Origin of the sequence: Paraburkholderia tropica (assembly GCF_900109265.1) — a bacterium.
GTDB lineage: Bacteria > Pseudomonadota > Gammaproteobacteria > Burkholderiales > Burkholderiaceae > Paraburkholderia > Paraburkholderia tropica.
The window spans coordinates 1-57671 of the sequence record NZ_FNZM01000025.1 but is presented as its reverse complement, the minus strand read 5'-3'; the positions used below and the strand labels follow the sequence as shown (position 1 = coordinate 57671).

The window sequence follows — 57671 nt, the reverse complement described above, 5'->3', positions numbered from 1 at the left end:
CGCGCGCTGATCCTGATGGATAGCGGCGTCGATTACGTGAGCGCGTTCTTCGGTTGTCTGTACGCGGGCGTCGTGGCCGTACCGGTCTATCCGCCGGAGTCGAAGCGCGAACAGCATCTCGCGCGTCTGCGCGGCATCGCGCGCGATGCGGGCGTGCGCTACGTGCTGACGACCGCCGCGCTGCACGAGCGTCACGCCGACGCCTGGGCGATGCTCGCGCCGGGCGCGGACGTGGTGGCCGTCGATACGTTAGACGCGCGCGATACGCCGTCCGATGCGCCGCTGCATCCCGTGCGCGCGGACGATCTCGCGTTTCTCCAGTACACCTCGGGATCGACGGGATCGCCGAAGGGCGTGATGGTGAGCCACGGCAATCTGCTCGCCAACGAGATCGCGATCCAGGCGGGACTCGGCGTGCGCCCCGACGACGTGTTCGTCAGCTGGCTGCCGCTGTATCACGACATGGGATTGATCGGCAGCCTGTTGCAGCCGGCGTTCAGCGGCATTCCGCTCGTGCTGATGTCGCCGCAATACTTTCTGGAGCGGCCGTTGCGCTGGCTCGACGCCATCGCGCGCCATCGCGGCACGATCTCGGGCGCGCCGGATTTCGCCTATCGGCTGTGCGCGGAACGCATCAACGACGAGACGCGCGCGAAGCTCGATCTGTCGAGCTGGCGGCTCGCGTTTTCGGGCTCGGAACCGGTGCGGCGCGACACGCTCGACGACTTCGTCGCGCGCTTCGCGCCGGCGGGTTTCGCCGCCGCCGCGCTCTATCCGTGCTATGGGCTTGCCGAGGCGACGCTGTTCGTCACCGGCGGCGTGCGCGGCGCGGGACTCGTCTCGCACGCGTTCAGCAGCGCGGCGCTTTCGGCGGGACGCGCCGAGGCGGCGCGCGCGGACGAAGCGGCCACCGTGCTGGTCGGCTGCGGCGCGGTGCAGGCCGGGCATCGCGTGGCGATCGTGGCGCGCGCGGCGGCTGAATCGCATGAATCGCATGAAGCGAATGTCGAGACAGAAACGTCGCGCGCGGGCGAACGGCTCGCGGATGGCCGCATCGGCGAAATTCACGTGAGCGGCCCGAGCGTCGCGCACGGCTACTGGCAGCGCGCCGACGCGAGCGCGCAGGCGTTCGTCGACGCCCCGCGCCACGCCGACGGCAGCGGCCCGGCGCGCTGGCTGCGCACGGGCGATCTGGGTTTCGTGCACGACGGACAGCTGTACATCGCGGGACGCGTGAAGGATCTCGTGATCGTGCGCGGACGCAATCTCTATCCGCAGGACGTCGAGCAGGCCGTGGAGGCGCATGCCGAGTTCGCGCGCAAGGGCCGCGTGATCGCGTTCGGCGCGACGCTCGGCGGCGGCGAGACGCTGGGTCTCGCGCTCGAAATCGCGCCGCGCATGAAAAAGCGCTTCGCGGCCGCGCAGATCGTCGAAACCTTGCGCCGCATCGCGTTCGATGCGTGCGGCGAGACGCCCGCCGCGATCGCGCTGCTCAATCCGGGCGCGTTGCCGAAAACGTCGAGCGGCAAGCTCCAGCGCGCCGCGACGCGCGAAGGCTGGCGCGCACGCACGCTCGACCTCTACGCGCTCTGGGAGCAGGGCGCGTTCGTGATCGGCGGCGACGACGATGCGGCGCGCGCGCCCGACGCACCGGCCGCGCTCGATGCACGCGAAAGCGCGCTGGCCGCGCTCTGGTGCGAGGCGCTCGACGCGCGTCTCGCGCTCGCGCCCGATGCGCATTTCTTCGCGAGCGGCGGCAGTTCGCTGAGCGCGGCGCGACTCGTTGCGCTGATCGGCGCGCGGCTGGGCCGCCGCGTCGCGCTCGCGCAGATCTTCGAAACGCCGACGCTCGCGGCGATGGCCGCGGCGCTTGCGGAACCTGAATCGGTTGAAGAGGCGCAGGACGACGCGCAAGACGAGGCGCAGGACAACGCGCCGATCGAACCCGCCGAAGAGGCCGTGATTTCGCATGCGCAGCAGCGTCAGTTGTTCGCGTGGAGGCTCGATCCCGCGAGCCGCGCGTATCACGTCGCGGCGGGCATCCGGCTCGACGGCGCGCTCGATCGCGATGCCTTGCGCCAGAGCCTCGATCGCCTGTGCGAGCGTCACGCGGCGCTGCGCACGCATTTCGTCGAAACCGGCGACGCCGCGCACCTTTACGCGCCGCGCACCGAAGCCGCCGCGCCGCTTGCGTGGGCGCATGTCGATTTGAGCGATCTCGGCGATATCGACGAACACGACCGTGAGCGCGCGCTCCGCGAATGCGCGCAACGTTTCGCCGACGCGCCGTTCGACCTGCTGCGCGGGCCGCTGCTGCGCGCGGGACTCGTGCGCATGAGCGACGAACGTCACGTGCTGATGCTCGCGCTGCATCACATCGCCACGGATGGCTGGTCGATGCAGTTGCTGGTCGAGGAACTCGTCGACGGTTATCGTGCCGCGCTTGATGGCGCAACGACGCATGGGGAAGCGCAAGCAAAAGCAAAAACACGCATCACCTACGCCGATTACGCCGCGTGGCAACGCCGCTGGCTCGCGAGCGATGCAGCGGCGCGGCAACTCGCGTACTGGCGCGCGGCGCTGGCCGACGACGCACCGCCGCTCGCGCTGCCCTACGACCACACCGCCACCGATACCGCAAGCGAAAACGCCGATCCGCGCGCCGCCGCGCGCGTCGCGTTCGCGCTGCCTGCGCCGCTCGCGCAGGCGGTGCGCGCGGCGGCGGCCCGGCATCGCGCGACGCCGTTCGTCGTGCTGCTCGCCGCGTATCACGCGTGGCTTTATCGCGTGACCGGGCAGCGCGCAATCCGCACCGGCGTGCCGGTCGCGAACCGCACGCGGCCCGAGACGCACGACGTGATCGGCTTCTTCGTCAACACGCTCGTGCTGCACAGCGACTGCGAGGCCGTGACGCCGCTCGCGAGTCTGTTCTCGCAGCTGCGCCAGCGCACGCTCGACGCGCAGGCGAACCAGGCGCTGCCGTTCGACGTGCTGGTCGAGCATCTGCGGCCCGCGCGCGACGCGCAGCACGGTCCGCTGTTCGAGACCAGTTTCAACTACCTGAGCGACGATTACCCGGCGCTCGCGCGTTGGCCGGGGGCGCGCGCCGAGCGCGTCGAGATCGCGGAGACGCACGTGAAGGTGCCGCTCGCGCTCGACCTGCGCGAAAGCCGCGACGGCTCGATGCGCGCTTACTTCACCTACGCGAGCGCGCGCTTCGACGCGGCCAGCGTCGAGCGCATGGCCGCGCAGTATCTGCGCGCGGTGGAGGCGTTCGCGCACGCACTCGGCGATCGAAGCGCCGACATGACCGATGCCGCCGCGCCGACGCTGGCCACGCTCGATCTGCTCGATGCCGACGAACGCGCGCGCGTGAGCGCCGCAAGCGTCGCGCGGCGCACGCCGCCGGGCGAGCCGATTCATCTGCGCGTCGCGCGGCATGCGGACACGCAACCGGATGCGCCGGCCGTCATCGATGGCGCGCTGCGCATGAGCTACGCGGAACTCGACGCGCGCGCGGCGCACGTCGCGCAATGGCTGCTCGCGCGCGATCTTCAGGGCGGCGAGCCGGTCGCGATCGTCGCGCATCGCTCGGCGCGCTTTGTCGTGGCGATGCTCGGCGTGCTCAAGGCGGGCGGTGCGTATGTGGCGCTCGACGCGGGCAATCCGCCGCAACGCCTCGCGCAGACGCTGTGCGATTGCGGCGCGCGTTTCGTGCTGTGCGAGGACGATTGCTCCGCGCTCGACCTCATGGGCGTGCAGCACGCGCGCATCGACGCGGCGCAAGAAGAGGCGCAAGAAGAGGCACGGCGGGAGCAACAAGATCGCGCGCCCCATGCATTGCCCGCCGTCGATCCGCGCAGCGCCGCCTACGTGATCTACACGTCGGGATCGAGCGGCGCGCCCAAGGGCGTGGTTATCGCGCACGGGGCACTGACGAACTATGTCGACGCCGTGCTCGCGCGGCTCGATCCGCCGCCGCGCGCGCGCTTCGCGATGGTCTCGACCATCGGCGCCGATCTTGGCCATACGGTGCTGTTCGGCGCGCTCGCCTCGGGCGGCGCGCTGCATCTGATCGATCGCGACACCACGCTCGACGCCGACCGTTTCGCGCAGACGCTGGCGGCCGCGCGCATCGACGTGCTCAAGATCGTGCCGGGCCATCTGCACGCGCTGCTGCAAGCCGAACGCGCCGCCGACGCGCTGCCCGCGCATACGCTTGTGCTCGGCGGCGAGGCGACCTCGTGGGAACTGCTCGACACGATCGCCGCGTTGCGGCCCGATTGCCGCGTCCACAATCACTATGGCCCGACCGAGACGACGGTCGGCATTCTCACGCAGCCTGCCGCTCAGGCGTGCCGCGCGGCGGCGACCTTGCCGCTGGGCCGCCCGCTCGACAACAACGAAACCTGGCTGCTCGACGAGCATCTGAATCCGGTCGGCACGGGCGGGACCGGCGAGCTGTATCTGGGCGGCGCGGGCGTCGCGCTCGGCTATCTGCACCAGCCCGCGCTCACGGCCGCGCGCTTCGTGCCGCATCCGTTCGCGGCGGGCGCGCGGCTGTATCGCAGCGGCGATCGCGCGCGGCGTCTCGCCGACGGCAGCCTCGAATATCTCGGCCGTATCGACGATCAGGTGAAGATTCGCGGCTATCGCGTGGAGCCCGGCGAGATCGCGGCGCGCCTGAAGGCGCTCGACGGCGTGCGCGACGCGGCGGTGATCGTGGTGGCGGGCGCGCGCCTGGCCGCGTTCGCGACGCCGCAGCCCGGCGCGTCGCTCGACGCGGCGGCGCTCAAGCGCGCGCTGGCCGCGCTGTTGCCCGACTACATGGTGCCGTCGCTGTTGCGCGTGATCGACGCGCTGCCGCTGAATCGCAACGGCAAGCTCGATCGTCAGGCGCTGAGCGCGCTCGCGCGTCCGGCCGCGCCGCATCGCGAGGCCGCGCGTGCGGCGCCGCAGGGCGAGACCGAAACGGCGCTCGCGCAATGCTGGGCCGCGCTGCTGGAGCCGTCGAATGGGACGGATAGCGCTGCGGATAACGCAGCGGACAACGCAGCCGCCGCGTCATCGCTGTCGATCGCGCGCGACGACAGCTTCTTCGCGCTCGGCGGCCATTCGCTGGCGGCGATGCGGCTCGCGTCGCGCGTGCGTTCGCGCTGGGCGGTCGAATTGCCGTTGCGCGAGATCTTCGCGTCGCCGACGCTGGCCGCGCTCGCCGCGCGCATCGATGCATTGCGAGTGGAATCGGATCGTGCTTCGAATCAGGCGTCGAACAAGGCCGAATCCGCCACGCCGCTTCACGCGCTTGCGGACCGCAGCGCCTTGCCGCTTTCGCTGATGCAGCAGCGCATCTGGGTCGTCGATCAACTCGCGGACCGCGCGCTCGCGTCGTACAACATGACGGCGGGGCTCGATCTGCGCGGCCCGCTCGACGCGGCGCGGCTGCAACGCAGCCTGGCCGCCTTGATCGCGCGTCACGAGGTGCTGCGCTCGGCCTTCGACGCCGACGACGAGGGCGATCCGGTGCTCAAGATCGCGCCGCGCATGGAGGTGTTGATGCCGGTGATCGAGCCGCTCGCGCATCCGGACAACGACGCGAACAGCCACACAAACAGCCACACAAACAGCGACGAGAACGCGCGGACCCAAGCCATCGCCCAGGCGCTCGACGACGCCGCGCGCACGCCGTTCGATCTGTCTCGCGCGCCGCTCGTGCGCGCGACGCTGCTGCGTTTCGAGGCCGCGCATCACGTGCTGATCGTGTCGCTGCATCACATCGTCGCCGATGGAGGGTCGGTGCATATCCTGCTCGACGAACTGTGCGAGCTCTACCGCGCGCAACGCGACGGCGCGCCGCCCGCGCTCGCGCCGCTGGCCGTGCAGTACGCCGATTACGCACACTGGCAGCGCGCGCGTTTCACGCCCGACGCGGTGCGCGAGGCGCAGCAGTTCTGGCGCGGCTATCTCGCCGATGCGCCGGCGCTGCTGCCGCTGCCGACCGATCGCGCGCGGCCCGCGCGGGTGTCGCACGCGGGCGCGGCGCGCCATTTCCGGCTCGACGCGACGCTCGGCGCACGCGTGCGCACGCTCGCGCAGGCGCACGGCATGACGCCGTTCGCCGTGCTGCTCGCGAGCTTCCAGTGGTTCCTGCATCGCCACACGGGCGCGGACGATCTGGTGATCGGCACCGATGTCGACGGACGCGAGCGCGCCGAGCTGGAAGCGCTGATCGGCTTCTTCGTCAACGTGGTGCCGCTGCGCTCGCGCATCGCCGCCGACGGCGCGAATCTCGCGAGCTTCGACGCGTGGCTCGACGCCGCCAGACAGTCGACGTGGGACGCGCTCGATCATCGCGCGCTGCCGTTCGACCGCATCGTCGACGCGCTCGCGCTCAAGCGTCGCCGCGACGCCAATCCGCTCGTGCAGGTGCTGTTCGTGCTGCGCGACCTGCCGCGCGGCAACACGCGCGTGCCGGGACTCGCGGTCGAGTTGCTGCGCCCGCCGACGACGCAGTCGAAATTCGACATGGCGCTGTTCGTCGAAGCCGTGGACGGCGGCTACGACATCGAATGGGTCTACGCGAGCGCGCTGTTCGACGCCGCGACCATCGAGCGCGCGTTCGACGCGTGGCGCGCGACGCTCGACGCGGTGAGCGCCGATCCGCGCGCGCCGCTTGCATCGTCCTTGTCTACCTCGCCGTCATCCGCGGACGTCGCGCACGACGCCCGCAGCCCAGAACGAGAGTGCTGAAATCATGAACGCATCGTTATTTCCCGACGCCGCCATCGAGGCGTCCCTGCTCGACGCCGCGCACGCCATGCCGCTGGTGCTGACGCCGCGCGCGCCGCTCGATCCCGCGCACGACGCGCGCGCGTGGGTCCACACGCATCGCGAGGCGCTCGAAGCCGCGCTGCTGCGCCACGGCGCGGTGTTGTTCCGCGACTTCGGCCTCGCCGATCCCGCCGCCTTCGAGGCGTTCGCGGAGACCATCTCGCCGGGACTGTACGGCGAATACGGCGACCTGCCGAAGAAGGAGGGCGGGCGCAACACCTACCGCTCCACGCCGTATCCCGAGAAGCAGATGATCCTGTTTCACAACGAAAGCGCGCATCAGCCGCATTGGCCGCGCCGCCAGTTCTTCTTCTGCGAACAGCCGTCGCCGGTCGGCGGCGCGACACCCATCGTCGATTGCCGCGCGATGCTGCGGGTGCTGCCCGAGGCGCTCGTCGAGGCGTTCGAACGCCGGCAGATCATGTACGTGCGCACCTTCACGCGCGGACTCGACGTGCCGTGGCGCGAGTTCTTCCACACCGACGATCGCCGCGAAGTCGAGACGCGCTGCGAGGCCGCGGGCGTGCAGTACGAATGGCTCGCCAACGACGAATTGCAGACGCGCACCGTTTGCCCGGCCGTGATCGCGCACCCGCGCACGGGCGAGCGCGCGTTCTTCAACCAGGTGCAACTGCATCACGTGAGTTGTCTCGACGAGGACGTGCGGCTCGATCTGCTCGAATTCGCGGGCGCGAAACGCATGCCGCGCCAGGCGTATTTCGGCGACGGCGGCGAGATCGGCGACGAGGCGATGGCCGCCATCGGCGCGGCCTACGAGCGCTGCGCGGTGCGCTTCGCGTGGCGCAAGGGCGACGCGATCATGCTCGACAACATGCTGGTCGCGCACGCGCGCGATCCGTTCAGCGGGCCGCGCAAGATCGTGGTGGCGATGAGCGAACTCGTCGCGCGCGCGGACGTGCTGGCGGCGACGGTCTGACATGCGGGCGCGCCGCGCGCGCCTTTTTTCATCACTCAGGATTCAGGATTCACCGCTATGCAAACCCAGGCAACTTCACTGGCTCAGCCGCTCGACGCCGACGTGCGCGAGCTGTTCGCGACGCTGCTCGGCCTCGCGCCGCACGAGATCGGCGACGATCAGGACTTCTTCGAACTGGGCGGCGATTCGCTGCTCGTCATCAAGCTGGTGGCGCGCATCCGCCGCAAGCTCGGCGTGGAGCTGGCGCCGGGCGACGTGTTCGATCACCCGAGCGTGGCGTCGCTGAGCGCGTTGCTGGCGGCGCGGCAGGGCGCGTGAGCTTGCGTCGCTTGTCCTGTCGCGTTTCGTGTCGCTCATTGCGACGCTTACTGCGCCGCTTGCGGGGGTTGCGCCGCGCCCGCTTCCAGCCCGCCGCGATTGCGCAGGAAGCGCTGCGGCGTCTCGCCCATCGCGCGCCGGAACATGGTGATGAACGCGCTGGAATTGCTGTAACCCAGCTCGGTCGCGATGGTCGACACCGCCATGCCCTTGGCGAGCCGCGAGATCGACTCGACGAGACGCAGCCGCTGACGCCACTGGCCGAAGGTCAGGCCGGTTTCGTCCTTGAAGGCGCGTTCGAGCGTGCTTTCGCTCGCGCCCACGCGCATGCCCCAGTCGTTGAGCGGCGTGTTGTCGGCGGGCGCGTCCATCAACTGGCCGCAGATCTGTTGCAGTCGGCGATCCTTCGGCAGCGGCAGCAGGCCTTCGGTGGCGAGTTGCGCCTCGCGCATTTCCTGGAGCAGCAGCGGGTCGATCAGCGCGGAGCGGCGCTCGGCCTGGCCGTTCTGCTGATCGAGCACGAGCGCCGCCACCAGTTCGTGCAGCAGCGACGAAATCATCAGCACGTGGCAGCGCGGTTCGTCGCGCGGCGCGACATCGACTTCGAAATAGACCGTGTACATCACCGTCGGGCTGACCGCCTGCAACTCGTGCGCGACGAGCGGCGCGATCCACAGCCCGCGGTACGGGCCGAGCGTCCACGCGCCGTCGGGCGTGATGACGCGCAGCACGCCGCGCGTCGTGTAGACGAATTGCGGCTGCGTATGCGAGTGCCAGCTCTCGCTATCGCCGGTTTCGAAGTCATAGCGTTTGGCAATGACTGGACGCTTGAGATATCGCCGCTGCATACCGTTAAAACGTTGCCAGATCTCGGTCATTTTGTGAGTCAACGAAAAAAGTATGGCAAAACCGTCAAATATCGACGGCTTCGCGCAGCTATTTGACAGGACGACGGCGAAGCACAGCCCGTATTCTATCCTCCGCGTGCCGCATACGAATGACAATAGTAATGAGTCGCATTTGTATTGAGGCTAATCTTAAATTTTTGAACAGGGCGCAAGGGCATGAATCGGGGATGGGGCGGGGAGTCATTGAACCACATGGATAACGGCGTGGGCGACGCGGGAACGGGCAAGGCGAAGCGCATCAGGCTGCGCACCATGACGGCGGTCGTGGCGCTGGCGATCGCGAAAATCGCCAGTGCGCAGACGGCCGCGCCGGTGGCGGCATCGGATGCCGCGGCCGCGCAGCCGGTCCAGGGCGGCCAGCAGCTGCCGGCCGTGGTCGTGAAGGGCACGGCCAGCACGGAAACGGCCACCGGGCCGGTAGTCGGCTATGTGGCCAAGCGCAGCGAGGCCGGCACCAAGACCGACACGCCGATCATCAAGGTGCCGCAGGCGATCTCGGTCGTCACGCGCGACCAGATGGACGTGCAGGGCGCGCAGAGCGTGGCGCAGGCGCTGCGCTACACCTCGGGCATCAACCCCGAACAGCGCGGCACCAACACCGACTCGCTCGAATATCTCTATGCGCGCGGTTTTCTCGTCGACGAGTTCTGGAACGGGCTGCGCACGCCCGGCCCGAGCGGCGGCTTCGGCTACAACGTGACGAGTTTCGATCCGTACATGTTCGAGCGCATCGAACTGCTGCACGGTCCGGCGTCGGTGCTGTACGGCCAGGGCTCGCCGGGCGGCACGGTCAATCTCGTCAGCAAGATGCCGACCGACACGCCGTACCACGAAGTCGGCATGCAGACCGGCAGCTATGGCCGCGTGCAGGGCTTCTTCGATTTCAGCGGTCCCGTGGACAAGGCCGGCACCGTGCTCTACCGCGTCACGGCCGACGGCTACAACACCGGCACGCAGACCGACTACGTGAACCAGCAGCGCTTCTCGATCGCGCCGACCATCGAGTTCCGCCCGAGCCGCGACACCACGTTCACGGTCTTCGCGAACTACCAGTCGGATCCGGAAGCGGGCATCTACAACTCGGTGCCGCGCACGTGGACGAGCCGCAGCGAATACCCGGGCGAGCCGACGTGGGACAGCTTCCGCAAGACCCAGGAGTCGATCGGCTATCAGCTGGAGCACCGTTTCAACGACACGTGGTCGTTCAAGCAGAGCTATCGCTTCCTGCACAACAGCGAGACGATCCAGTACGTCGCCAACGACGGCTTCAAGAGCGGCACCGACACGCTGTCGCGCGACGCCTACCTGAACCGCGGCATGGTGAATTCGCATACCGTGGATAACCAGTTGAACGCGAAGTTCAACACGGGCGCGCTCAAGCACAACGTCACGTTCGGCCTCGACTACCAGAACATCCAGTTCAACCACTATTTCTTCGGTGGCGCGGCGCCGGGTCTGGAAGCGAGCAACCCGCTTTACGGTCAGACGATCCCGTATCCGACCACGATGTTCGCGACCTCGACCGCCACCTCGATCAAGCAGCTCGGCGTGTACGCGCAGGATCAGATCGACATCGGCAAGTGGTCGTTCCTGTTCGGCGTGCGCGAGGACTGGGCCAACGAGGATCAGACCTCGTACAAGACCGGCGCGACGACCGAGCAGTTCAACCGCGCCTTCACGTGGCGCGCGGGCGGCGTGTACCAGTTCGACAACGGCGTGGCGCCGTACTTCAGCTACTCGCGCTCGTTCCAGCCGCAGGTCGGCACCTCGTATAGCGGCGAGGCGTTCGCGCCGCTCACGGCCGAGCAGTACGAAGTGGGCGTGAAGCTCCAGCCGAAGGGCTATAACAGCTTCGTCACGGTGTCGGCGTTCCATATCACGCAGAACAACGTCGCGACCACCGATCCGTTGCACACGAGCTTCAGCGTGCTGACGGGCCAGGTGCGCTCGCAGGGCTTCGAGGTGGAAGGCCACGCGAGCCTGACCAACAACCTGCAGCTGATCGCGAGCTACACCTACACGAACCTGCTCAATACCAAGAGCAATACGTCGAATCTCGACAAGGTGCCGGTCGGCATTCCGCGCAACACCGCTTCGCTGTGGGCCGATTACACGGTCTCGGCGGGACCGCTCGCGGGCCTGCTGTTCGGCGGCGGCGTGCGCTACATCGGCGGCTCGTATGGCGATACGGCGAACAGTTTCATGACGTCGTCGGCGACGCTGGTCGATCTCTCGCTGCGCTACGACCTCGGCCGCCGCTTCTCCAGCCTGCAAGGCTGGACGACGTGGATCAACGTGTCGAACCTGCTCGATCGCAAGTACTTCGCCTCGTGCACGAGCGCGAACTACTGCTACTGGGGCCAGGGCCGGCTGTTGCTGGCAGGAGCGAAATATCAGTGGTAATTCAACAGGAGGCAGTGCTGCCATGCAGGTTCCCGCAGAACGAACAATGAGTGTCGCCGGCGTGTCGTCCGCGTGGCAGCGGCTGTCTCCCGTGCAGGAAAGCATGTGGTTCATGCAGCGCCTCGCGCCCGATTCGGGCGCGTGGCATCTGGCCCGCGCGTTTCATCTGCGCGGGCCGCTCGACGGCGCGGCGCTGCATCGCGCGCTGTCGCGCGTGCGTGCGCGCCAGGCGGTGCTGCGCACGCGCTTCGAGGAACGCGACGGCACGCCGTATCAGATCGCCGATCTGCGTGCCGACGCGCCGCTCGATCCGCTTCTTCTCGACGATCGTGACGATCTCGACGACGCATCGCGTAACGTCATGCTCTCGCGCGTGCTGGAAGACGAAGCGCAACGTCCGTTCGACCTCGCGCGCGACGGCGCGGCGCGGTTTCGCCTCGTGCGTCTCGCGCCGCACTGGCACGTGCTGTCCGTGGTCGTGCATCACCTGATTTCCGACGGCGGCTCGAACGCCGTTTTCGCGCGCGAACTCGCCCAGGCGTATGGCGATGCGCTGCGCGATCCGGCATCCGCGCATCATTCGGATGCCGAATCACTCGAATGGCAATACGCCGATTTCGCCGCGTGGCAGCGCGCGCAGCTCGCGGGCGAAAAGGCCCAGGCGGATCTCGCGTGGTGGCGCGCCTACATCGGCACGCCCGACGACAGCTTCGAACTTCCCGGCGATTTTCCGCGCGCGCCGCAAGCCGAACGCCGCGCGCTCGCGCATACGTTTGCGCTGCAAGACACGACGCTCGCGGCGTTGCGCGAGCGTTGCAGGGCGGCGCGCTGCACGCCGTTCGTCGCGCTGATGGCCGCGTATCAACTGCTGTTGTGGCGTCACGCGGGCAGCCGCGATTTTTGCATCGGCGTGCCGACGAGCGGGCGCACGCTCGCCGAATGCGACGACCTGATCGGTCTGTTTGTCGATACGCGCGTGCATCGCGCGCGCCTCGATCCGTCGATGACGGGCCGCGCGCTGCTGGAGAACGTGCGCGCCGACGCGCGCGCCGCGCTCGATCACGCCGACGTGACCTTGCCGCTGCTCGTCGACGCGCTCGGTGTGCGGCGCGAGGCCGATCGTCATCCGCTGTTTCAGACGCTGTTCAACGTGCAGGGCGAGGCGGCGTCGGGGCGGCTCGCGCTCGACGGTCTGGACGTGGAAATCGTCGACGCCGAAAATCCGCTCGCGCGCTTCGATCTGAGTTTCGATGTGCGCGTGGGCGCGCAGGCGGTGAGCGTGACGGCGCGTTACGACGCGACGCGTTATCGGCCTGACACCGTCGCGCGTTTCTGCCGGCATTACGAGGCGCTGCTCGCGGCGCTCTGCGCGCAGCCCGATCGCGCGATCGTCGAACTGCCGTATCTGGGCGACGACGAGCGCGCGCGGCTGGCCGCGTGGAGCCGCGCGCACGCCGACTACGGTCCGGCCGTGCCGGTGCATCGGCTGTTCGAGCGCGAAGCGGCCGCGCATCCGGACGCCGACGCCTTGCTGTTCGGCGATGCCGTGCTCAGCTACGCCGAACTCGACGCGCGCGCCAACCGGCTCGCGCAACGGCTGCGGCGGCTGGGCGTGGGGCCGGACGTGAAGGTGGGCATCGGCGCGGAGCGCTCGGTGGAGATGGTGGTCGGCCTGTTCGCGATTCTCAAGGCGGGCGGCGCTTACGTGCCGCTCGATCCCGACTATCCCGCCGAGCGCCTCGCGTACATGATCGAGGACAGCGGCATCGGTCTGCTGCTCACGCAGCACGCGTTGAGCGAGCGCTTCGAGGCGCTGATTCCTCATGAGCAATACGCCGATAACACCGATAACACGGATAACGCCCACGCGCGCTGCACCGTGCTCGCGCTCGACACGCTCGATCTCGCGCAGGAATCCGCCGCGTGCCCCGAGGTCGCGCTCGACGCGGAAAACCTCGCCTACGTGATCTACACCTCGGGCTCGACCGGGCGGCCGAAGGGCGCGGCGAACCGGCACGGCGCGCTCTTCAACCGGCTCGCGTGGATGCAGGCCGCGTACCGGCTCGACGCGCGCGACACCGTGTTGCAAAAGACGCCGTTCAGCTTCGACGTCTCGGTGTGGGAATTCTTCTGGCCGCTGATGACCGGCGCGCGCCTCGCGCTCGCGCAGCCCGGCGACCATCGCGATCCGGCGCGGCTTGTCGGGCTGATCGACGCGCATCGCGTCACCACGCTGCATTTCGTGCCGCCGATGTTGCAGGCCTTCGTCGCCGCGCTCGACCGCCGCGCCGCCGATGCCGATCATGCTAGCGCGCCGCGCGTCTGCGCGAGCCTGCGCCAGATCGTCTGTAGCGGCGAGGCGCTGCCCGCGCCGTTGCAGGACCAGACGCTCGCGCGTCTGCCGCACGTGCAGGTGCACAACCTCTACGGTCCGACCGAAGCGGCCATCGACGTCACGCACTGGACCTGCCGCGCGGGCGATGCCGTGGTGCCGATCGGCCGGCCGATCGCCAATGTGTCGACGCATGTGCTCGACGCGGCGCTCAATCCGCTGCCCGAGGGCGTGGCGGGCGAACTGTATCTGGGCGGCGCGGGGCTCGCGCGCGGCTATCTGAACCGGCCCGCGCTGACGGCCGAGCGCTTCGTGCCCGATCCGTTCGAGCCGGGCGCGCGTCTCTACCGCACGGGCGACCTCGCGCGCTGGCGGCCGGACGGCGCGCTCGACTATCTGGGCCGCCTCGATCATCAGGTGAAGATTCGCGGCTTCCGGATCGAACTCGGCGAAATCGAGGCCGTGTTGCAGCGGCAGCCGGGCGTCGAAACCGCCGTCGTCGCCGCGCTCGATGGTCCTAACGGCAAGCGGCTGGTCGCCTATGTGAGCGCGCGCGCGGGTTGCCGCATCGAGCGCGCCACGCTTGCGGCGGCGCTCGGCGCCGAACTGCCCGAGTACATGGTGCCCGCCGCGTGGGTCGAGCTGGCGAGTTTTCCGCTTTCGCCGAACGGCAAGATCGACCGGCGCGCGCTGCCGCAGCCGGGCCACGACGCGCGCGGCTGGGAAGCGCCGCAAGGCGCGGCCGAGACGGCGCTCGCGGCGATCTGGCAACAGGTGCTGGGTGTGGCGCGCGTCGGGCGTCACGACAATTTCTTCGAACTCGGCGGCGACTCGATCCTGAGCCTGCAGATCGTCGAACGCGCGCGCCGCGCGGGCTGGAAGCTCACGCCGCGTCAGGTGTTCGAGCGTCAGTCGGTCGAGCAACTGGCGAGCGTCGCGCAGGCGATTGAGCGTGGACACAGCGCGGAGCACAGCACCGAAGCCGCGCAGATCGCACCCGTGGGCGCCGAAGCCGCGCTGCTGCCGATGCAGGCGTGGTTTTTCGCGCAGCCGTTCGCGCAGCGCCATCACTGGAATCAGGCAGTGTTGCTGACGAGCCGCGCGCCGCTCGACACGGCGTTGCTGGCGCGCGCGCTCGATGCGCTCGTCGCGCATCACGCGGCGCTGCGACTGCATTACAGGCAGGATGAGCGGGATGATGGGGGCCGCTGGCGCGCGACGCACGGCGCGCCGCCCGCGCCCGGCACGCTGCTGTGGGTGCGCCAGGCCGCGACGCAGGACGAACTCGCCGCGCACTGCAACGCGGCGCAGCGCAGCCTCGATCTCGCCGACGGACCGCTGCTGCGCGCGCTCGCCGTCGAGATGGCGGACGGCAGCTGGCGGCTGATGCTGGCGATCCATCACCTGGCCGTCGACGGCGTGTCGTGGCGTCTGCTGATCGCGCAATGGCGCGAGGCCTACGCCGCGCTGCAAACCGGCGCATCGCTTCAATTGCCCCCGGCGACGGTGACGGCCGACGGCTGGGCCGCGCGCCTCGCCGCGCACGCCCGCACGCCCGCGATGCGCGACGAAATCGGCTATTGGCAGGACGTCGCGCGCGTGAACGCCGCGCTGCCCTGCGATACGCCCGAAGGCGAGAACACGGTCGCGCAGCAGCGTCACGTGACGTTCTCGCTCGATCGCGACGAGACGCGCGCGCTGCTGCACGAAGCGGGCGCAGCCTGGCGCACCCAGGTCAACGACCTGCTGCTGACCGCGCTCGGCCGCGCGCTGTGTGGCTGGACCGGCACGGAGTCGATTCGTATCGACCTCGAAGGCCACGGGCGTGAAGAACTGTTCGACGACGTCGATCCGAGCGGCACCGTCGGCTGGTTCACGAGCCTGTATCCGGTCGTGCTCGACGTGCGCGGCGACGCCGGCGCAGCGCTGCGGCGCGTGAAGGACACGCTGCGCGCCGTGCCCGCGCGCGGCATCGGTTACGGCGTGCTGCGCCATCTCGGCGACGATGCGGCGCGTGCGGCGCTCGCGCAGTTCGCGCCCTCGCAGGTGGTGTTCAACTATCTCGGCCAGTTCGACCAGCAGTTCGACGCGGCGCAGGCCTGGCAGCCCGCGCGCGAAATGAACATTGCGCAGGCGGGTTCGCAGGCCGCCGATGCGCCGCTTGCCTGGTCGCTCGCGGTCGGCGGCAAGGTGCTCGACGGCGCGCTCACGTTGACGATCGGTTACAGCGGCGCGCGTTATCGCGATGCCACCATCGAGCGTCTCGCCGCCGGGTTCGGTGCGGCGCTGCGCGAGTTGATCGCGACGTGCGCGCAGGCGCAGGCCGCGCGCGGCGCGGGCGCGACGCCCGCCGATTTCCCGCTCGCGGCGCTCGCTCAGCCCGAACTCGATGCGCTGCCGCTCGCGCTCACGGACGTCGCCGATCTGTATCCGCTTTCGCCGATGCAGGCGGGCATGCTGTTCCACGCGCTCTATGCGCGCGGCGGCAGCGTGTATCTGAACCAGTTGCGCGTCGATCTCGACGGGCTCGACGCCGCGCGTTTTCGCGCCGCCTGGCAGGCGCTCACGCAGCGTCACGACATCCTGCGTACGGGTTTCGTCGCGCAAGGCGAGGGCTGGCTGCAATGGGTCGCGCGCGCGGTGGAACTGCCGCTCGACGAGCACGACTGGCGCGTGCGCGACGGCGAAGCGAAGACAGATATCAGCGACGATTCGAATGCCGAACTCCGCGCCGAACTCGACGCCTTCGCCGCGCAGCAACTCGAACGCGGCTTCGACCTCGCGCGCGCGCCGCTGCATCGGCTGGCGCTGATCCGCACCGGCGCGCGGCGCTATCACTTCGTCTGGACCCACCATCATCTGCTGATGGACGGCTGGAGCGTGTCGCAACTGCTCGGCGAAGTGCTGCGCCATTACAGCGGCGAGGCGCTGCCCGCGCAGGGCGGCCGTTATCGCGATTACATCGGCTGGCTGCGCGGCCACGATGCGCAGGCGAGCGCCGCGCACTGGCAGGCGCAGCTCGCGCGTCTCGACGGCCCGACGCGGCTCGCCGAAGCGTTCCCGAAACGCGCCGGCGATGCATCGAGCCAGGCATCGGGCCAGGCGCTCTACACGGTCGAGCTGGACGACGCCGACACGGCGCGCCTCGTCGCGTTCGCACGCGAGGAACGCGTGACCGTCAACACGCTGTTGCAGGCCGCCTGGGCGCTGCTGTTGCAGCGCTACACGAATCAGGACGCGGTGGTGTTCGGCGCGACGCTCGCGGGCCGTCCCGCCGATCTGCCCGGCGCGGCGCATCTGCTCGGCCTCTTCATCAACACGCTGCCGGTGGTGGCGCAGCCGCGCGCGGCGCACCAACTCGGCGACTGGCTGCGCGCGTTGCAGGCGCAGGGCATGGCCGCGCAGGAGCACGCGCACACGCCGCTGCACGAGATCCAGCGCTGGGCGGGCGCGAGCGGGCAGGGCCTGTTCGACAGTCTCGTCGTGTTCGAAAACTATCCCGTCGATGCGGTGCTCAAGGAAGCTTCGCCGGGCGGTCTTGAGATCGGCGAGGTGAGCGCGCGCGACGAAACGAGCTACGCGCTCACGCTCGGCGTCACCCAGGGCGAGACGCTGCGGCTCGGTCTGCGTCATGCGCGCGCCGCCTTCGACGAAGCGGACGCCGCGCGGCTCGCGCAGCAGATGGCGCGTCTGCTGCGCGCGTTCGCCAGCACGCCGGGCGCGGCGCGGCTCGCGCCCGCCGCATTCGAATTGCTCGACGACGGCGAACGCGCCGATCTGCTCGCGCTTGGCCGCGCCGATAGTGCCGATACCGCCGATACCGCCGATACCGCGTCGTCACTTACGCACGCGCCCGTGCATCTGCGGATCGCCGCGCGCGCCGCGCTCACGCCGGATGCGCCCGCCATCGTCGCGGACGACGCGCGACTCTCGTTCGGCGAACTGAACCGGCGCGCCAATCAGCTCGCGCACCGGCTCGTGCGCGCGGGCGTCGGGCCCGAGGTGCGGGTCGGGCTGGCGGTGAATCGCTCGGCGCAGATGGTCGTCGCGATGCTCGCGGTGATGAAGGCGGGCGGCGCTTACGTGCCGCTCGATCCCGCCTATCCGGCCGCGCGCCTCGCGCACATGATCGAGGACAGCGGCATCGGCCTCGTGCTGCTGCAAGGCGCGGACCCGCACGCCGCCGCGATGCTCGCCGCCGCGCCGCTGAGCGTGCTCGATCTCGACGCGCCCGATCTCGCCGATGAACCGGCGCATGATCTCGCGTCCGATGTCACCCCCGCGCCATACGCCGGCCATCTCGCCTACGTGATCTACACCTCGGGCTCGACGGGGCGTCCCAAGGGCGTGGCCGTCGCGCACGACGCGCTGTCGATGCACTGCGCGGCGATCGCCGAACGCGACGGCATGCAGGCCACCGACCGCGAATTGCACTTCGCGTCGATCAATTTCGACATCGCGCACGAACGCTGGATCGTGCCGCTGTGCGCGGGCGCGGCGCTCGTGATCGCGGAGCCGTCGCGCTGGTCGACCGCGCGCCTCGTCGACACGCTGCGCCGCGAGCGCGTGTCGGTGGTGTTTCTCACGCCGTCGTATCTGGCCAATCTGGTGGCCGAATGCGCGCTCGATGACGCGGGGGATCTGCCCGCGCTCGCGCTGCGGCTGTGCATCGTCGGCGGCGAGGCGTGGAGCGCGCAGGCGATGCAGGCCGCAGCGCGCGCGCTGCCGGGCTGCCGCCTCATCAACGCCTACGGGCCGACCGAAACGGTGATCGCGCCAACGGCCTGGGACGTCGATGCGAGCTTCGACGGCGCGTATGCGCCGATCGGGCGGCCGATCGGCGAACGCGTCGCCTACGTGCTCGACGCGGCCATGAATCTCGTGCCGCGCGGCGCGCCGGGCGAGCTGTATCTGGGCGGCACGGGGCTCGCGCGCGGCTATCTGCAACGGCCCGCGCTGAGCGCCGAGCGCTTCGTGCCCGATCCGTTCGACGCGGCGGGCGGACGTCTCTATCGCACCGGCGACCTCGTGCGCTGGCGCGACGACGGCGCGCTCGACTACCTCGGCCGTCTCGATCAGCAGGTGAAGCTGCGCGGCCTGCGCGTGGAACTGGGCGAAGTCGAGGCGGCGCTGCTCGCGCAGCCGGGCGTGCGCGAAGCCGTCGCGCTGGTGGACGGCAACGGCGGCGGCGCGCGTCTGCTCGCGTGGGTGACAACGCAAACCGGCGTACTTGATCCGCAAGCACTCAAGCACGCGCTCGCACTCACGCTGCCCGACTACATGGTGCCCGCCGCGATCACGGTGCTCGACGTCCTGCCGCTCACGCCGAACGGCAAGATCGACCGCCGCGCGCTGCCGGTGCCGGCGCTCCAGGCCGCGCACGATTACGCCGCGCCGCAAGGCGACACCGAAACGGTGCTCGCGCGTCTGTGGAGCGAAGTGCTGGGCGTCGAGCGCGTGGGCCGTTTCGATCACTTCTTCGAACTCGGCGGCGATTCGATCCTGAGCCTTAAACTTCAGCGTCGCGTCGCGCGCGAATGCCAGGCGGACGTGGAGCTGGCCGCGCTGTTCGCCGCGCCCACGCTCGACGCCTACGCGCGCGCCGTGGACGCCGCGCGCGCTCAGAACAGCGCCGCGCCGGACGCCGATACCCTGCAATCCCTACTTTCCGATCTGATGCAATGAATCGCAGGACTTTGCTCGCCGCGCTGCTGGGCGGCGTCTGTCTCAATCTCGCCAGCACGGGCGCGCGCGCCGGGACGACGCCGGCCGCCGTGCCGCGCCGCGTGATCGTGCTCGACTGGGGGCTCGCGGAGCTGACGCTGGCGCTCGGCGTGGTGCCGGTCGGCATGGCGAACACGCCGGGTTTCCGGCGCAACTTTGCGGCCTGCCCGGTGCCCGATTCCGTGGTCGATCTGGGGCTGATGTTCCAGCCGAACATGGAGCTGATGCTCGCGCTCAAGCCGGACCTCATCGTCATCACGCCCGCGCACGCGTCGATGCGCGGCTCGCTCGAGCGCCTCGCGCCGACCGTCACGCTCGGCCAGTTCCACGCGAGCCCGACGCCGTACACGGACGCCTGCGCGGAGACGCTGCGGCTCGGGCGCATGCTGGGCCACGAGGCGCAGGCCGAGGCCGCCGTGGCGCAGTCACGGGCCGAGGTCGCGGCGGCGCGCGCGCGGCTCGATGCGCTGCCGGCCTACGCGAACGGCGGCGCGCCCGTCTACCTGACGCGTTTCGTCGACGAATCGCGTCTGCGCGTGTTCGGCACGCACAGCCTGTTCGGCGAGCTGGTCGCGCAACTCGGGCTGCGCAACGCGTGGAGCCGGGCGGACCGTGCGTCGGCGGCGATGATCGGTTTCGATGCGCTCGACGCCGATCCGCGCGCCACGCTCGTCTACGTCAAACCGCTGCCCGCCATGACCGCGTCGATGATGCAGACGAGCCGCGTCTGGCAGGCGATGCCGTTCGCGCGCGCGGGACGCATGACCGGCATGGCCGAGGTGTCGCCCGAAGGCGGCATCCTGAGTGCGGCGTATTTCGCGCGGTCGCTGGTGGAGGCGCTGGCGGCGCTGCCTGCGGGTTCGTCCGCAGTTTCGTCCGTGGCTTCGTCCGCACGGCTGCGGGAGGCCGCATGAAACAGGCCCTCACCTCGCCGTTCGCGCCGTCGCGCCGCACGCCGCTCTGGCCCGTCTGCGCGCTGTTCGCGCTGGCGGCGCTGCTGTTCGCGCTGCGTCTGGACGCGCGGCTCGCGCCCGCGCTCTGGTGGCAGGCGCTCGTCGCGCCGTCCGCGACCGACGTGGCGCAACTGCTGGTGCACTACGGCGATTACCCGCGCGTGGCCGTCACGCTGCTGTGCGGCGCGGCGCTCGGGCTCGCGGGCGTCGCGACCCAGCAGGTGCTGCGCAATCCGCTCGCCGAACCGATGACGCTCGGCGTGTTTTCGGGCGCGTGGCTGGCACTCGCGCTCGCCACCGTCTACGCGCCGTTCCTGCTGACGGGCGGCCGCGACGCCGTCGCGCTCGCGGGCGGCGCGGTGGCGCTGGCCGCCGTGTTCGCGCTGGCGGCGCGGCGCGGGATGTCGCCGCTCGCGCTGATTCTCGCGGGCATGATCGTCAACCTGTGCGGCGGCGCGTTCTGTCTCGCGCTGGCGATCTCGCACTACGACCTGCTGAGCGGCCTGCTGGTCTGGGGCGGCGGCTCGTTCGCGCAGCACGACTGGCGCGTGGCGCTCGCGCTCGCCGTGCGCTTCGCGGCGTGCGCGGTGCCGTTGCTGCTGTTGCTGCGGCCGATGGCGGTGTTCGATCTCGGCGAAACGGTGGCGTCGAGCCTTGGCGTCTCGCTGCGCGCCACACGCGGCCTCACGCTCGCGCTGACACTGCTGATCGCCGCCTTCGTGGTGAGCGCGGTGGGCGTGATCGGCTTCGTCGGGCTGTCCGCGCCGGCGGTCGCGCGGCTCGCGGGCGCGCGCCGTCTGCGCGAGCGCGTGATCTGGTCGCCGCTGATCGGCGCGGTGCTGCTGTGGCTCGCCGATCAACTCGCGCAACTGTGCACGGCGCGCTTCGGCATGGCGATTCCGACCGGCGCGATCACCACGCTGATCGGCGCGCCGCTGCTGCTGGCGATGCTGCGCCGTCTGCGCGGCCGTCCCGATCTCACGCAGACGCCCGTGCAGCACAGCGCGCCGCTGTCGCCGCGCGGCCTGCGCCTCGTCGCGGGCGCGAGCGTGCTGGCGCTGGCGGCGGTGGTGGTCGTTTCGCTGATGCTCGGGCGCGGGCTCGCGGGCTGGCATCTGAGCAACGCGCACGAAGCGGGCGCGCTGCTGTTCCTGCGCCTGCCGCATGTGGTGGCGGCGGCGGGCGTGGGCGTGCTGCTCGCGCTCTCGGGCGGCGTCGTGCAGCGCATGACCGGCAATCCGATGGCGAGCCCGGACCTGCTCGGCATGTCGGCGGGCGGTGCGCTCGGCCTGACCGGCGCGCTGTTTCTCACGACGCATCCGGACCTGCCGACGTTTCTCGTCTGGTGCGCGGCCGGGTCGATGCTCACGCTGGGCGCGCTCGTGCTGATCGCGCGCGCCTCGTCGTTCGCGCCCGACACGCTGATCCTCGCGGGCATGACGCTGAGCGCGGCGTTTCAGGCCGTGTCGGTGATCGCCGTATCGAGCGGCGACCCGCGCGTCATCGTCCTGTACAACCTGCTGGCGGGCTCGACCTACAACGTCGGGCCGACGATGGCGGCGCTCGTCGCGGTCTGCGCGCTGCTCGCGCTGGCGGCCGTGCCGCTGTGCCGGCGCTGGCTGGAAATCCTGCCGCTCGGCGACGCGGTCTCGGTGGGGCTCGGCGTGCGCATCGCCGGGGCGCGCCTCGGCCTGTTGATGCTGAGCGCGCTGCTGAGCGCCGTGGCGACGCTCGTGATCGGGCCGCTGTCGTTCATCGGCCTGATGGCGCCGCATATGGCGCGCATGCTCGGCATTCGCCGCGCCATGCCCTTGCTGTTCGTGGCGGCCGCGTTCGGCGCGACGCTGATGATCGGCTCGGACTGGCTCGGCCGCTGGGTGCTGTTCCCGCAGGAAATGCCGGCCGGCGTGATGGCGACGCTGCTCGGCGGACTTTATCTGATCCTCACAATGTTCCGGCGGCCGGCGCAAGATCGGCCCGGTTCATGACGCACTCTCTCAAGGAGTCCCATGTCTTTGCTCTTGAAGCTCGCCCGCAACGCCCGATGGACCTTGTTCGTTGCGCTCGCAACCAGTCTCGTCAGCGGTTTCGGTAACGCGGGCCTGGTCGCGCTCATCAATCAGGCGCTGTCGGCCTCGACTTCGCAGCTCGCGCGTCTGGGCTGGCAGTTCGTCGTGCTCGGCGTGATCGTGCTCGCCACGCGCACGCTCTCGCAAACGCTGTTCATGGACCTCGGCCAGCGCGCCAAGGCGGATCTGCGCATGCAGACGATCCGGCGTCTGGGCGGCGCCTCGTTCCGCCATCTGGAGCAGCAGGGCGCGGCGCGCTCGCTCGCCGTGCTCACGCAGGATCTCGACGCCATCGTGATGCTGTTCGTGCGCATGCCCGCGCTGGCGATGCAAAGCGCGGTCATCATCGGCTGTCTTGCGTATCTGAGCGTGCTGTCGTGGCAGATTCTGCTGGTGGCGATCGTGACGATCGGCATCGGCGCGGCCGGTTTTCGCGCCGCCAACGGACGCGCGCTGTTTCACCTGCGCGCGTCGCGCAAGCGCGAGGACGATCTGGTGCGCCACTTCCGCGCGCTGTTCGACGGCGCCAAGGAACTGAAGCTGCATCGCCTGCGCCGCGCCGCCTTCATCGACGACACGCTCTCCACCAACGTCGAAGCCGTGCGCGTGCAGCGCACGCGCGGCTACGTGCTCTACGCGGCGGCGGCGAGCTGGGGCAGCTTCATCCTGTTCGCCTTCATCGGCATCACGCTGTTCGTGGTCGCGCGCCTGTATCCCGTGAATACGCATGTGATGTCGGGTTACGCGATGGTATTTCTCTACATGATCATGCCGATCGAGTCGCTGCTTTCGGCGATTCCGAACATCAGCACGGCGCGCGTGGCGCTCGAACGCATCGAGGAAGTGAACGCCGAACTGCCGCTCGAAAACGGGCTCGACGCGCCGGTCAAACGCGGCTTCCAGAGTCTCGTGCTCGACGGCGTCACGCACCGCTATTTCCGCGAGAAGGAGAATGATGTCTTCACGCTCGGGCCGATCAATCTGAGCTTCAAGCCCGGCGAACTGGTCTATCTGATCGGCGGCAACGGCAGCGGCAAGACCACGCTCGCGAAGATGATCGTGGGGCTGTACGCGCCCGAGAGCGGGCGTATCCTGGTGGACGGCGCGCCCGTGAGCGAAGCGGATCGCGACAGCTACCGGCAGTTGTTTTCGGTGGTGTTCAGCGACTTCTTCCTGTTCGACAGTCTGCTCGGCATGCGCTTCGACGGCCTCGACCAGACCGCGCAGGATCTGCTCGTGCATCTGCAGCTCGATCACAAGGTCAGCATCAAGGACGGCGCGTTTTCCACGCTCGAACTCTCGCAGGGACAGCGCAAGCGCCTCGCACTGCTGGTCGCGTATCTGGAGGATCGCCCGTTCTATCTGTTCGACGAATGGGCCGCCGATCAGGACCCGCTGTTCAAGGACGTGTTCTATCGCAAGCTGTTGCCCGAGCTGAAGGCGAAGGGCAAGACCGTGGTGGTCATCACGCACGATGATCGCTATTTCCATCTCGCCGACCGCTATATCAAGCTCGAATACGGTCAGCTCGTGGAAACCGGCCTGGGCGCCGATCTGGGCGCGCGCGCGGCGGGCAACGGCGAGCATGGAACGGATCACGCGACGCTCGCGCGGGTCGCCGCGCGCTGAAGCCGACGCACGCGCGGCATCGATGATGTCGATGTCAATTACACTTGAAGATGCCAATGAGCTTGACCATGAATCTTTCGCAAGGCGAGACGTTGCCCGAAGCGCCCGCCAATGCCGATGCAAGCAACGATGCAAGCGCGGACGCCATTCATCCGGCGACACGTCCGCAGGACGCTCACGCGCCGGCGATGTTCACGCTCGACGGCGTGTCGTTTGCGGCGGACGGCCGCACGCTGCTCAAGCCGCTCTCGCTCACGCTGGCGAAGCACCGCATGTATGGCCTGATCGGCCATAACGGCTCGGGCAAGTCGACGCTCGTGAAGCTGCTCGCGCGCCAGCAGCAGCCCGCCGCGGGCACGCTCACGTTCGCGGGGCAGCCGCTCGCGCAGTGGGACAACCGCGCGTTTGCGCGCAAGGTCGCGTATCTGCCGCAGCAACTGCCCGCCGCCGACGGCATGACGGTGCGCGAGCTGGTCGCGCTCGGCCGCTATCCGTGGCACGGCGCGCTCGGGCGTTTCTCGCGCACCGACACGCAAAAAGTGCTGGAGGCGATGGAGCAAACCGACGTGGTGCGCTTCGCCGATCGCGCCGTGGACAGCCTCTCGGGCGGCGAGCGTCAGCGCGTGTGGCTGGCGATGCTGGTCGCGCAGGACAGCGACTGTCTGCTGCTCGACGAGCCGATTTCCGCGCTCGACATCGCGCATCAGATCGAAGTGCTCGCGCTGGTGCGCCGCCTGAGCGAGGAGCGCGGCATCGGCGTGGTGGTGGTGCTGCACGACATCAACATGGCGGGCCGCTTCTGCGACGAGCTGATCGCGCTCAAGGGCGGCAGTCTGCTTGCGCACGGGCCGTCCGCCGAGCTGATGCGCGCCGAGACGCTCAGCGCGATCTACGGCATTCCGATGGGTACGGTCGCGCATCCGGACGGCGGCATGCCGATCAGTTTCGCGCATTGAGCGCGCGATTCGCGCCCGCCGAACGCCATTGAAACGCCGCCCAAACTTCGTTTTCCGACACCGCACCCGACGCCACCTTCGATGAAACGATTTTCCGCAGCAGGCAATCTCCTCGCCGGCGCGCTGTGCGCCGTTCTGGCCGGCGCGTGCACGACGTCCACGCAACAGCAGACGCAACAAGCGCAGCAGTCTCATCAGGCCTATCGCGCGGACATCCGCCGCACCGCCGACGGCATACCGCATATCCGCGCGAACGACTGGGGCGGCCTCGGTTATGGCACCGGCTACGCGCAGGCGCAGGACAATCTCTGCACGCTCGGCGATGCCTTCGTGACGTATCGCGGCGAGCGCTCAGAGCAGTTCGGCGCCGAAGCGCGTCCGCCGGCGGCCGCGTCGTTCGGCCAGCCGCACAATCTCGACGCCGACTTCTTCTTCCGCTTCGTCGCGGGCGACGCCGCCGTGGCGCGTTTTCGCGATGCCCAGACGCCGCGCACGCGCGCGCTCGTCGAAGGCTACGCGGCGGGCTATGACCGCTATCTCGACGATCTGCGCGCGGGGCGCTTCGCCGGCGCGCATGCCGCGTGCGCGAACGCCGCCTGGCTGCGCCCGATCGACGCCGACGATGTCTATCGCCGCCTGATCGCGGCCGCGCTCGCGGGCGGCGAGGCGCATTTCGTCGAGGCCATCGTGCACGCGAAGCCGCCATCGGCCGAAGCCGCGCCTGCCGCGAGCGCGCCGCAAGCCGCGCGGGCCAGCGCCACGACGGCGTCGATCGAGATCGCGCCGACACGCTTCGACATCGACCAGCGTGCGGGCATCGGCAGCAATGCGCTGGCGTTCGGCGCGGCGAAAACGCGCGAGGGCGCGAGCCTGCTGTTCGGCAATCCGCACTGGTTCTGGCAAGGCCCCGACCGCTTCTACGAGGCGCAGCTGACGATTCCGGGCCAGCTCGACGTGGCGGGCGCGTCGTTTCTCGGCGTGCCCGTGGTGATGATCGGTTTCAACGACAACATCGCGTGGACGCACACCGTTTCGCAGGCGCGCCGCTTCGGCATCTTCCAGCTTGCGCTGGTGCCGGGCGCGCCGACGCACTATCTCTACGACGGCCGCGACGAAGCCATGCAGGCGGTGCCCGTCACGGTGCCGGTGCGCGGCAGCGACGGCGCGATCACGCAGGTCACGCGCACGCTCTATCGCTCGCGCTTCGGCCCGCTGATCAATCTGTCGACGATGTCGCCCGCGCTCGCGTGGAATGCGCAGCACGCGTTCGCGTTGCGCGACGTGAACGCCGACAACACGCGCGTGTTCGAGAACTTCCTCGCGTGGGGCAGCGCGTCGTCGCTCGACGACTTCATCGCGATCCAGAAGCGCTACGCGGCCATGCCGTGGGTCAACACGTTTGCGATCGGCCGCAACGACCCGCGCGTGTGGTTCGCCGACATCGGCGCGATGCCGGGCGTGAGCGACGCGCTCGCGCAGGCCTGCACGCCGCCGCTGGGCCGCGCGTTCGACGCCAAGGCGCCGGGCGTGCCGTTCCTCGACGGCTCGAAAAGCGCCTGCGCCTGGCAGAGCGCGCCCCACGCGCCGCAGGCGCAGACGCTGGGCGTGGCGCAGATGCCGTCGCTCACGCGCGACGACTACGTGGGCAATTTCAACGGCAGTTACTGGCTCACGAATCCGGCCGCGCCGCTCATGGGTTTTGCGCGCGTGACGGGGCTCACGGGCACGCCGCAGACGCTGCGCACGCGTCTGGGCCACGCGCTGGCTGCGCAATTGCAGGCCGCGCCGGGTGGCGTCACGCGTGCGGCGCTGGAGCAGGGCGTGCTGGCGAGCCGGTCGATGTCGGAGGAACTGTTGCGGCGGCCCGTGCTCGACGCGCTGTGCAAGCGCGATCGAGCTACCCAGGCGAGCGCCGTGAATCCCGCGGACGATGCCGACGTCGCGCAAGCCTGCAACGTGCTCGCGAAATGGGACGGCACGGCGCGCAGCGACGCGCGCGGCGCGAATCTCTGGGACGAGTTCTGGACCCGCGCGAGCAAGGTGCCCGCCGACAAGCTTTATCGCGTGCCGTTCGATCCGGCCGCGCCGCTCACCACGCCGAACGGCCTGAATACCGCCGATGCCGACACCGTCGCCGCGCTGCGCCACGCGCTCGCCGAGTCCGTGCGCGCGCTGCGCGGTTTCGGCTTCGCGGCCGACTCGCCGCGCGGTCAGTTGCTCTACACGCAGCGCGGCGCGGTGCGCGTGCCGCTCTACGGCGGCTGCAACGACGCGGGCTATTTCACGGTGGTGTGCGCGCAGCATCCGCTGAACGCCGGCGGTTATGCGATGGACGGCAGCGGCCACGGCGACAGCTATGTGCAGGTCGTGAGCTTCGGCCCGCAAGGCGTGAGCGCCGACACGATGCTCGCTCACTCGCTCTCCGACGATCCCGCTTCGCCGCATTTCAGCGACGCGACGCGCGAGTTCGCGCGCGGCGCGTGGCAGCGTTTCCGTTTCACCGAAAGCGAGATCGAGGCCGATCCGGCCTTGTCGTCCACGCTGCTGGAGGCGGCGCCGTCACGTTGACGGCTGCGTGGTCAGGCTCGCGCCCCGGCATGACTGCGCCAGCGTTGCCACGTCGTGCCGATGTCGCGACGGCGTCCCTTGTCGCGAGACGGGCACGCGGTGAAGCGCGTACGCATGTGCTTCGTTCGGGAATGAACGGCGCGGCCGTCATGGCGGCCGCGCCGTGTTGCCGGCGTCAGTCGGGGCGGCTAGGTGCCGATCACCACTCGACCACGACCTTGCCGAAGTGGCCGCCGCTTTCCTGAAAACGGAATGCATCGGCGAGTTGTTCGAGACCGAAACTGCGATCGAGCACCGGACGAATGCGCGTCTGCTCCAGTGCGGCGACGAAGTCCCGCTGCTGCTGGCGGCTCCCGACAATCAGCCCTTGCAGACGAGCCTGTTTCGCCATGAGCACCGAAGTCGGCACATCGCCTTGACGGCCCGTGAGCACGCCGATCAGCGAAATATGGCCGCCCACGCGCACCGCGTCGATCGACTGGGCGAGGGTGCCCGGGCCGCCGAGTTCGACGACGTGATCCACGCCACGGCCGCCCGTCGATTCGCGCACGGCGCGGCCCCAATCGGGCGTCGTGCGGTAATTGACGCCGTCGTCCGCGCCCAGTCCACGCGCACGCGCGAGTTTCTCGTCCGAGGAGGACGTCACGATCACGCGCGCGCCCATCGCCTTGGCGATCTGCAAGGCGATGATCGACACGCCGCCGGTGCCGAGCGTGAGCACGGTGTCGCCCGCTTTCAACTGGCCGTCGCCGACCAGCGCGCGCCATGCGGTCAGTCCCGCGGTCGTGATCGTCGCCGATTCGGCATGCGTCCAGCCGCGCGGCGCGTGCGTGAACGCATTGGCGGGACGGACCGCATACTCCGCCGCGAAGCCGTCGATGCCGTCGCCCGGCGTGCCCTGGAAATTGCCGACCTCGGCGAACGCAGGACCGGCGGGCCAGTGCGGAAAGAAGCACGACACCACGTGATCGCCGGGCTTGAATTCGCTCACGCCCGCGCCGACGGCCTCCACCACGCCCGCGCCGTCGGCCATCGGCACGCGGCCGTCGGCCGTGGGAATGCCGCCGTTGGCGACCAGCAGATCGTGAAAGTTCAGCGAAGTCGCGTGCAGCTTCACGCGGATTTCGCCCGCAGCGGGCTGCCCCGGATCGGGCAGATCGGTCAGTTGCAGGTGATCGAGGCCACCTGGCGTACGCACCACAATTGCTTTCATGCTTGTTTCACCTTGCGTGAGGCGGCGACGAGGCCGTCGAGCCAATCCTGATGACCGTTGATCATCGGATTCGGCTTCGTGTTATGCAGTTCGACTGCGGGCTTGCCCTTCTGGCTTTCCTGCGTGAGGATGCGCACGCGTCCGCCGTCGAGATCCTCGACGAGCCACGCATGAATCACATCGAGACGCGAATCGCCTTCGCCCGTCCAGCCATGCCACGCCACCCGGCCTGGCTGCCCGTTGGCCGGCGCGACATATTCGGTGCATTGCGATTCGACGGGAAAGCCGAACGTCTCGAAGTAAAAGCGCACGCCGCTTTCAAGCACCGGGCCTTTGCCGTCGTGGAAGCGGATATTCGCGGAGTTCGCGTAATACGCCGGCCAGCGGGCCGGGACGCTCAACTGCGGCCAGACCTCGGCGGCGCTCAAGCCCGCGACGATCACTTCGTTCGAGCAGAAGTTGTCAGTGAAGCCCGGGGTGTAGCCGTCGGGCCAGATGATCGCATTCATTTGCATGGCATTGCTCCGTCGCGCGCCGACTCGACCGGTCCGGCGCGAATTCAGTGAACCCGCAACGAGCCGTATGGTGACACGTTGCCGAAAAGCGTTGCGCGATGATGGCCGGTTCGCTGAAATCGATCCAATCGAATCTTCGTATTTTTGTCATTACGAATGTTGATATCTGGATCGAAACGGTTGGATTGCGCAGCGCGGCGGACGAGCCGGGGGACGGGGGCAGGTAAGGAGCTGATGGGTTTGCTACGCGTTTTGCAACGTCTGCGCATGAAATGAATGGTGGGGGCGAGTGCCGTCGACGCAGCCGCCCCCACAGAGTCAAACCGCCGGCACTTGCTCGAGCGGCGATTCGTCCCGCGCGGCCAGGCGCGTCAGGTTGAACAACAGCAGTTCGATCGCAACCAGCGCAATGGCGGCATAGCCGATCGCACCGAAGCCAATGAACTTGACCAGCGTGCCGCCAAGAAATGGCGCGACGGCGGCGCCCACCATCAGCATGGCGGGTGTGGCCGCCACCGCGCGTCCGGTCGGGTCCAGGCGAGCCAGCAGACCAAATGCAAAGGTGTGCGTGAACAGAATCGTGAACGCCATCAGCGCTCCTGAAGCGGCGAACAACAGATAACTCCAGGTATGCGTCACGATCATGGCAAACACCGCCTGCATGATCGGTCCGATCGAAATCACCGTGGTGGCCTTGATGCGCTTTTCGAGCAGACCGGCGAGGGGCGCCGGAAAGAGCGTGACGATCCCATAGAGCACGAGCGCGAGCGTCACCAGTTCACGGCCAAAGCCGCGTGCGATGCCGATGCGTTCGTAAAAGCTCAGCGTCATCGCCTGGGTCATGGCGAGCAGGGCGATGCCGACGATCGAGTACCAGACTGCACGCGAGAGCGGTTGAGCCCGCGCCGACGATCCCTCGCGTTGCTCATCGTCTTGCCGGCTCGGACGCGGGAAAGACAGCACGCCCATCACGGCGGCCAGCGCCATGATCGCGGCAAAGCCGATGAACAGCGTCGCGCCGCCGAATCGGGCCAGCAAGCCCGGCGTGCCGCCCAGAAACACGATGCCGAATATGCCGATCGCCAGCCCCGCCCACGCAAAAACGCGGTGCGGATTGAGCGCGCGCCCGATGGTGCCGTGCGTAAAACTCAGCGCGGTTCCCGCCGCGAGGCCGCCTGCGAAATGCAAGGGCGCCAGCGTGCTCATGCTCGTCTGGCCGTAACAGAGCGCGAACGCCAGCGCGGCAATCGCAAAGCCCGGGACGGCGGCCCACCGCGCGTTCACGCGGTTGAAGCGGGAAGCAAAGAATACGCTCGACAACGACGCGCCGATCAGAAACAGCGTCGGCAGGGTGCCGGCCTGTTGCGGATTGAGACGATAGTACGCGATCAGTGTGCCGACCCACAACGGCAGCGCGACGAGATCGAGCATGCCGGCGCAGTGGGCAATCATCAGCGTGGCCATGCCGCGCGCGCTTTCGATTTTTGGATGTTGGCTTGGCTGTTGCATGTTCGTCTCCTTGTCAGAACGCATGAATCCAGCGCAGATTCACGTGCGTGCCGGAGTAGGTGTTACGTTCGACGACGGGAAAGTAGAGGTTGGCGAAGACGAAGTTATGTCGATTGATGGTCCACTCGGCGCCCGGGCCCAGCGAAAGATTTGTCGTGCGCGCCGCGGCCTGGCTCGCGCCGTTGACGCGGTCGTCGGTGATTTGACGGAACCAGAAGCCGTTCAGGCCCACTTCGAGATTCGGCAAGATCTTGTAGGCCGCCGCGAAATTGGCCCACACCGCCTGGCCCGCCTGAAAGTTCATCATGTCGGGTACTTCGAATGGGTTATTGATGCCCGGATTGGTGTTCTTCAGGTTGTACAGATAGTGCATACGCACCGACACTTCCGTTTTTGGCGTAGGCAGAATCGTCACCGACCAGTACGGGTTCAGCGACCAGAAGTTCGAGCCCGGATTGACGAGCCGATTCGGGTCGTAAGCGCCCGTGGGCGCGATGACGTCGAACTCGAAACGCTGCACAAAGACCGGACGACCGTTGCTGATCACGGGCGCCATCTGCAGGAACGGACCGAAGGTAATGTCGCCGAAGCCGGAACGCGAGGTCAGCGTGGGCGCATAGGGATTGAATTCGGTCGAGTGCGAATTCAGCCAGGCAACCGGCAGCATCGCCGTGAATCCGAGCGAGCCGCCGAGAATGTGAATCGGCGACGTATAGACGATCTGCGGCATCCAGACCAGCGCATTGAGCTGCGCGTCCTTGAACGCCGGGCTGCGTGCGCCCGTATTCGTATAGAAGTTCGTGTTGTGTTCGTACTGGAGGAGTTGAATGCTCGTCCAGCCCGGCTCCGTCGAGCCGAATGCGTCGTTGAACGTCGTGGCGCCGAGGTCGATGCCGGCCGGTTGATAGGTCGAGGCCTGCACGAGGCATGACATCGCGGCCAATGTCGCGCCAGCGACGACCTGTCCATATCGACCCATCCTGCTGTGATATCCGATTCCGTTTGTCATGCTGTCTCCTTTATATAGTAGTACTGGTTATTACATGTGAATCTTTACATCCGGGCACGACTCCCAAGGTCTGGCAATGGCGAACGGTCCGCGACGATTCGATCGCGGTCGTTTCTTATGATTAAATAGTTCGTAGTCCGATAAAAATGAACGACTACTCAGTCGTTCATTCACGGATTGATTCAGGCTAATTCAACTGCTGCCGCCACTTCTTCGTTTATCGGCTTGACGATGCGAAAGGCAGAACGAGGCGCGACAGGTGCGTGGCATCCCGGTAAATCGTGTGACTGACTGCGCGGCCAACGGGCAGATGGAACGCATCGGGCGGCAACAGCGAGTTGTGTTCATCCACCAGCGGCTCGTTGCACATGAGTTCGACCACCAGCTTGTGGCCGGGCTTGAACTCGTTGGCGAACGGATAGAGCCGGATGACGTACTCGTTGATCACGCCAGGCTCGACCGGCACGCTGCGCGTGTGCGGGTGATACGGATTGCCTTCGGTGGTCCGCTCGTCGAGTTCGCGGTGCGACGCCTTGAGAAAACCCGTCGTGACGAGTTGACGCTTGCCGGTCGGCGCTTCGTCCCACATGCGCAGAATGAAGTTGGTGTCGTCCTGATCGATGGCCGCGTAGAGGTGCGCCGCGCCCACGCCATGTACCGAGGTTGCGCTCTGGAACGGTTCGGTGGACCACGTCAGCTTTTCGACCTTGTCGACGACCGTCAGCGGCGCCTGATAGAAGCCTTCCGCATGCGCATGCTCCGCGTCGAGCGGTTCGGGTTCGAACGCCAGCTTGCTACGGGTGCGCAGATACAGCGAACGGTATTCGACGGGCGTGACGGGCCAATGCTCGCCGCTCATCCACTGGCGGCTGCCCTCGACATGCACTTTCACGGGCGGCTCGTCCATGATGCCGTTGTCGATGCCCTTGAGCCAGTAGTCGTACCAGCGGAACATGGTGTCGTGCTCGTCCACCCACGGGCGCGTCTGCATCGGCGGATACGGCCCGATCTCCAGCTTCTTGGGGCCTTTGAGCACGTCGAAAAGCTCAAGGGTGCCATCGACGGTCCAGCCTCGCCCATGGTTGATCTGCAGATACACCGGGATGTCGATGTTGCTCGCCAGGTTGATCGGATTCTGTTCTTCGTACCACTCGCCGTCGAGGTGATTGGTGACGATGTCGAACCACGATTCATGGTGAATCGGATAGTTCAGCACATGCACGAGGTTCGGCCAGGCCGCGACGTCGGGATCGGCGAGACGCTCGGCCACGCGCTGGCGAACCGCTTCCTCGGAGTACGTTTCCAGCATGCGCGACTTGTGCCGATGCGTGAATGCCCAGCCCGAATCGCCGCCGCGGCCTTCGCGCGCCGCGCGCGGCATGAACCACATCACGCCGCCGTGATAGGTCGTCTCATAGAAGTCGAAATGACCGCCGCTGACGAAAATAGCCTTGAGATGGGGCGGGCGTTCGGCGGCGGCAAAGATCTGCATGGAGCCGAAATACGAAATGCCGATCATGCCGACGACGCCGTTGCACCACGGCTGCGCGGCGACCCATTCGATGAAGTCGTACGCGTCCTGCCCGAGCGGCACGCCGCCCGCGTTGTAGTTGCCGATATGTTCGCCTTCGGATGCGCCCGAGCCGCGCACATCGCCGATCACGTGCACGTAGCCTTCCTTCACCACGCGCGCGATGTCGCCCGCTTCGATACAGCCGTCCCACAGCGGAGAAGGGCGGCGCTGCGGCGGCATGGTGAGCGCCAGCGCCTGAAGTTCCTTGCCGTAAGGGCTCAGTGCGACCAGCGCGGGACGCGGTTCGTCGCCTTTGGCGTGATAGGCATCGGCGGCCAGATGAACGCCGTCGCGCATCGGAACGCGCAGGTCTTTGTGTACGACGATCATGACCGATAACCCTTGTGAAAGTAGCCGTGCATAGTGGTGAAAAACGGTGAGGGTTCGAGCGTGGGATCGCCCTCGTAGCGCAGGTATTGCGCGATACAGCAGAAGGGCGAACAGGAGGCTTTCGCTACGGCGTCGCCGTCGAGGCCGAATTGTTCGGTGGCGGCGCGCACGCGGGCCTCGATATCGAGGCTTTCCTCGATTTTTGCCGCCGCCTGTTCGCGATCGAGCACCACGCCGAGCGATTCGGCGTTCTGGCTGCGATAGGGATGGCCGAGGAACAGGCGGTTCGGCTTGACGTGGTCGCGCAGGTGCAGCAGGCTCGCGCGGTACGCGTCCGGATCGGCGTAGCTCGGAAAGCCGTTGGCGGCGCCGTGAATCTGCACCGCGTCGCCGACGAAGACGTCGCGCTGACCTTCCACCACGTACGCGACCGAACCGGCCGTGTGGCCCGGAACGGAATGCACGGTGATCTTCACGTCCGGTCCCAGCGAGATTTCATCGCCGTGGCGCACGATCACGTCGGGTTCCATTTCGCCGGAGATCGCGGCCTCGCAGGCGGCCGTCAATTTCGCTTCCGCGTCCGCGTCGTCGATATAGCGGCCGCGCGCGGCCAGATACTCGTCCACATGCGTGCGGCGGGAACGAAGGAACGGTACGTCCGCCTCGTGAATCACGATTTTTGCTTTGCGGCCCGTGAGTTCCCACAGCGCATGCGCGCCGCCGATATGGTCGATGTGTCCGTGCGTCAGCAGAATCCAGCGCACGTCTTCGATGCGCCGGCCCAGTTGCGCGAGCGCCGGCGCGATGCCATTGGCGGGCGATGCGGCGATGCCGGTATCGACAATCGCCGGCTCGCTGCCGTCGATAAAAAAGCTGTAGAGGCCAAAGCGTCCCCACTGCGAGAACAGCGGGTGGATATCGACGGTTTTCATCGTTGAGGATTCCGGATGAAATCGGCCGTCTCGGCGAACACGCCCTGAAACTCGGGAAGCCACGCGAAGTACTGAACAAAGCCATGCGCCGCCGACTCGTAGCGATGCACCTTCACGGGGACGCCCGCTTGCTTCAGGGCGTGGCCATACAACTCGCCCTCGTCACGCAGCGGATCGCACTCCGCCGTGACGATGAGCGCCGCGGGCAATCCGGCCAGATCGTTGCGCTTGATCGGCGAGACGAGCGGGTTGGCGGGATCGGCGCCGCTGTCGATGTAGAACGCGTTGAACGGCTTCAGCGACGCGGTCTCCAGACCGTTGCCGACGGCGTTGGTCTTCAGCGACGCGTAGCGCTCGACATCGAAGTCGAGATCGAGCGACGGGTAATAGAGCACCTGATGCGTGATGCAGTTCAGGCCCGCATCGAGCGCCATCGCGGCGACCGCGGCCGCGAAGTTGCCGCCCGAACTGTCGCCGGCCACCACCAGGGTTTCGCCATTCCAGCCGATGCCGCTCGCCGGCTCGCGGCCATGCTGTGCGATCCACTCGAGCGCGGCGTAGCAGTCGTTCAGGCCCGCCGGGAACGCGTGCTCGGGCGCCAGCCGGTAATCGACCGCCACCACGGCGCATTGCGTCGCATTGGCGAGCGCGCGCGCCACATGATCGTGCGTGTTGAGGCTGCCGAGAAAGAACGCGCCGCCGTGGAAATATACGAGCACCGGATGCGTGTCCGCCGCCGTCGGCTGATAGATGCGCACGGGCACGTCGCCCGCGGCCGTCGGCAGGATGCGTTCGGTGACGGCGTGCACGGGCAGGCGCTGTTCGATGGGCGCAACGTGGCTTTCGTCCGCCGCCCGCATGGCGGCCGGATCAAGCGGACCCGGCGGCGGGGGCGGCAGGGAAGCGATGAACTGGGCAACCTGAGGATGAAGGGCCATGATTTAGCTCCGTGCGGCGAGTTCGCCTTGATGCTGGCTCGGGAAGACGCTTTGGACTTCGTCCTCGCTCCAGCTTTGGCGCGACAGACGTTGAAGTTCGTCGGTGACGGGCTTGCGGCTGGCCTGGTATTGCGCCAGCGCTTGCGGAATCGACTCGGCCTCGCTCAGGCAGGCGGCGAGCGCGCCCGCGTCGAGCACCGCCGAGTTCGCGCCTTGTCCCTGATGGTGCAGCATCGCGTGCGCTGCATCGCCGATCAGCACGACCGAATTCGAGTGCCACGTCGGCACCGGGTCGATGTCGTAGACGGCGCGCAGGTTCACCTTGTCCATGTCGAGCCCCTCGGTGATCGCCACCAGTTGAGGATCGAAGCCCGCCACGACCTTCAGCAACTGTTCCTTGCTCGCCACCGGCGCGGGCGTGGAGTCGGTCGCGAGACAGGTGACGTCGAACGACACTTCGTCGCGATGACGCAGCGGCAGCAAATAGATCTTGGTGCCGTGGCCCACGTACATGCGCAGGTTGCCGTCGTCCACGAGACCGCAGGTATCCGCCGCCGGGATAACCGCGCGATACGCGTGTTCGCCGGCGAAAACCGGCGGCTTGTCGCTGAACAGATGCTGACGCACCTGCGAGCGAATGCCGTCGGCGCCGACGATCAGATCGGCCGTCACGCTCACGCCGTTCGCGAAGACCGCCGTGGCGCTGTCGCCGTTGTCGACGATCTGGCTCAGACGGTGATTGAGCTTCACCATGCCTTCGGGCAGCACGCCCAGCAGCGCGTCGATAAAGTCGCCACGGTGCACGAAGCGCGTGGTCGCGCCGAAGGCTTCTTTTTCGGGCCACTCTTCCATCGCGATGCGTTGCCCGAGTGCCGTGAGGATTTCGAAATAATCGCTCGCCGACGTCACGGCGGCGATGCGCTCGAATATGCCGAGCTTGCGGAACTGGTCCATCGTGGAGGGACGAAGGCCGATCCCGGCACCGACCTCTTTCACTTCTTGCGCCTGCTCGTAGACCGTCACCGTGGCGCCGGCCTGGCTCAGCGCCAGCGCGGCCGTGGCGCCGGCATAACCGGCGCCGATCACGGCGATATTCAGGTTCTTCAAATTACCGGGTGTCATGATGTGTCTCTTGAGTTGATTGTTCTGTCAATGCTGCGGGTTCGGCGTCAGGGCGAGAAACTCCGCCGTGTTCTGCACGAACAGCTGGTCGATGACCGCGTCCTCGACGCCTTCGGCGCGCAGGTCGGGCAACAGCTGTTCGAACAGATAATTCACGGTGTGGCCCTTCACGCCGGGCCAGCCGAGCGGCGAGCAGTTCGCATCCGCCGACGCCAGCACCTGTTTCACCAGACCGGTGTTGAGGAAGCGCAGGAAGTGCTTGAGACGCTCCTGACGATGGCGGCCCCAGAACGGCGGATCGGGCAATTCGAGGTCGTAGCCGAAGGTGTCGAAGCCAATCCGGCCGCCCGCTTCCAGAATGGCTTGCTCGTTGACGAGGCCTTGACTGACGCCATCGTCGGCGTGGCCGAACAGCACGCGATGGCAGGGCAGTTCTTCTTCCGCGAAGATGTTCAGCGCCGGCGCGGAGTCGACGGCGAGGTGGGTGAAGATCGGCGCGCCCGTGATGCGCGAGGCGCGCGCCGCCGCGCGATAGATGCGCAGATCGAGCTCCTTCATCTTGAAGCCACGGCTCACGCCCACCTTGATAATCCCGGCCTTCGCGCCCGTATCGCCGATACCGACCGTGATCTCGTGCACGAACTGATCGGTCAGATACTCGACGCTCGCGCGCTCGAAGAACGGCAAGGCGGTGTCGCCGCCGACAAAGCCCGTGCTCGCGACGATATGCACGCCGGTCTTGTCGGACAGCGACTTGTAGTAGTCGATGTCGCGACCGTTGCAGATGCCCGTGGCTTCCACGAAGGTCGCCGCGCCCCACGGTTTCGTGTTTTCGTGAAACCGGCGCAGCTTGGGCACCGTCTCTTCATAACGTTGCTCCGGCGTCTTCCACCAGCGGCTGTCGAGCTCGCAACCGGGCATGCCGTAGCCGATGTGTTCGTGGATCGCAACAAAGCCAAGCTCCGCCGCCGAAATCGTGCCCAGCACTGTATTTACGCGTGTCATTTGGCTTCCCCGTTGACGCTCAGGAGTTGGGCGGTGTTGGTCATCAGAATGTGGGCGATGTGTTGCTGCGACACCCCGGCCGCCTCGAGCATGGGCGCGAATGTCGTGAGCACGTCGCAGTACGGAAGGTCATTGCCGGTTTCGCCGAACGCGATGCCGGTGGCGCTCGACGAGAGCACGATGCGATTGACGTGGCCGGCCTCGATCAACGCGACGATCAGGTCGACGCGCTCGGCGTCGGTGATGTAGAGCGGGTCGGTCGAACCAATGTGGTCGATGCCGACTCGCACGCCCGCGCGTGCAACCGCCATCGGCCAGTCTTTGGCGACGGCGTCGCGGCGATCCATGCCGCCCATGACCAGACGGTCCGGGTTCAGCGCTTCGTCGAGCGCCAGTTGCATGTCTTCCAGCGCGTTGGCGCCGTATCGGATGAAGACGGGCACGCCGTAGGTCGAACCGGCGCGCGCCGCGCCGCGCACGAGGCTGCCGTCGGTCGGCGTCATGCCGCTGCGGGTCACCGCCGTGGCGACGAGGCCCGCGGGCGCACGGCGCTCGAAACGCGGCACCACCATGCCATCGTTGACTTCGCGGCCGAACATCTCGGCGAACTTCGCGGCCGGCCAGGGCGCGGGCGGATTGGTCTGCGGCGTCAGAAAGTAGCCGCCGAGCATGGCTTCCGGACCTTGCCCGGTGGACGCGACGATATGCACGCCGGTGGCGCGTGACAGCGCTTCATACAGGCGCAGGTCGCGCCCCTCGAACATGCCGGTCGCGTCGACGATCGCGCCGCCGCCTGCGGCCTTGAACGCGCGCAGCTTGGCTGCGATGGCGTCGAAAATCTCCGCGCGATCGAACTTGAGGTCGTAGGCGTACTGCGCGCCGGGCAACACGTACAGCAGCGATTCGCTGATCAGCGTAATGCCCAGTTCGCGGGCGTCGACGGGGCCGAGCACCGTGTTGACGGTCCCGGCATCGACGCCGCCATCGTTGCGTGCGGCAAGGATGAGGGACGTGAAGGGCGGCGTCGGCTCCGGGACGCCCTGGCTGTGTTTAACGCACATGTCGGCCTCCGAGGGACTCAGGACTGCGATGCACGTCGCCAGCAATAGAAACGGTCATGCGACTCAAGAGGATGTCTCCTGTTCATTGATTACAATGTTGTATTGTTATGACAAAGCGCCGGGCAAAAAAAACCGTCAGCGGCTCAGACCGAAGGCGTACTTGAAGTCTTCGGCGCGGTGTACTGCCCGGCGCCAGCCGCCGGGATGCCCGTCACTGCTGAAAAGCGTCGTCTCGGCGACGAGGACCGGCGCGCCAACGTCGACTTCTAGCGCCTGCGCCTCTTCCGGACTCGCGCCCGACGCCCAGATGTGCTGCTCGCCGCGCGTGTACACGACGCCCAGCGCTTGCTCGATCAACGCGAACACGGTGCCGACGCGCTCGAGCTCTTCGACCGACGGCGCAAAATCGGGCGGCGTGCAAAGGTAGGTACAGGCCCAGACCAGCGGGGCGCCTTTGACCGAAATGACGCGCTGGAGATAAAGCAGCTTCTTGGGCGAGGTGAGGCCGAGCGCCTCCATGACGGCTTCTGGCGGCTCGACGCGCTGAAGGCCGGTCACGCGCGAGGTCGGCGTCAAGCCTTGCTCGGTGAGGTAGCGGGTCAAACCACCCAGTTCGAGCGCCGGAGGCAGGCGCACATTCACGCCGTGAACCGGAAACGTGCCTTTGGCGCGCTGGCGAACGACGTAGCCCTCGTCGACCAGTTCCTTGAGCGCCTGACGAATCGGTGCCCGGCTCACATGAAACCGTTTCATCAGGCTGGCCTCCGTCAAGGCCGGCGCGGTCGCGCTGCCCGCACCCTGCAGCTCGTTGATCAGGATCTGCTTGATCTGGCTGTACAGGGGAATGGTCGAAATCCGGTCGATGGTCTGTTGCATGGCAGGATATTGGTACACGGTTGTACCAATAATATTGTTATGCCAAAGTGATGTCAACTTGAACCTGAAAACGGGCGAGGAGGCGGTTCTTGTCGTCGGTGAGGCGGGCGGTGCGCGGGAGGCGCCGGCGCGCCGAACCGGACCTACGCACTGGATGGCCGACGACCGCCTGCGCCCGCGATGTCGCCGATTCAGGCGTTCGACTGCCGGAGGACGTCGCAGTGCCGTAGGTCACTGAATCGGAGTTTGTTCGCGGACCGCGCGATGACCGGGCATCGCGTGCTCGCGCGAAATACCATGATCCCGTCACCGGTAAGACGGGGTTGTGCACAGGTCCGCGATCAAGCTCCCTGACAGCAATTCGTTCACGAAGTCGCGCTGGTTCCCACAAATGGCGAGTTGGAAGCCAGCGCGTCGATCTGAAGTCCGGCCTGCTCTCTGCCGTGATTTTCCTGCTCCAACCAGATCTGGCTGTCGGGAAACCAGAAAGCGTTTGCGCGCGGAGGTGCGACGAGCCTGACTGGCAATGACGGATTGAAGATCCTGGACCACGCGGACAAATACGAGGGCGTCTTGATCAGATACCCGCAACTCGAGAGAAGCAGGCTCGTAATCAGCGCTTCGCGCCCGATCGCAAGCCCGGGGTGTCCGCTGAAGTGCACCGGCTTTTCTCCATTTGCCAGCATTGTCGCGGGCGCGATATCGACTGGCACGGCGAATCCCCAGTTCTTGAAAAAGTCGAGAAAGGTCTGCTCGTCGCTCGACACGAAGATGTTCGTGAGATGCGGATGGTCGGAGAGCGTTTTCTCTACCATCCGGCAAAAGGCATCTCGTTCGATTACATGGGCTTCGTGCTTCTTGTCGGTTCCGCGAAAATGCACCCCGAGTGTAGATGGACCAATACCCAGTCTCCGGCATGTTGTGTCGACCTCGGTCCGGATCGATGGAGCAGGGCGATACTGCGAGAGAAACACCGTGCTCGCGTGTGTCAGCTGAAGGCCCGACTCGTATCGACGAAACCCCAGATTTCCAAGGTCTTCCACTCGTGACGTTCGCAAGCGCAAGTTTGAGTCCCGCGGCGTAGCACCGTGTGCGATGTTTTCGAAGCACTCGGCAAGCCAGTCGACTTTGCCCTGCGCGTCACCATAACTGCCGCCTCGCGCGGAGATGAATGGCGTCAGATTTTTTTCTTCGCAGTAGAGCAGGATGCACAACACGATTTGCATCACGGAGAAAAATCCCGAATTTGCGCGAATTTCTATCGCAAAGTATCCGTGATTGAAGTGCTGCTTCAGATGAAGCGACAAACGCGACGGGGAATTGAGCGCGTTCTTGAAGGCTTCACTTCGCCGGATCTGTTTTGCGAGGTCAATAAAGTCTTCGAACATGTCAGCTCTCTCCTGTCACCGGCAACACGTTACCAGCCCGGTGCGCGTTATCAATGACGATCCGGTGGATATATATTTCGCAAACCTTATTAAATGGCGTGAAGTGGATATTCGAAAATCCATGCCATCGTATCGAACCTTGGTGTACGTCGCCGAATGAAAAAATAAGATTATGTGCGGCACCGCACCATGGCTGGCACCATGCGCATGCACCGCAATGGCGAGACGGCGCGGAGTTGGTTGCCTGAAGGGTAAAGGTTTCCAATCGCTAACTGAGCGTCATGGAAGGCAGGCAAACCCGTCGCCGACCGATAAATCAGCGCACCCGGGTCATTGTGATTGCCATCGGGATTATGCGAGCGCGCCAGGCAGGCCTTTCGACACACGCTATTTGCATCACGGCAAGTTAGGAAAATCTGACATGCGCATATGGGGAAGCCGCTGAATTCGTGCGGCAAACACATTCATCCATTCGACCAGAAGCTCATGGTCAGCGCGGTGCAATCGCCCCAGAACCGCAGATAGCGCCAAAGCTAGCCTGGTCGTTTTCGCGGTCGGAAGTCTCTGTGACAAGTATGTGAAATACTGCATTGGTCAATCTCGGCCAGGGTCGCAAGTCGCGCCACCGTCAAATTCGCGACCCCGTGTTCCATTCTCAAATGAGGCCGATGAAAGTATGCGTGCGGTTATTCACACGAGAATACGATGTTAATTTCCGCACAGCCTATTTTCGAATCGTTACCAATCCGTGTAAGTATTTCCCGCGAGCTCTCTAACCGGCGGCCCGGCAATTCCGCACGCGCGGTACGGTAGGATGGTTGCGCTTTAACCGTCCTTCACGTTCTCGTCCTATCATCCGCCCCAATGCGCAAGCCTGCCCAATCCGACGCTCTCGCCTCGCACATTCACGCGCGCTCGCTGCGCTACTTCGACGCCATCCGCCGTCACCGCTCGATTCGCGAGGCGGCGCGGCAACTGCATGTCGCGTCGTCGGCGGTGAACCGGCAATTGCTGAAGCTCGAAGCCGAAGTCGGCACGCCGCTGTTCGAGCGTCTGCCGGGCGGCCTCGCGCTTACGGCGGCGGGCGAGGCGTTTGCGCGCCACGTCATCACGGTGCTTCAGGACGCGCGCCGCTTCGACAGCGAAATGGATGCGCTGCGCGGTATCCGGCGCGGCGAGATTTCGCTCGTGACCGTCGAGGGGCTCAACACGAGCCTGCTGCCCGACGTGGTGGAGCGCATGCTGACGCGCTATCCGGGCATCCGCTTTCATGTGCATACGGCGGGCTCGGCGGCCATCCGGCGCATGATTCTCGACGGCGACGCCGATCTCGGTCTGGCGTTTTCGCTGCCGCACACGGGCGATCTCCAGCAACTGGCGGTCGGCCGCTTCCAGCTGGGCGCGATCGTGGCCGCGGGGCACGCGCTCGCGGCCGAGGCGAGCGTCACGTTCGCACAATGCGCGCGGTTTCCGCTGTTGCTCGGCAACGCGCGGCTGTCGATCGGCGGCCTGCTCGAACCGCTGATCCGCCGCTATGCCAAGCCGCTCGACACCGTGCTCGAAAGCGATTCGATCGAGCTGATGCGGCGTCTCGCGGCGCGCGGCCACGGCGTGGGCTTTCAGACGCGGCTCGGCCTCGAAAACGATTTCGCCGAAGGTTCGCTCGTGCACGTCCCGCTGCGTTCGCCGCGTCCGCTCGTCTCGGAGCTGGGCGTCTACGCGCGCGCCGGCCGCACGATGACGCCGGCGCTCGACGCCTTCGTGCGTTTGCTCGCGGAAGCCATCGCCGAACGCGAACAGGACGAGCCGATCGTGTGAGCCCGGGGGAAGGCAACGGCCACCCGCCAGCCCCGGCGCGTGCACGTGCGAGCCGATGCCGAAACGGCATCACCATGGACACTTTTCTCTGCTTTTTTGAGCACGGCGGCACGGCTAGACTTGCCTGAAATCCTTTTGCAAGGAATCCGCATGTCAGTCTGCCCGCCCGCCGAGGCGCCGTTCGCCGCGCGCATCGTACCCACGGCCACGCTGCCGGTCATCGATATCGGCGGTCTCTTATCGGCGCAGGCCGACGATCGCGCACAGGTCGGCGCGGCGCTGCACGCCGCCTGCGCTGACAAAGGCTTCTTCTACATCGCGAACCACGGTGTGCCCGTCGCGCTCGTCGACGCCGCGCGCCGCGAAGCCGAAGACTTCTTTGCGCTCGACGAGTCCGACAAGCGCCGTGTCGACAAGGCGCTTTCGCCCTGCAACCGGGGGTACGAGCCGTTGCGCGGCCAGGTGCTGGAGGCGGGCACGCCACCCGATCTCAAGGAAGGCTTCTACATCGGCAACGAACTCGCCGACGACCATCCGCACGTGCAGGCGCGCACATTCAATTGCGGCCCGAATCAGTGGCCCGGCCATTCGCCGACGTTTCGTCCCGCGATGCAGGCGTATTTCGACGCGCTGTATGCGCTGTCGAAACGTCTGACGCGCGGCCTCGCGCTGGCGCTCGGTCTCGCCGAGGACCACTTCGACGGATTCTGCGACGACGCGATGGCCACGCTGCGGCTGCTCCACTATCCGCCGCAACCGGCGGGCGCGCTGCCGGGGCAGAAGGGCTGCGGTGCGCACACCGACTTCGGCTGCCTCACGCTGCTCTGGCAGGACGAGCACGGCGGCCTGCAAGTCGAGGACGGCGACGCCTGGATTCACGTGCCGCCGCTGCCGGGGACCTTCGTCGTCAATCTCGGCGATCTGATCGCGCGCTGGACCAACGGCCGTTATCGCTCGACGCTGCATCGCGTCGTCAACGTCTCGGGGCGCGAGCGCTACTCGATGCCGTTCTTCTTCACCGGCCGTCCGGACTATCTCGTCACCTGCATCACGGCCGCGCCGGGCGAAGCCGCCGCGTGGCCGCCGATCACGGTCGGCGACCACTTGCAGGCCTGCTACCGGAGAACCTACGGATGACGCGCGCGGCGGGCATGCTGCTGATCCACGGGGCCTGGCAGGGCGCGTGGGCATGGGACGCGTGGCGCGCGCCGATGCGCGAGCGCGGCTGGCTCGCGCACGCGCTCGATCTGCCCGGCAATGGCTGCAACGGCGGCGACGGCGGCAATCTCGCGCGCACCGCCGCGCCGGGCGAGATCACGCTCGATACCTATGTCGGAGCCGTGCGCGCGCAGCTCGACCGTTTCGACGGCCCGTGCGTGATCGTCGCGCATAGCGGCGCGGGCGTGATCGCCTCGCAGGTGGCCGAAGCCGTGCCGGAGCGCGTCGCGGCGATCGTCTACGTCGCCGGGATGATGCTGCCGTCGGGCATGGGTTACGGCGAGCTTGTCGAAGCCGCGAGCGCCGAGGTCGAGAACGCGGGCGGCATCGCGCCTTACCTGGTCTGGAGCGACGACGGCCGCGTGTCGCGCGTGCCCGCCGCCGCGGCGCTGGAAATCTTTCTGCACGACTGCCCGCCCGACGCGGCGCGGCGAGCGGCCGGCCTGCTCACGGCGCAGGCCGAAGGCGGCCGCGCGCTCGTCGCGACGCTGAGCGCGGCGCGCTTTGGCCGCGTGCCGCGCGTCTACATCGAGGCGACGCTCGATCGCTCCGTGCTCTTGCCTTTGCAGCGCCGTATGCAGGCGCTGGTGCCCGGCGCGCGCGTGCGCACACTCGAATGCGGCCACGTTCCGCAACTCGCCCAGCCCGAAGCGCTTGCGCGGATCGTCTGCGAAACGCTCGCCGAACTCGGTATCACCCATGACGATCTGTCCGCCGCCGCACGCTCCGCTTCCTCACCTCGCGCCCTGAAGGGAACGCCCACATGACGACGCCCGCCTGTCTTAACGCCTGTCTCAACGATTTGCCGTCCGCTGTTATGTCCGCTTTTTCGTCCACTGCGTCTTCCGCTTTTCGGTCCGCTTCGCTCGTTGCGCTCGCCGCCGCCGCGCTCGCGGGCCCGCTCGACGTCTGCGCCGCGCAAAACGCACCCGCCACGCAAGCCGCTTCCGGCGCGCCGCTCGACGTGTCGATCGTCTATCTCGGCAATCCCGGCGATGCGGGCTGGACCTACGCGCACGAACGCGGCATCAGCGCCGCACAGAAGGTGCTCGGCGGCGAGATGCAGCTCAAGCGGATCGAAAACGTCCCTGAAAACGCCGATGCCGAACGCGTGTTCCGCGACCGCGCGGCGAAGGGCGACAAGGTTGTGATCGGCACTTCGTTTGGCTACATGGACGCGATGATGAAAGTCGCGCGCGACTATCCCGACACGGTGTTCCTGCATTGCTCGGGCTACAAGAGCGCGCGCAATCTCGGCAACTTCAACGGCAAGGTCTACGAATCCGCCTACCTGGCCGGCGTGCTCGCGGGCTATACGTCGAAGACGCATGTGCTGGGCTTCGTCGGTTCGGTGCCGATTCCCGAAGTCATCCGCAATATCGACGCGTTCGCGCTCGGCGCGCGTTCGGTCGCGCCGCAGACCGTCGTGAAGGTCGTGTGGATCAGCAGCTGGTTCGATCCGGGCAAGGAGCGCCAGGCCGCTGAAACGCTGATCGGCATGAACGCCGACGTGCTGATGCAGAACACCGATTCGACCGCGACGATGAGCGTGGCCGAAGCGCACCATGTCCACGCGTTCGGTTGGGACTCGGATATGAGCCAATGGGGACCGCACGCGCATCTGGGCTCGGTCGCTTACGACTGGAGCAGGTATTACGTCAAGGCGATCGAGGCGGTGCGCCAGGGCACGTGGACGAATCAGCCCGTGTACTGGGGCGTGAAGGAAGGTATCACCGATCTCGTGCACGTCAACGCGCAGGCCGTGCCGCCCGAGGCGCTGAGCAAGCTGGCGGAGCGCCGCGCCGCGCTCGTCGCGGGCACGCTCGATCCGTTCGCCGGGCCGATCAAGGATCAGAGGGGCCAGACGCGCGTGGCGGCGGGCACGGCGCTGTCGGCGGCGGACGCCAACCGGCTCGACTGGTTCGTCGACGGCGTGCAGGGCAGCCTCGCGCAGTGATCGCGCGCACCACGAAAAAAGAACTGGGAGACGGGCAGATGGATACGTCAAACGACGCAGCGCGCGACGCGCTGATCTGGAACGACTGGCATCCCGTGGCCGCGCTCGACGGCCTGCGCGCGGGCCGCACGCAGCTGCTGGGCGTTGCGTTGTATGTCGAGCCTGGCGACGGTTCGCCGAATGCGCCGCGCGTGACGCGGCTCGACCTCGGCACGCCGTGTCACGCGCGGGCGCGGCATGGCGTGGTGTGGGCGTGCCTCGGCGAGCCGCGCGCGGACATCGTCGCGATTCCCGAGACCGCCGAGCCGGACCGCCGTCTGCTGCACGCCGGTGCGTTTCGCGTGCATGTGAGCGGTCTGCGCGCGGTCGAGAATTTTCTCGACATGGGTCATTTCCCGTTCGTGCATACGGGCTATCTGGGCGTCGAGCCTTACACCGAGGTCGCGCCGTATCGCATCGAACACGACGAGGCGAACGACGAACTGTACGCACGCGATTGCCGTTTCTATCAGCCGCGCGCGGCGATGACCGCCGATGCGGCGCTCGACGTGCAATACGTTTATCGCGTGGCGCGGCCGTATATCGCCGTGCTGTACAAGACCTGTCCGCCGCAGCCCGCGCGCTTCGACGTCATCGCGCTGTTCGTGCAGCCGCTCGACGACGAGTGGTGCGTGGCGCACACGGTCATGAGCTATCTCGACGATGCGAGCCCAGACGAAGCCTTGCGCGGCTTTCAGCAAACCATTTTCGCGCAGGACATCAAGATTCTCGTCAACCAGGTGCCCAGGCGTCTGCCGCTGACGGCGGGCAGCGAACATCCGGTGCTGGCCGACGCGATGTCGGTGGCGTATCGGCGCTGGCTGCGCGCTCGCGGCGTGACGTATGGGACAACCGACGGCGCGGTGGCTGGCACAACGGCGTCGCCGTCACAAGGAGCGCAGCATGGATGAGCGCAGGCAGGAGCCGGCGCGCTGGTACGCGCTGTGCACGGCGGGCGCGCTGGACAAGGGCGCGATTCATCGCACCGAACTGCACGGCGAAGGCCTCGTTGTCTGGCGTGCCGACGACGGGCGCGTCAATGTGTGGGAGGACCGCTGCCCGCATCGCGGCGTGCGGCTTTCGCTCGGTCATCATCGCGGCGATACGCTGCAATGCCAGTATCACGGCTGGCGCTTCGCGAGCGGCGAGGGCGCGTGCCGCGCGGTGCCCGCGCATCCGCACGCGAGCGCGCCGCCGATCCACGCGACGACGTGGCCCGCGATCGAGCGCTACGGTTTCGTGTGGACGTACGCACGCGCGGAAGGCGCGGCGCCGACGGCGTTTCCGGCCATCGACGCGCTCGCCGCCGCCCGGCCGCCTGACTGCGTGCCCTTGCGCACCACGACGATGGACGCCGATCTCGCGAGCGTGAAGCGTGCCTTGTCGGCCTATGTGCTGCCGCAGGCCGATGCCGCGGAGTGCGCCGCCTTCGAATGCGAATCCGGCACGCTCACGGTCGAGTCGCTCGACGGCGCGGCGTGCCCGGCGATCTTCGTGCTGCAACCCGCGCAGAAGGGCAAGACGCGCGTGCACGGCGTCGTGCCGGGCGACTTCGACGCGGCGCAGCGGCTCGCGCTCCAGCGCGCGCATCAGGCTCGACTCAATGCCGTGCGTGATGCGCTCGAAGCGGTGAGCGAAGAGCAGCCCGATGCGTTAACCGGTTCGCTCGCCGAAGCGCCCGCGCAAAACCGCACGCCGCGCGCGCAGCTATCGCCCGTCGCCGTCACGATGCCGCTCGTGCGCATGGACGCCGCCCCGAGCGCGATGTCCCCGGCCATCGACGCATCGAACCAGGCATCGAGCGACCAGGACGGTCCGTTCATCGTGCATCTCGCGCGCAGCGGCGGCAGCGTCGACGTGCCCGCGAATACGAGCCTGCTCGACGCGCTGCGCGCGCACGGCGTCGAGGTGCCGACGTCGTGCGAGCAGGGCGTCTGCGGCACCTGCCTGACGCCCGTGCTCGACGGCGAGCCGCTGCATCGCGACGTGTGGCTCGACGCGCGCGAACGCGCCGCCGGCGACTGCATGCTCGTGTGCGTATCGCGCGCACGCACGCCTACCTTGACGCTCGACCTGTGAGGCCGCCGATGCTCAAACTCCACGACGACGAACTCTGCGGCGACAGCTACAAGGCGCGTCTGCTGCTGGGCTTGCTCGGCCTGAACGCGGAGCGCATCCGCGTCGAGCGCTATCCGTCGCGCCAGCAGGATGCGCCCGCGTTTCGCGAGCTGAGCCCGCTGGGCGCGTTGCCGGTGTTGCAGGACGGCGGCACCACGCTCGCCGACGCCCACGCGATCCTCGTCTGGCTGGCGCAGCGGTACGACGCAAGCCGCACGTGGCTGCCCGAACACGACGCGCAAACGCACGCGGCGATCCAGCGCTGGCTCGGCGTGGCGACGCGGCTTTCGCACATCGTGTTTACGCGCCGCGAGCAGGTGCTCCACGACGTAGGCGCGCCGGTGCCTCGCGCGGATCGCGACGCGCGGCCCTTGCTGCGCCTGCTCGACGAAACCTGCTGGTTCAACGAGGCGATGGACACGCCGTTCCTCTGTTCGACCCGCACGCCGACGATTGCCGATATCGCGTGCTTCGCGCCCGTCGTGCTGCTTGACGAAGCGCAGATCGAGACGATCGACTATCCGTCGCTTGCAACATGGTGTACGCGCATCAAGCGCCTCGATGGCTTCGTGACGATGGCGGGCGTTTATGCGGCCCACTGAAACCGTCGGTGGTTTGGCGGGCGCGAGGGCATGCACGCACGCCTCTGGTGCTTAGATGCCCAGCCAGGGTGCCGCCAACGGCGACGCCGTGGCGCATGCAGCGCTTTGCGCCACGTCATTGCAGGGATGCGGCGTTTCGTGCGTAGCTGGCACGAAGCTCGCTTGAAACACCGCACAGAGTAGAAGCGGCTAGCGACCGGCACGGCCTTCGAGGCAGCCGGCACCGTGGGGCATTGCTCTTGGGGCGCATCGTGCGCCCACGCCGATCATCGATCGGCGTTTGACCGGAATCGTCGGATTCCGCCAACAAGGAGCGAGCGATGCAGCGGCCCCAGACGATTCATCACCACGACGTTGCCGAACCGGCGCACACACGCGCCGCGGATCGGCTTCGCGCCTTCATTTCCCACAGCACCCGGAGTTTCCCCATGAGCAACCTGCTTTGCGTTGCGCGCTGGCTTCGGCTCGCGCGTTTCCTCGGTGTTTTTGCGTCGACGGCTTTGGCGTCGGTTTTCATGACGGCCTGGCCCACCGCCGCCCGCGCCGACGATCACGTCACGCTCCTCACGAGCTGGTATGCGCAGGCGGAGCACGGCGGCTTCTATCAGGCCGTCGCGACCGGCATCTACAAGAAGTACGGGCTCGACGTGACGATCCGCATGGGCGGCCCGCAGGTCAACGGGCTGCAACTGCTGGCGGGCGGCCAGGCCGACTTCATTCTCGGCTACGACTTCCAGGTGCTGTCGGCCGTGGAGGCGAAGATTCCCGTCACGACCGTGGCCGCGTCGTTCCAGTTCGATCCGCAGGGCATGCTCACGCACGACGACGTAAAAACGCTCGCCGATCTCAAGGGCAAGACGATCCTCGTGGCGGGTTCGGGCCGCACGAGCTGGTGGCCGTGGCTCAAGGCGAAGTACGGCTACAGCGACGCGCAGGCGCGCCCCTATACGTTCAACCTGCAACCGTTCTACGCGGATCGCGACGTGGCCATGCAGGCCTATCCCACCTCGGAGACCTTTCAGGCCGACGCGGCGCACGTGAAAACCCACTTCTTCCTGTTCGCCGACGCGGGCTATCCGCCGTACAACACCACGATCGTGACGATGCGCGACACGCTCAAGCACAAGCCCGAGATGGTCGCGCGCTTCGTGAAGGCGTCGATGGAAGGCTGGAAGAGCTATCTCAGCGATCCCGCGCCGGGCAACGCGCTCATCAAGAAGGACAACCCGCAGATGAGCGACGCCCAGCTCGCCTACGGCGTGGCGCAGATGAAGAAGCTGCGGCTCGTTACCGGCGGCGACGCCGCGACGCTCGGCATCGGCGCCATGACGGACGCGCGCTGGAAACGCACCTACGACTACATGGTCGAAGCGGGCCTGCTGAAGTCCGATACGGATTACCGCAACGCCTACACGCTCCAGTTCGTCGACACCCTCAAGGTCATGCCCTGAACCTCGCGCGCGCGATAAGGCAATCACGAGGACAACAAGAGGATCACATCATGCTCGTCACGCAACAGAAAGTGCTGCGCCGCTTCTGGTACGCCATCATGCCGCTGTCGCAACTCGACGCGGGCCCGCAACCGTTCACGCTGCTCGGCGAACCGATCGTGCTCTGGAAGGGCGCCGACGGGCAGCCGCACGCGCTGCGCGACCGCTGCTGCCATCGCACGGCGAAACTCTCGAAAGGCTTCGTCGACGACGACGGCAACATCGCCTGCGGTTATCACGGCTGGACCTACGATTGCAGCGGCCGCTGCGTGAAGATTCCGCAGAACGACGGCGCCGCCATTCCGTCGCGCGCCGTGGTGCCCGCGTATCGCTGCGAGGCGCGCTACGGCTATGCGTGGGTCGCGCTCGACGAACCGTTGCAGCCGATTCCCGACTTTCCCGAGGAAACCGCGGGCGGCTATCGGCGCATCCTGCAGTTCTACGAGCGCTGGCAAACGAGCCCGTTGCGCATGATGGAGAACTCCTTCGACAACTCGCATTTCAGCTTCGTGCACAAGGCCAACTTCGGCTTGTTCAGCAGCCCGAAACCGTCGAAATACGCATTCCGGCCCAACGATTGGGGCTTCGAAGCCGAAACGCACGTGCCCGTGCGCAATCCGGCCGCCAGCCATCGCATCACCGGCACGACCGAGGAGATCACCGAACGCCATCTGCTGAACCGCTGGTTCATGCCGTTCGCGCGGCGTTTTGGTTGCGTGTATCCGGCGAGCGGCGTGCATCACATTATCTACAACTGCGCGACGCCGATCGACGACCGCACGATCATGCTGTCGCAATGGCTCTATCGCAACGACACCGAGGACGCGTGCTCGACGCAGGAGCTGATCGACTGGGACCGCCCGATCACGGATGAAGACCGCGACATTCTCGAAGCAACGGACTACGACGCCTGCATCGACGTGCGTCGCCAGCAGGAGTGCCACATGGAATCGGATCAGCCAGGCCTGCTGATGCGCCGCATGCTGCTCAAGCTGCTCGAAACGCATGGCGAGCGCGAAGTGTTCCGTATCGAAACGGAGGTCTGATCATGTCGATTCCTTTGCTTGCAGTGCAGCGCGTGGACAAGTGCTATCCGAACGGCACCGTCGCGCTCGACGACGTGAGGCTCGACATCGAGCCGGGCGAGTTCGTCTCGCTGCTGGGGCCGTCGGGTTGCGGCAAGAGCACCTTGCTCAAGATGTTCGCGGGCATCGAAACGCCCACGCACGGCCATCTGCGCTGGTGGGGCGGCCCGTTCGCGACGGTGGGCGCACCGGGGCGGCGGCTCTCGTTCGTGTTTCAGGAGGCGACCTTGATGCCGTGGGCGACGGTCGCCGAGAACGTGCGGCTGCCGCTCGATCTCGCGGGCGTGCCGCGCCGCGAGGCGCAGGCGCGCGCATGCGAGGCGCTCGAAGGCGTGGGGCTCGGCAAGTTCTGCGCCGCGCGGCCGCGCGAGTTGTCGGGCGGAATGCAGATGCGCGCGTCGCTGGCCCGCGCGCTCGTCACGGAGCCCGATCTGCTGCTGCTCGACGAACCGTTCGGCGCGCTCGACGAATTCACCCGCAACCGGCTCGACAGCGATCTGCGCGCGCTCTGGCTGCGCCGCGCGATGACGGTCGTGTTCGTCACGCACAGCATCCAGGAAGCGGTATTTCTGTCGAGCCGCGTGGTGGTCATGCAGGCGCGGCCGGGCCGCGTGATCGCCGATGTGCCGATCGACGGGCCCGCCGCGCGCGACGACGACTGGCGAATCAGCACGCCGTTTATCGAACATACGTGCGCGCTTTCGAAACGCATTGCCGACGCGCACGCCGCGTCGCAGATCGACGAGGACAGCGAGGTGCAATCATGAGCGGACAAACCGTGCAGCCGCTGCGCATCGCGCGCGCGGCCGGTGAAACCGCCGGGGCAGCCACGACCGCCGCGCGCGAGCGCGTGCCGCTGCTGCGCCGCCCCGGCGTGGCGCGCGCGCTGGCGCCCTGGTGCGTGGGCTTTCTGATGCTCGGTATCTGGCAGGCGTGGTGTACGCTCGGCGCGGTGCCGGCGTATCTCGTGCCGTCGCCGGCCGCGATCGTGCAGCAACTGGTGCAGGACTGGCCGATGCTGTTCGCGAGCCTGCTCGCGACGCTCAAGATCACGCTGCTCGCTTTCGCCGTGGCGACGGTGCTGGGCGTGGCGATCGCGTTGCTGTTCGTGCAGAGTCCGCTGATCGAGGCGAGCCTGTTTCCCTATGCGATCCTGTTGCAGGTCACGCCGGTCGTGGCGATTGCGCCGCTGATCATCATCTGGGTCAAGAACACGACGGCGGCGCTGGTCGTCTGCGCGATGCTGGTCGCACTCTTTCCGGTCATCTCCAACACGGCGCTCGGACTGCGCAGCGTGAACCCGGGGCTCGTCAATCTGTTCCGGATTCATCGCGCGACACGCTGGCAGACGCTCGTGCGCCTGCGCATTCCGAGCGCGCTGCCGTATTTCTTCGGCGGGCTGCGCATTTCCAGCGGGCTTTCGCTGATCGGCGCCGTGGTGGCCGAGTTCGTCGCGGGCACGGGCGGCAGCGGGGCGGGGCTTGCGTATCAGATCCTGCAAGCGGGCTTTCAGCTCAACATTCCGCGTCTGTTCGCCGCGCTGCTGCTGATCACCGTGACGGGCGTGCTGCTGTTCGGCATGACCGTGTGGCTGTCGCGGGTTTGCCTGCGCGGCTGGCACGAGAGCGAACTGTAGAGCGAGCGGTCGATGGCCGGACAATCAACGCAAAGGCATTTTCATGAGGCGTCACCGATGACATCCACGATTTCCACCACGCTGATCCGCCATGCCGCCGCGATCATGACGGGCGGCGACCCGCGCGCGGGCGACGCGACGCGGCTCGCCGGTCCCGACATCCGCTTGCGCGGCGACAGCATCGAAGCGATTGGCGCGCTCGCGCCGCTGCCGGGCGAGCGCGTGATCGACGCAACCGACTGCGTGATCTACCCGGCGTGGGTGAACACCCACCACCATCTGTTCCAGTCGCTGCTCAAGGGCGACCGCGCGGGGCTCGACGCGAGCCTCACGCCCTGGCTCGCGGCCACGCCGTACCGGTTTCGTGCGGGCTTCGACGAAGCGCGATTCCGGCTGGCGGCGCGCATCGGCCTGATCGAGCTGGCGCGCTCGGGTTGCGCGACGGTCGCGGATCACAATTACCTGTACTACCCGCAGATGCCGTTCGACAGCTCGGCGATTCTCTTCGACGAGGCCGAGCGGCTGGGTCTGCGTTTCGTGCTGCTGCGCGGCGGCGCGACGCGCACGCGCCAGCTCGAGGCCGAATTGCCGACGGCCTTGCGTCCCGAGTCTTTCGACGACTATCTCGCCGATATCGAGCGGCTGGCCGCGCGCTATCACGATCCGTCGCCGCGCGCGTCGCGCCGCGTCGTCATGGCGCCGACCACGGTGCTCTATTCGATTTCGCCGCAGCAGATGCGCGAGAGCGCGGCGTTCGCGCGGCGGCTCGGCCTGCGCCTGCACAGCCATCTGTCGGAGACGGTTTCGTATCAGGACAGCGCGCGGACGATGCACGGCTGCTCGCCCGTGGCGTTCTGCGGCGAATACGACTGGCTTGGCGACGACGTCTGGTTCGCCCATCTCGTCAAGCTCGACGCGGACGAGATCGCCATGCTCGGCCAGACGCGCACGGGCGTGGCGCACTGTCCGCAAAGCAACGGGCGGCTTGGCAGCGGCATCTGCGCGCTGACCGAACTGGCGGAGGCGGGCGCGCCTGTCTCGATCGGCGTGGACGGCGCGGCATCCAACGAGGCCGCCGACATGATTTCGGAGGTACATATGACGTGGCTCGCGCAGCGCGCCCGCGTGGGCATGGCGGCGCGTCCCGAGTATGCGGGCGGCAGCTTCGAGGGCGGGGCGCACGCGGCGAGTGTGGAAGACGTGATTCACTGGGGCACGGCGGGGGGCGCGCACGTGCTCGGCCTGACGGATCTCGGCTGCATCGCGCCCGGCGCGCCCGCCGATCTCGCGATCTACCGGCTCGACGATCCGCGCTATTTTGGCTTGCACGATCCGGCCATCGGCCCGGTGGCGAGCGGCGGGCGGCCCGCGTTGAAGGCGTTGTTCGCGGCAGGCCAGACCGTGGTGGTCGACGACACCATTCCAGGGCTCGACATGGTCGAACTCGGGCGCGAAGCGCGAAATGCCGTGCGCGCGCTCATGGCGCAGGCGCAGGCGTGAGTGGACTTGCCGGGCGGCGTGCGTGCGTCGACTTCTACGCAGCGATAGTTAGCGAAACGTCGTCGATATGTGCAGGAAACAAGCGCCGGAAGTCATGTGAAGCAAGGTTTTCAGCGCCTTGCCGTCCCGCCTCATGGCGGCGGACTAGCGACAATTGACTCAGCGATACCTCGCCGCTCCGCAGAGCACCTCCGGTGTAATCCCGATGGCGCCCGGCAGGGCTCGGCAAGCCGACGCGTGAGCACGGGAAGGCCCACATTGGGCCGCGTTCCGTATCGTCCACACAGCAGCCGACCCGTCGCACGACCGTGTTGAAGAGTATTGAAATAACGTCGCTATGCCGAAGCTTTCCGCATCGGCAGGCGCTCCTCAAATGCGTTCGAAGCGGTGTCAATAATTTCCCGGTAGTGCTTTTTGACGTGCTTATCCCGTGCGCCAGGATGGAATGTCCTGAAACACTCGATGCCATTCGACCGGAAGTGCCAAAGAGCTTTTGGCTCGACCTTCACAGTCTGGCGTTCGGGAAGCACAGCTTTCAAGGCGCGATCGTACGTGTGGCCGCTACCGAAAATGATGAGATCCGGTTTAAGCAATTCGATTTCGAACTTGACGGTTGCTACCGAAAAATCAAACAAATGTGCGGAATGACCGATCGAGGTTCTGGAATAGGCGCGTTTCGGACGGTGCCAGTCCATTTTCATTAGGTTGTTCCAGCAAACAGCGGCTCGGTCGCCTCTCGCGAACGCGTCGGCGAATCGCTGCCATTGCCGCAATAACTCACTATTACCGGTGCCACGGGCATGTTGATCCTCGTAGCGAGCCCTCGCGATGTCGATCATGTCCGGGCGCTCGTAAAAGGCTCCGAGCTTGCCACACCACCCGTTAGTTTCCTTCCCGATGAACATGACCCGGACGGGCGCATCGAGGTAAGCCTGAGATACGCTCAGGAGAAACGGCGCCGACAGCTCGTGAAAATATTGAATCAAGCCGGACTTGGCCGCGGCAAGCGCTCTTGCATAATAAGTATCCAAGACCGCTTGAACATCGTCTTTAAGCATGGTTCCACCGGATGGTATGCGTTGGCGGCAGCGCTGCCCTTCGCTTTCGGCTTTAGATTTGGCGGAAATTGTCGCATAAGTGGATCAGATGTCGGCGGAACGCACGGGCGTGTCTATGACTCTCCGCGTGGGTCTCTTCTGGGAGGGCTGTGTCAGCCCGCTCTTCAAATTCACCGTCGGAAATCGGGCAGTCGGCAGTGTGTACTGCCGACCCGAAGCAATTCGCCTCTCCAGGGAATTGTGGTCATGCGAGTGTCGGCAATTCAGGCGGCGTAGTCGAATGTCCCTTGTCGGCCGGCGCGCGGAAGCTGAGAGTGCTGCTGCCATCGCGGCTCTGTCAATCGTTGAGTTTCTGTAGCTGACCCGTTTTGGACATTTAGAGACGCCGCAGTCAGTGGGCGCTTTGCGGCCCATATTGTCGTTTGTGTCGTTTTGCAACCTGACAGGCCTCGTTGTCGAATTCGCACGGTGACGCGAACGACACGGAAACGACCGTCAATAACACCCACGTCACCGGCTCGAACAGCGTGTCGATCGTGAGCGGCGGCGATACGAACATTATCGGTTCGAACGTGAATGGCGGCGCGGTGTCGGCGGTGGCAATCTCGATATTGAAAGCGTCCAGGATACGGCTTCGAGCGCCGCGCATCAGAGCAGTTCTGGTTTCAGTGTCTCTGGCAGCCAGCGCAGTGCAAGTGTGAGCGTTACGGCGCAAAACGGACACGCCGATTCGAACTATGGGCAGGTCAACGAGCAGGCAGGCATTCAAGCGGGCAGCGGCGGTTTCAATATCGCAGTTGCCGGCAACACGAACCTGACGGGCGCCTATATTGCGAGCGATGCCGGCGAGTCAGAAAATGCGTTCACGACGGGCACGCTCACATTCAGCAATATCGACAATTCGTCCCACTACAGCGCTGCCAGCAACGGGATTTCGGCAGGCTTCGGTACAAGCAGCACGGCTGGGGGCAGTACGGGCAAAGCGACAGGGCCTGCTTCGGTGGCGGGTGTCCCTGGGGTGTCCCCCATGATTTCGCAGGACGAGAGCGGCGACGATAGCGCGACGACGCGCAGTGCGATCAGCGCAGGCGCGATCAGCATCACGAACCAGGCTGCGCAGACGCAGGATGTATCGACCCTGAGTCGCGACACGACGAATACCAGCGGCAACGTGTCTAAAACGCCTGATGTGAATGCGATGCTGTCCGATCAGGGCGACCTCATGCAGGCCGCGCAGGTGGCTGGTCAGGTTGTCGCCCAGGGAATTGGCACCTATGCGGACGCGAGACGCGACGAACTGATCGCCGAGGGCAAGGCTGCCTTAGCAAGTGGCGACCTCGCAACAGCTGCAGCGGACGCAGCGGCGGCGAAACAATGGCTGGAAGGGGGAAGCTCCCGCGCGGAATTGCAGATTATCGGCGGCGCGCTGATTGGCGGGCTCGGTGGCGGTAGCGGCTTTACGGCGGCTGGTGGAGCAGCGGGGGCGGGGCTCTCGTCATTCCTCGCTGACCAGATCAAGGCTGCAGGTAAAGGTGTTGCGGATACGACAGATTCGCAGTTACTGGGCAACCTCGCCGGTAACGTGCTGGCCGGTGTAGGCGGCGCGCTTGTCGGAGGGGCGGCCGGCGCGGCAACGGGATCGAGCGTCAATCTCTATAACGAGAACAACGACAAGGGCGACGAGGCCGCAAAGACGGAACTGGACGCGCTCGGTCAGCAGATTGTGTCCGCATATAACGCTGTCCAACAAGCAAGGCAGAAGGTCAGTAATGCCATCAGCTCGACGGTCAGCGGAGTAATAGGTCAGGTGCAGGCGCATAACGGGCAGAATCCACCCGCTGACGCCAATCCGCTTGTGCAGGCGAACGACGGAGGCAATACTCCTTCTGGCTCGGCGGGCGCGGTTGTTACGCCATCGGTCATCGTCTGCACACCGAATGGCGGCTGCACAGTAACTGGAGTTGCCCCTGTAATCCCGGACACAGCTTCACACTAAGGTTGCTGATTCCGTCGTGCGCCGAAACGCTCGTGGTGAGCGGTACTTCAACGCG

General features: G+C 67.0%; 38 protein-coding genes and 1 pseudogene (1 of these 39 running past the window's edge). 25 read left to right on the top strand and 14 right to left on the bottom strand.

Features of this window, described 5'->3' with window-relative positions; all coding sequences use genetic code 11:
• The 3 genes in view from BMY06_RS32900 to BMY06_RS32890 are tightly spaced (at most 57 nt apart) and all read left to right on the top strand, a layout consistent with a single transcriptional unit that may run on beyond the window.
• Positions 1–6750 carry the 3' portion of a non-ribosomal peptide synthetase gene (locus BMY06_RS32900; protein WP_074987201.1) on the top strand. The gene continues 225 nt to the left of window position 1, outside the view, so only the last 6750 of its 6975 coding nucleotides appear in the window; its start codon lies off the left edge, out of view; its stop codon occupies positions 6748–6750.
• A 4-nt stretch (positions 6751–6754) separates the two neighbouring features.
• Positions 6755–7768 (top strand): TauD/TfdA family dioxygenase, encoded by a 1014-nt coding sequence (locus BMY06_RS32895; RefSeq protein ID WP_074987200.1) that lies wholly within the window; start codon positions 6755–6757, stop codon positions 7766–7768.
• 57 nt (positions 7769–7825) lie between these two features.
• On the top strand, positions 7826–8086 hold the full coding sequence (locus BMY06_RS32890) for an acyl carrier protein (protein WP_065062885.1): 261 nt from the start codon (positions 7826–7828) through the stop codon (positions 8084–8086).
• A 47-nt stretch (positions 8087–8133) separates the two neighbouring features.
• Here the strand turns inward: BMY06_RS32890 and BMY06_RS32885 are convergent, their stop codons facing one another.
• Positions 8134–8934 carry an AraC family transcriptional regulator gene (locus tag BMY06_RS32885; protein ID WP_161495519.1) on the bottom strand — a complete coding sequence of 267 codons (801 nt, stop codon included), beginning with the start codon at positions 8932–8934 and terminating at the stop codon, positions 8134–8136.
• Positions 8935–9186: 252 nt separating this feature from the next.
• On the opposite strand from BMY06_RS32885, the gene BMY06_RS32880 reads away from it, so the two are divergent.
• The 8 genes and pseudogenes from BMY06_RS32880 to BMY06_RS32850 all read left to right on the top strand — a co-directional run bounded on the left by BMY06_RS32880 (position 9187) and on the right by BMY06_RS32850 (position 27628).
• Positions 9187–11397, top strand: a complete 2211-nt coding sequence (locus BMY06_RS32880) for a TonB-dependent siderophore receptor (RefSeq protein ID WP_110329060.1) — start codon at positions 9187–9189, stop codon at positions 11395–11397.
• Positions 11398–11419: 22 nt separating this feature from the next.
• A pseudogene (locus BMY06_RS40680) lies at positions 11420–14716 on the top strand (amino acid adenylation domain-containing protein); the annotation flags it as partial.
• A 12-nt stretch (positions 14717–14728) separates the two neighbouring features.
• Positions 14729–19414, top strand: coding sequence for an amino acid adenylation domain-containing protein (locus BMY06_RS40675; RefSeq protein WP_409372387.1), 4686 nt, complete (start codon positions 14729–14731; stop codon positions 19412–19414).
• Complete coding sequence (locus tag BMY06_RS32870; RefSeq protein ID WP_161495518.1) at positions 19411–20367, top strand: ABC transporter substrate-binding protein; 957 nt, start codon at positions 19411–19413, stop codon at positions 20365–20367. Before BMY06_RS40675 ends, BMY06_RS32870 begins: the two co-directional genes overlap by 4 nt.
• Positions 20364–22394, top strand: a complete 2031-nt coding sequence (fhuB, locus tag BMY06_RS32865; protein WP_074987197.1) for a Fe(3+)-hydroxamate ABC transporter permease FhuB — start codon at positions 20364–20366, stop codon at positions 22392–22394. The genes BMY06_RS32870 and fhuB overlap by 4 nt, the downstream gene beginning before the upstream one ends.
• Positions 22395–22415: 21 nt before the next feature.
• The gene (locus tag BMY06_RS32860) at positions 22416–24104 is read left to right on the top strand and encodes a cyclic peptide export ABC transporter (RefSeq protein ID WP_080180082.1); all 1689 of its coding nucleotides are present in this window, start codon (positions 22416–22418) and stop codon (positions 24102–24104) included.
• Between the two features lie 188 nt (positions 24105–24292).
• Positions 24293–25060 (top strand): ATP-binding cassette domain-containing protein, encoded by a 768-nt coding sequence (locus BMY06_RS32855; protein ID WP_065063033.1) that lies wholly within the window; start codon positions 24293–24295, stop codon positions 25058–25060.
• A gap of 81 nt (positions 25061–25141) precedes the next feature.
• A complete protein-coding gene (locus tag BMY06_RS32850; protein ID WP_074987196.1) occupies positions 25142–27628 on the top strand; it encodes a penicillin acylase family protein in 2487 nt (828 codons plus the stop codon).
• Positions 27629–27827: 199 nt separating this feature from the next.
• Here the strand turns inward: BMY06_RS32850 and BMY06_RS32845 are convergent, their stop codons facing one another.
• The 12 genes from BMY06_RS32845 to BMY06_RS32790 form a co-directional block, all read right to left on the bottom strand.
• A complete protein-coding gene (locus BMY06_RS32845) occupies positions 27828–28841 on the bottom strand; it encodes a zinc-dependent alcohol dehydrogenase family protein (RefSeq protein WP_065062897.1) in 1014 nt (337 codons plus the stop codon).
• The gene (locus BMY06_RS32840) at positions 28838–29356 is read right to left on the bottom strand and encodes an SRPBCC family protein (RefSeq protein WP_390971695.1); all 519 of its coding nucleotides are present in this window, start codon (positions 29354–29356) and stop codon (positions 28838–28840) included. The genes BMY06_RS32845 and BMY06_RS32840 overlap by 4 nt, the downstream gene beginning before the upstream one ends.
• Positions 29357–29674: 318 nt before the next feature.
• The gene (locus BMY06_RS32835) at positions 29675–30865 is read right to left on the bottom strand and encodes an MFS transporter (protein WP_074987195.1); all 1191 of its coding nucleotides are present in this window, start codon (positions 30863–30865) and stop codon (positions 29675–29677) included.
• Positions 30866–30878: 13 nt separating this feature from the next.
• Positions 30879–31874 (bottom strand): SphA family protein, encoded by a 996-nt coding sequence (locus tag BMY06_RS32830; RefSeq protein WP_074987194.1) that lies wholly within the window; start codon positions 31872–31874, stop codon positions 30879–30881.
• 217 nt (positions 31875–32091) lie between these two features.
• Positions 32092–33777, bottom strand: a complete 1686-nt coding sequence (locus BMY06_RS32825) for a CocE/NonD family hydrolase (RefSeq protein WP_074987193.1) — start codon at positions 33775–33777, stop codon at positions 32092–32094.
• Positions 33774–34709, bottom strand: coding sequence for an MBL fold metallo-hydrolase (locus tag BMY06_RS32820; protein WP_074987192.1), 936 nt, complete (start codon positions 34707–34709; stop codon positions 33774–33776). The genes BMY06_RS32825 and BMY06_RS32820 overlap by 4 nt, the downstream gene beginning before the upstream one ends.
• Entirely contained in the window at positions 34706–35647 is a 942-nt protein-coding gene (locus BMY06_RS32815; protein WP_074987191.1) for an alpha/beta hydrolase, read from the bottom strand. Before BMY06_RS32815 ends, BMY06_RS32820 begins: the two co-directional genes overlap by 4 nt.
• Positions 35648–35650: 3 nt before the next feature.
• Positions 35651–36769 (bottom strand): FAD-dependent monooxygenase, encoded by a 1119-nt coding sequence (locus tag BMY06_RS32810; protein ID WP_074987190.1) that lies wholly within the window; start codon positions 36767–36769, stop codon positions 35651–35653.
• A 27-nt stretch (positions 36770–36796) separates the two neighbouring features.
• Positions 36797–37774 (bottom strand): phosphotriesterase family protein, encoded by a 978-nt coding sequence (locus BMY06_RS32805; RefSeq protein ID WP_065062911.1) that lies wholly within the window; start codon positions 37772–37774, stop codon positions 36797–36799.
• Positions 37771–38835, bottom strand: coding sequence for a phosphotriesterase family protein (locus tag BMY06_RS32800; protein ID WP_080180091.1), 1065 nt, complete (start codon positions 38833–38835; stop codon positions 37771–37773). Before BMY06_RS32800 ends, BMY06_RS32805 begins: the two co-directional genes overlap by 4 nt.
• Before the next feature lie 135 nt (positions 38836–38970).
• Complete coding sequence (locus tag BMY06_RS32795) at positions 38971–39711, bottom strand: GntR family transcriptional regulator (RefSeq protein ID WP_074987189.1); 741 nt, start codon at positions 39709–39711, stop codon at positions 38971–38973.
• 365 nt (positions 39712–40076) lie between these two features.
• Positions 40077–41099 carry an O-fucosyltransferase family protein gene (locus tag BMY06_RS32790; RefSeq protein WP_074987188.1) on the bottom strand — a complete coding sequence of 341 codons (1023 nt, stop codon included), beginning with the start codon at positions 41097–41099 and terminating at the stop codon, positions 40077–40079.
• A gap of 864 nt (positions 41100–41963) precedes the next feature.
• On the opposite strand from BMY06_RS32790, the gene BMY06_RS32785 reads away from it, so the two are divergent.
• From BMY06_RS32785 to BMY06_RS32730, 12 genes are all read left to right on the top strand, one after another.
• The gene (locus BMY06_RS32785) at positions 41964–42917 is read left to right on the top strand and encodes a LysR family transcriptional regulator (RefSeq protein ID WP_074987187.1); all 954 of its coding nucleotides are present in this window, start codon (positions 41964–41966) and stop codon (positions 42915–42917) included.
• Positions 42918–43067: 150 nt separating this feature from the next.
• Positions 43068–44054, top strand: coding sequence for an isopenicillin N synthase family dioxygenase (locus BMY06_RS32780; RefSeq protein ID WP_065062919.1), 987 nt, complete (start codon positions 43068–43070; stop codon positions 44052–44054).
• A complete protein-coding gene (locus BMY06_RS32775) occupies positions 44051–44902 on the top strand; it encodes an alpha/beta fold hydrolase (protein WP_074987186.1) in 852 nt (283 codons plus the stop codon). Before BMY06_RS32780 ends, BMY06_RS32775 begins: the two co-directional genes overlap by 4 nt.
• A 50-nt stretch (positions 44903–44952) precedes the next feature.
• Positions 44953–46092 carry a BMP family ABC transporter substrate-binding protein gene (locus tag BMY06_RS32770; RefSeq protein ID WP_074987185.1) on the top strand — a complete coding sequence of 380 codons (1140 nt, stop codon included), beginning with the start codon at positions 44953–44955 and terminating at the stop codon, positions 46090–46092.
• A gap of 38 nt (positions 46093–46130) precedes the next feature.
• Positions 46131–47042: an aromatic ring-hydroxylating oxygenase subunit alpha gene (locus tag BMY06_RS32765; protein ID WP_065063039.1), complete on the top strand. Its 912-nt coding sequence runs from the start codon at positions 46131–46133 to the stop codon at positions 47040–47042.
• Positions 47035–48210, top strand: coding sequence for a Rieske 2Fe-2S domain-containing protein (locus BMY06_RS40350; protein WP_074987184.1), 1176 nt, complete (start codon positions 47035–47037; stop codon positions 48208–48210). Before BMY06_RS32765 ends, BMY06_RS40350 begins: the two co-directional genes overlap by 8 nt.
• Before the next feature lie 8 nt (positions 48211–48218).
• Positions 48219–48851: a glutathione S-transferase family protein gene (locus tag BMY06_RS32755; protein ID WP_065062927.1), complete on the top strand. Its 633-nt coding sequence runs from the start codon at positions 48219–48221 to the stop codon at positions 48849–48851.
• Between the two features lie 515 nt (positions 48852–49366).
• Positions 49367–50302 (top strand): ABC transporter substrate-binding protein, encoded by a 936-nt coding sequence (locus tag BMY06_RS32750; RefSeq protein ID WP_124261940.1) that lies wholly within the window; start codon positions 49367–49369, stop codon positions 50300–50302.
• A 50-nt stretch (positions 50303–50352) separates the two neighbouring features.
• Positions 50353–51387, top strand: coding sequence for an aromatic ring-hydroxylating oxygenase subunit alpha (locus BMY06_RS32745; protein WP_074987182.1), 1035 nt, complete (start codon positions 50353–50355; stop codon positions 51385–51387).
• A 2-nt stretch (positions 51388–51389) separates the two neighbouring features.
• Positions 51390–52193: an ABC transporter ATP-binding protein gene (locus tag BMY06_RS32740; RefSeq protein ID WP_074987181.1), complete on the top strand. Its 804-nt coding sequence runs from the start codon at positions 51390–51392 to the stop codon at positions 52191–52193.
• A gap of 146 nt (positions 52194–52339) precedes the next feature.
• A complete protein-coding gene (locus BMY06_RS32735) occupies positions 52340–53062 on the top strand; it encodes an ABC transporter permease (RefSeq protein WP_231957685.1) in 723 nt (240 codons plus the stop codon).
• Positions 53063–53119: 57 nt separating this feature from the next.
• The gene (locus BMY06_RS32730) at positions 53120–54562 is read left to right on the top strand and encodes an amidohydrolase family protein (RefSeq protein ID WP_173816760.1); all 1443 of its coding nucleotides are present in this window, start codon (positions 53120–53122) and stop codon (positions 54560–54562) included.
• Positions 54563–54897: 335 nt separating this feature from the next.
• On the opposite strand, the gene BMY06_RS32725 is transcribed toward BMY06_RS32730, so the two are convergent.
• Positions 54898–55620, bottom strand: a complete 723-nt coding sequence (locus BMY06_RS32725; protein ID WP_074987180.1) for a uracil-DNA glycosylase family protein — start codon at positions 55618–55620, stop codon at positions 54898–54900.
• Between the two features lie 452 nt (positions 55621–56072).
• On the opposite strand from BMY06_RS32725, the gene BMY06_RS40575 reads away from it, so the two are divergent.
• Together BMY06_RS40575 and BMY06_RS32715 are read left to right on the top strand one after the other, a co-directional pair.
• Positions 56073–56321 (top strand): hemagglutinin repeat-containing protein, encoded by a 249-nt coding sequence (locus BMY06_RS40575; protein WP_074987179.1) that lies wholly within the window; start codon positions 56073–56075, stop codon positions 56319–56321.
• Positions 56318–57616 carry a hypothetical protein gene (locus BMY06_RS32715; RefSeq protein WP_074987178.1) on the top strand — a complete coding sequence of 433 codons (1299 nt, stop codon included), beginning with the start codon at positions 56318–56320 and terminating at the stop codon, positions 57614–57616. Before BMY06_RS40575 ends, BMY06_RS32715 begins: the two co-directional genes overlap by 4 nt.
• Positions 57617–57671 lie beyond the last annotated feature (55 nt).

Excerpts from the sequence above, each read along its gene's own strand:
- BMY06_RS32835 (WP_074987195.1), bottom strand. The coding sequence starts at position 30,865 with ATGCAACAGCCAAGCCAACATCCAAAAATCGAAAGCGCGCGCGGCATG.
- BMY06_RS32860 (WP_080180082.1), top strand. The coding sequence starts at position 22,416 with ATGTCTTTGCTCTTGAAGCTCGCCCGCAACGCCCGATGGACCTTGTTC.
- BMY06_RS32805 (WP_065062911.1), bottom strand. The coding sequence starts at position 37,774 with ATGACACGCGTAAATACAGTGCTGGGCACGATTTCGGCGGCGGAGCTT.
- BMY06_RS32870 (WP_161495518.1), top strand. The coding sequence starts at position 19,411 with ATGAATCGCAGGACTTTGCTCGCCGCGCTGCTGGGCGGCGTCTGTCTC.
- BMY06_RS32735 (WP_231957685.1), top strand. The coding sequence starts at position 52,340 with ATGCTCGGTATCTGGCAGGCGTGGTGTACGCTCGGCGCGGTGCCGGCG.
- BMY06_RS32750 (WP_124261940.1), top strand. The coding sequence starts at position 49,367 with ATGACGGCCTGGCCCACCGCCGCCCGCGCCGACGATCACGTCACGCTC.
- BMY06_RS32725 (WP_074987180.1), bottom strand. The coding sequence starts at position 55,620 with ATGCTTAAAGACGATGTTCAAGCGGTCTTGGATACTTATTATGCAAGA.
- BMY06_RS32730 (WP_173816760.1), top strand. The coding sequence starts at position 53,120 with ATGACATCCACGATTTCCACCACGCTGATCCGCCATGCCGCCGCGATC.
- BMY06_RS32850 (WP_074987196.1), top strand. The coding sequence starts at position 25,142 with ATGAAACGATTTTCCGCAGCAGGCAATCTCCTCGCCGGCGCGCTGTGC.
- BMY06_RS40350 (WP_074987184.1), top strand. The coding sequence starts at position 47,035 with ATGGATGAGCGCAGGCAGGAGCCGGCGCGCTGGTACGCGCTGTGCACG.
- BMY06_RS32885 (WP_161495519.1), bottom strand. The coding sequence starts at position 8,934 with ATGCAGCGGCGATATCTCAAGCGTCCAGTCATTGCCAAACGCTATGAC.
- BMY06_RS32780 (WP_065062919.1), top strand. The coding sequence starts at position 43,068 with ATGTCAGTCTGCCCGCCCGCCGAGGCGCCGTTCGCCGCGCGCATCGTA.
- BMY06_RS32880 (WP_110329060.1), top strand. The coding sequence starts at position 9,187 with ATGGATAACGGCGTGGGCGACGCGGGAACGGGCAAGGCGAAGCGCATC.
- BMY06_RS32840 (WP_390971695.1), bottom strand. The coding sequence starts at position 29,356 with ATGCAAATGAATGCGATCATCTGGCCCGACGGCTACACCCCGGGCTTC.
- BMY06_RS32890 (WP_065062885.1), top strand. The coding sequence starts at position 7,826 with ATGCAAACCCAGGCAACTTCACTGGCTCAGCCGCTCGACGCCGACGTG.
- BMY06_RS32810 (WP_074987190.1), bottom strand. The coding sequence starts at position 36,769 with ATGACACCCGGTAATTTGAAGAACCTGAATATCGCCGTGATCGGCGCC.
- BMY06_RS32745 (WP_074987182.1), top strand. The coding sequence starts at position 50,353 with ATGCTCGTCACGCAACAGAAAGTGCTGCGCCGCTTCTGGTACGCCATC.
- BMY06_RS32855 (WP_065063033.1), top strand. The coding sequence starts at position 24,293 with ATGTTCACGCTCGACGGCGTGTCGTTTGCGGCGGACGGCCGCACGCTG.
- BMY06_RS32800 (WP_080180091.1), bottom strand. The coding sequence starts at position 38,835 with ATGTGCGTTAAACACAGCCAGGGCGTCCCGGAGCCGACGCCGCCCTTC.
- BMY06_RS32770 (WP_074987185.1), top strand. The coding sequence starts at position 44,953 with ATGTCCGCTTTTTCGTCCACTGCGTCTTCCGCTTTTCGGTCCGCTTCG.
- BMY06_RS32815 (WP_074987191.1), bottom strand. The coding sequence starts at position 35,647 with ATGGCCCTTCATCCTCAGGTTGCCCAGTTCATCGCTTCCCTGCCGCCC.
- BMY06_RS32795 (WP_074987189.1), bottom strand. The coding sequence starts at position 39,711 with ATGCAACAGACCATCGACCGGATTTCGACCATTCCCCTGTACAGCCAG.
- BMY06_RS32820 (WP_074987192.1), bottom strand. The coding sequence starts at position 34,709 with ATGAAAACCGTCGATATCCACCCGCTGTTCTCGCAGTGGGGACGCTTT.
- BMY06_RS32895 (WP_074987200.1), top strand. The coding sequence starts at position 6,755 with ATGAACGCATCGTTATTTCCCGACGCCGCCATCGAGGCGTCCCTGCTC.
- BMY06_RS32775 (WP_074987186.1), top strand. The coding sequence starts at position 44,051 with ATGACGCGCGCGGCGGGCATGCTGCTGATCCACGGGGCCTGGCAGGGC.
- fhuB (WP_074987197.1), top strand. The coding sequence starts at position 20,364 with ATGAAACAGGCCCTCACCTCGCCGTTCGCGCCGTCGCGCCGCACGCCG.
- BMY06_RS32755 (WP_065062927.1), top strand. The coding sequence starts at position 48,219 with ATGCTCAAACTCCACGACGACGAACTCTGCGGCGACAGCTACAAGGCG.
- BMY06_RS32785 (WP_074987187.1), top strand. The coding sequence starts at position 41,964 with ATGCGCAAGCCTGCCCAATCCGACGCTCTCGCCTCGCACATTCACGCG.
- BMY06_RS32790 (WP_074987188.1), bottom strand. The coding sequence starts at position 41,099 with ATGTTCGAAGACTTTATTGACCTCGCAAAACAGATCCGGCGAAGTGAA.
- BMY06_RS32830 (WP_074987194.1), bottom strand. The coding sequence starts at position 31,874 with ATGACAAACGGAATCGGATATCACAGCAGGATGGGTCGATATGGACAG.
- BMY06_RS32845 (WP_065062897.1), bottom strand. The coding sequence starts at position 28,841 with ATGAAAGCAATTGTGGTGCGTACGCCAGGTGGCCTCGATCACCTGCAA.
- BMY06_RS32825 (WP_074987193.1), bottom strand. The coding sequence starts at position 33,777 with ATGATCGTCGTACACAAAGACCTGCGCGTTCCGATGCGCGACGGCGTT.
- BMY06_RS32740 (WP_074987181.1), top strand. The coding sequence starts at position 51,390 with ATGTCGATTCCTTTGCTTGCAGTGCAGCGCGTGGACAAGTGCTATCCG.
- BMY06_RS32765 (WP_065063039.1), top strand. The coding sequence starts at position 46,131 with ATGGATACGTCAAACGACGCAGCGCGCGACGCGCTGATCTGGAACGAC.